Here is a 56,358-nt window from a genome sequence, read left to right as displayed (position 1 = left end):
ACGGAACGGCGCAAAGTCTTCCTCGCCGCAGGACAAACGCGCAGCCAAGGACATGGCGGCCACGATCCGGGCTTGATGCAGCGCCCGAGCGGTTCGATATCCGCCCTGAGACCAAACGAGCCAGGAGAGCGAAGACCCATGACGAACATCAGCGACGAACAGCGCCAGGCTCTCGAGGCCGCGGCATTTCGCCGGCTGCGCGACCATTTGCGCGAGCGCACGGACGTTCAGAACATCGATCTGATGAATATGGCCGGCTTCTGCCGCAACTGCCTGTCCAACTGGTATCGCGAGGCGGCCGAGAACGAAGGGATCGACCTCCAAAAAGAAGAAGCGCGGGAGATCGTCTACGGCATGCCCTATCAAGAATGGCGCGAGAAATACCAGCGTGAGGCCTCACCGCAGGCCCAGGCAGCCTTCGCCGATGCCAATCCCGGTGGCAAGACGGGCCATTGAGGACGATACGGCCAGGCCTCGGCGAGGACGGATCGGCGATCGCTCCGGGGCCTCACCATGGTAACGAAAGCCTTACGAAAGACCGTTAAATCCGAGGACGGCAACCCCGGAACGCCGCAAGCCTGAATGAGGGCCCAGCGGCGCTCCGGACCCTTGATCTGGCGCAGATCCCGAAAGCGAAGCGATGTCGCCGCATTCGGAGAATGCCCTTGGACGGAGTTTTCAAAGAATGTCTGACGTGAACGGTGTCGCGCAGGACCAGCTGCGTTCCTTCGTCGAGCGCATCGAGCGCCTTGAGGAAGAAAAGAAGACGATTTCCGATGACATCAAGGACGTCTACGCCGAAGCCAAGGGCAACGGCTTCGACACCAAGGTGCTGCGCAAGGTGATCAGCCTGCGCAAGCAGGATCAGAACGAGCGCCAGGAGCAGGAGGCGATTCTCGACCTCTATTTGCAGGCGCTCGGCATGGGGCCGAGCCTCCAGACCGACTGACCGGCTCCAGCCGCGTTTATAAAAAAAGGCCGGTCTATCGCCGGCCTTTTTTCGTTTTTGTCGTGTCGCGGGCCACCGGACGCCGGATTGCGCCCCGCCGGTCCCGCGAAGCGCGGGCCAAGACGAAGTCTAACCGAGGACCGAGCGCGCTGCGTCCACCGACGCTTCGACCACGCGATCGGCTTCCGCCTTGGTCAGGCAGAAGGGCGGCGCGAAGCCGAGGATGTCGCCCTGCGGCATGGCGCGGCCCAACACGCCACGTTCGGCGAGCGCGGCCGCGATCCGCGGGCCCACCTTTTCCTCCGCCTCGAAGAACACCCGATCGTCCCGGTCCCGCACGAATTCGACGGCGGCAAGCAGACCGTCGCCGCGGACCTCGCCGACATGGGGCTGATTGGAAAACGCTTCGTGGAGATTGGCGCGGAAATAGGTGCCGACCTCGCGCACGTTCGAAATGAGATCGAGTTTGTCGATCAGTTCGAGATTGGCGACGCCCGCCGCAGCGCAGAGCGGATGGGCGGAATAGGTCCAGCCATGGCCGAGCGAGCCGAACGTGTCCGAGCCCTCGACCAGAACATCCCACATGCTCTTCGCGACGATCGTGCCCGACAGCGGGGTGTAGGCGGAGGTGAGCCCCTTGGCGATGGTGATCAGGTCGGGCTTCATGCCGTAGTGCTCGGACCCGAACATCGAACCGAGGCGGCCGAATCCGGTCACCACCTCGTCGGCGACGAGCAGGATGTCGTATTTCTTGAGAACCGCCTGGATCTTCTCCCAATAGGTCGCAGGCGGCGGCACGATCCCGCCGGTGCCGAGAATCGGCTCGCCGATGAAGGCGGCGACCGTCTCAGGCCCCTCCTCCAAGATCATCTCTTCCAGCTTCTCCGCGCACCAGGTCGCAAACTCCTCCTCGCTCTGGTCGCGATTCGGACGGCGGAAATAATAGGGCGCCTCGGTGTGAAGGATCGGCGCGCGCGGCAGGTCGAACTGATCGTGGAAGAGCTTCAGCCCGGTCAGCGACCCGGTCATCACGCCCGAACCGTGATAGCCGCGCCAGCGCGAGATGATCTTCTTCTTCTCCGGCCGGCCGCGGACGTTGTTGTAGTACCAGATGAGCTTGATGTTGGTCTCGTTGGCGTCCGAGCCCGACAGTCCGAAATAGACGCGGCTCATGTGATCCGGCGCCCGGTCGACGATCATCTTGGCAAGCTGGATCGACGGCTCGGAGCCGTGCCCGACATAGGCGTGGTAGTACGGCAGCTTGCGGGCCTGGTCGGCGATCGCCTCGGCGATCTCCTGGCGGCCATAGCCGACATTCACGCAATACAATCCGGCAAAGGCGTCCAGGCTTTCGCGGCCATCCCGGTCGACGATGGTCGAGCCGCTTCCACCCGTCACGATCCGCGCCGGCGATTCGCCGCGCGCGTGGGTCCCCATATGGGTCGAGGGATGGAAGAAATGGTCGCGGTCGAACGCGTTGAGTTCGTTGTTCGTGTCCAGCATGTCGGAGCCTGTTCGGAAGAGCGTGAGTTTCGGCCCGGCCCTGCGAAAGCGGGCGGCGAATGTCAGGGATTGGGTGCAGTCTATCGATTCCAGGCCCGAATTGCCGGCTGTTTATCCGGCCTCGAACCGAGAAAGCCTCTCCCGATCGCAGCACTTGGCGAAGCATCGTCGCTGCCGCTGCGACCGCCCGAATTCCGGGCGGCATCCTGAATGACCGATCGGGACTTCAGCGGGTCTCCGCGATCATGTCGATCGGGATGACGGATTTCTTCGTCGCCTTGATCGCCGGGTAGCTGAAGTAACGCTTCACCCCGGCCCCGCCGTTCAGCAGGCGCTCGATGATTTCCTGAAAGGTCGACAGATCGCGGGTGACGAACTTGCAGAGATAGTCGTAGCCGCCGGAGATCGACCAGCACTCCACCACTTCCGGGGTCGAATCGATGGCCGCCTCGAAAGCCGTGAAATCCTCCGCCCGATGGCTCTCGATCTCGATCATCACGAAGATGACCGTCATCGGACCATAGACGCTGTCGGCGATCTTCGCGCTGTATCCCTCGATGGCCCCGGTCTCCTCGAGCCGGTGCAGGCGTTCCCAGCAGGGCGTGGGCGAGAGGTTCACCCGCTCCGCCAGTGCAGCCTTGGAGATACGACCTTCCGATTGAAGGATCGAGAGAATCTTGATGTCGCGATCGTCGAGTTTGATGCGCCCTGGTGCCATTGCGGCTCCCCGATAAGTCGGCAGAACCGATTCAATAGACCGGCGCCGGCGCATTCGTCCACCACCGATCGGGCGCGTCGTCAACCGCGGTCGGTCGCGGAGAGACGATGGAGCGTCGCTCATCGCACCACCAGGCAGGGAATGTCGGCGAGCGAGGCGACCTTGTGGGAGACGGAGCCGAGGAGGAATCCCTCGACGTCGCCATTGCCGCGAGCCCCGAGTACGATGAGGTCCGCCTTGTGATCCTTGGCGAACTCGACGATGGCGCGCGAGGGGTTTCCGCGCTTCGCATAGGCATGGGCGTCCGCGACGCCCGCGCTCAGGGCGCGGTCCTTGGCGGTGGCCGCAATCTCGCTCGCATAGGCCTTCAAGGCATCGTCCGGCCGGTCGGGCGTCCGCGCCCGGACCATGGACAGCGAGGCTTCAAGCGGCGAGTGGTGGCGATAGACGCAAAGCGTCATCAGCTCGGCGCCGAAGGTCTTCGCAAGGCCGATGGCGGTATCGAGAGCCCGTGTCGCCATTTTCGAGCCGTCGACGGGCACGAGTATCCTCTTGTACATCGAAATCCCCCTTCAAACTCCCGATGGACTTTCCAGCCGGATCAACGGAACGCCAGATCCCGCAGGAACAGCGCGATTTGCGGGAAGACGATCAGGGCCGCGCTGATCGCCAAAAGGATGACGACGAAGGGCGGCGTTCCGCGGATCACCTCGATATACGGCCGCTTGAAGATCGCGATCGCCGTGAAGATGTCGCAGCCGAAGGGTGGCGTGGCGGAGCCGATCGCCACCTGCAGCGTGATGATCGTGCCGACCAGCACCGGGTCGATGCCGAGCCCGTCGACCAGCGGCGTGAAGATCGGCACCAGAACTAGGATGACGACGATCGGATCGACGAACATGCAACCGACGAAGAAGGCGATCGAGATCGCAATCAGCACCGTGTAGGGTCCGGCTTCCGCCAGACCGAGAGCGCCCAGGATCATCTGCGGGATCTGTTCGAAGGAGATCACCCAGGAAAACGCCGCGCCGGCCGCGACGAGGATGAAGACGACCGCCGTGATCAGGCCTGTGGATTTGGCGATCTCGAAAATGTCCGAGAGCTTCAGCGACCGGAAGATCAGCATTTCGAGGACGAGCGCATAGCCGACGCAGACCGAGGCCGCCTCGGTCGGGCTGAAGATGCCGCCATAGATGCCGCCGACGACGATCGCGGGAAAGCCGAGCGGCCAGATCGCGCCAAGAACCGCCCGGCCGCGCTCGTTCCACGAGGATTTCGGCTCGGTCGGAATGTCGTTCATCCGGGCGTAGATGTAGGCGTAGATCGAGAACGCGATGAGGATCAGGATCCCGGGCCCGACACCGGCGATGAAGAGCTCCGAGATCGAGGTGCCGGAGATCACGCCGTAGATGATCATCGCGATCGAGGGCGGAATCAGCATGGCGATGTCGGAGGAATTGACGATCAGCGCCAGCGTGAAACTGTCCTTGTAGCCCGACTGCAGCATGCGCGGCCTGAGCGGCCCGCCGATCGCGACGACCGTCGCCTGGGTCGAGCCGGACACGGCGCCGAACAGCGTGCAACTCGCGGCCGTCGCGACACCGAGCCCGCCGCGCACATGGCCGACGAAGCGCATCACCATGTCGATCAGCCGGTCGGCGGACTGACCCTTGGTGATGATGTCGGCGGCCAGGATGAACATCGGCACAGCGATGAGTGCCGCCGGGCGGATGCCGGCCAGCATCTGCTGGATCATGATGTCGGCGGGGATCGGCAGATAGAAGAAAAACGCGATCAGCGTCGCCGCGATCAGCGGGACCATCATCGGAAAGCCGAGAAGGAGAAGCACCACCATGGTGACGATCATTGCGGTTGCCATGGTGTCACCTCCCCTGGCGCGAGACGAAGAACGAGCGAAGAGCCGTCATAGCTGGGTCTCCGTATCCTCGTAGCTGTCGATGACGGAGACCGAGAGATAGACGTCGGGCCGGGTGAGATTGGCGACGGCGGTCAGGACATACTGGATGCCGGTGATGACGAAGCCGATCGGCAGCCAGATCAGCGTGAGGAAGACGGGGATGCGCGTCACCGGGGCGATGCGGCCGGTATTGTAGACGCTCAGCACATAGAGAAGCGAATACCAGGCGAGCACGAACATGGCCGCACCCGTGATCAGCGCGATGACGATCATCAGTGTCTTGCGCGCCTTGTCGGGCAGTTCGTCGTAAATTGCCGACATGCGGATGTGGCGCCCATGGCGCGCGGCAAAGCCGATGCCGGCGAAGGTCACGAGAATGACGAGAAACTGGTTGAGTTCTTCGGAGAAGTACAGGCTCTGCCCGAAGACGAAGCGGCCGATGACGTTGGCGACGGAATTGACCGCCATGATCAGGATACCGGCCGTCAGCACCACCGCTTCGAAGATCGCGACGGCGCGGTCGAGCCAGCCGAGGGGGCGGAGCGCTCCGGTAAAGGCCAGCGGCCTGGCGCTCGCCGGCGCATCCGTCGTCACGCTGGTCTCGGAGGAGGCCTGAGACGGATTGTCGGCATTGGGATTTCGACCGGAAACTTCGGACTTGTTCATCGCCACCCCATCGCTGTGTCGCCCTGGTGAGGGCGGAGTGTCGGGCCGCCGCAAGGGCGACCCGGCATGGCTATCGACGGCAACGAAGCGGCGCCGCGCTCACGGGCGCCGGCCTTCTCCCGTCGTGGACGCCGGATTGTGGCGGCCGGTACGGCGACCGGCCGAAGCATCCCGGCGCAGCAAGCAGGAGATCAGTTGCTGCTGGTCTCGCCCGAATCTTCCATGTCGGAAGAGGATTCGGAAGCCTCCGTCGTTTCGCCGTCGGAGCCGCCGCCGACACGTGCCTTCGAAGCTTCGATATCCTCCTCGAAGCCTTCGAGAACGGCCTGGCCGCTGTCGCCGGTCATCTCGACATATTTCTGCCGGACCTGCTCGGCCGCCTGGCGGAACGGCTCGCGCTGCTCGTCGGTCAGGCGCGTCACCGTGATCGAGGGCTTGGCTTCCTGGATCTTGGCGAGCGCCTCCTCCTCGAGGCCCTTCTGATAGTCGATGATGTAGTCATAGGCCTGATCCGCGGCCTCCTGCACCAACGTCTTGTCCTCTTCGGACAGCCCCTCATAGAAGGAGAGATTCGCAGCGACAGCCGTGGTGAAGGTGTTGTGGCCCGTGAAGGTGATGTAGTCCGTCACCTCGTACATCTTCGTCGATTCGACGAAGAACATCGGGTTTTCCTGGCCCTGGATCATGTTGAGCTGGAGCGCGCCGAACACCTCGCCCCAGGGCAGCGGCGTCGCCGTGGCGCCGAAGGCGTTGTAGGTCTCGACCAGAAGCGGCGTGGTCATGACGCGGAACTTCACCCCGCCGAGATCCTCAGGGCTTTCCACCGGCTCCTTGGTGGTCATCACCACCTCGCCCTCGGGGAACATATCGATCAGCTTGAGCTGCTGGTTCTCGTAGAGCGCCGCCAGATCCTCGTTGATCGTGTCGGACGTCTCGTAGAAGTCGGCGAGGACTTCCGGGTCTTCCGGCAGCGTGTAGGGAAGCAGGAAGACCTGCAGTTCCGGGATCAGGCTGCCGGTGAAGCCGGGGGACAGATCCACGAACTGGATCGCGCCCATCTGGGCGAGTTCGGTCGTGTCGGCGGATTCACCCAGCGTGCCGAACGGAAAGATCGAGACCGTGTGGTCGGAATTCGCCTCGACATATTCCTTGAACTTGGTCGCGTAGACGCCCTGGACCTCGTCGATCGCTTCCTCGATCGCGTATTTCCATTCGGCCGCGGAGGCTGCACCGGCCGAAAGGGCCATCACGGCCGTCGTGGCCAGCGCCGTCGAGAGAATCCGTTTGCGCGTGGTTCCAAAAATGCCAGTCATTTCTTCTGCTCCCTGATGCGTCGGATTGGAATTTCGCCTTTTGAATCATGGCGTCTCGTCGGATCCCGCAGTCGTGGCGCCTCATCCCGCCAAGCAGGATAAGAGGGTTTTTCGAAGCGAAAACGAGCCGTCGAGAAGTAGACTGCGAAATTGACCCAGCTGGCGATCCGCTGCTGCAAGTCTTCATCGACCAATGCGCGAAAGAACCCGGCGGAGGAACTCCACGGATCCGGCGCTACGACATGAGAGGATCGCAGATCGTGCAATGGCAGCGGTCTTCGGCTTTCGGTCAATACGCATTCGACATTGTTGTAATGCTTGCGCAGGGCGGGTCGACTGTCGAGCGAGCAATCTCCCATTTGCTGCGCGGTGGGCAGACGAATGGTCTGCCGCGGCCGTGAATTTCAAACGGAACGCCGTTTTGTTGCGCATGCCTGTTTTGTGCTCACATGGTAGAGCGTTCAGACGCCATGCTGACGGCGGCCCGATCCCGGAAAGGCCTGCTGCCTGGCGTATCCTCGCTGCAGTTCCTGGTAGGGAGAAGCCAGGCGTGTTCACAGAGCAGTCCTATCCGAGAGATCGACTGTCCTTCGACGGGCCTCGCCCTGCGCGGGTCGGTCTCGTCGCGCTTGCGACCGATCTGACGAGCGAGGCGGACCATGCGCGCCTCCTGGTCCGCCCCGGTCTCGAGCTCTTCGTCTCCCGGATCGCCAACGCCAATCCGGTGACACCCGACAATCTGCGTGCCATGGCGCCACGGCTCAGTGCGGCCACGGATCTGCTGCTGCCTGGAGCGGAGATCGACGCCGTGATCTTCTCCTGCACCTCCGCCTCCGTTCTGATCGGCGACGGGCCCGTCGAAGCGGCGATCCATGCTGCTCGGCCGGAGGCCGCGGCCATCACGCCCCCGAAAGCCGCGGTCTCCGGATTTCATGCCCTCGGCGTCACACGCATCAGTATGCTGACACCCTATACGTTCGAAGTGAGCCGGCCGATGGCCGCCTATTTCGAGCGAAACGGGCTGGCGGTCGATCGCCTGACGGCGCTGGAACTCGACGACGACATCGTCATGGCGCAGCTTTCCAGCGAGGCGATTGTCGAAGCCGCCGAGGCTGCGATCACGCCCGACGCAGAGGCTTTGTTCATCTCCTGCACCGCCGTGCGTTCCGTCGCCGTCATCGACAGGATCGAAGCGGCCATCGGTCGTCCGGTCGTCACCAGCAACCAGGCTGCGGCCTGGGCCTGTCTGGAAGCGCTCGGCCTCCCGGGCGGGACAAGAGCCGCGGGACGGCTGATGCGGGGCGAGACACACAAGGCAGCCGCGCTGGAAGAACCGCTGCCATGACCACCGTCACGCTCGCCGAGATCGAGGCTGCCGCGGACCGGATCGCCGGCCATGTCCGCCGCACCGACATGGACCTGTCGACCTCCTTGAGCGAGCGGGCCGGCGCGCCCGTTCATCTGAAGCACGAACACCGCCAGATCACCGGCGCATTCAAGCTGCGCGGCGCGACGAACGCGCTTCTGACACTGCCGGATGATGCCCGCGCCCGAGGCGTCGCCTGCACCTCGACGGGAAACCACGGCCGCGGCCTCGCCCATGCGGCTTCGGCGCTCGGCATGCGCTGCGTCGTTTGCATGTCGAAGCTGGTGCCCCAGAACAAGCTCGACGCGATCGCCGCGCTCGGCGCCGAAGTGCGCATCATCGGCAAGTCCCAGGACGAGGCGCAGATCGAGGTCGACCGCCTCGTCGAAGAAGAGGGCCTGACCGACATCCCACCCTTCGACCGGGCGGAGATCATTGCCGGACAGGGCACGATCGGGCTCGAAATCGTCGAGGCGCTGCCGGAGCTCGAGACGGTGCTGGTGCCGCTTTCGGGCGGCGGGCTGATCGCCGGCATCGCGGCGGCGGTGAAGGGGCGGCGGCCGCAGGCGCGCATCATCGGGATCTCCATGGAACGCGGCGCCGCCATGAAAGCGAGCCTTGATGCCGGCGGGCCGGTCGAGGTGGAGGAGCTTGCGACGCTGGCCGACTCGCTCGGCGGCGGGATCGGGCTCGACAATCGCTACACGTTTGAGATGGTCCGGACACTGGTCGACGAGGTCGTCCTGCTCGGCGAGGCCGAGATCGCAGCCGGCATCCGCCATGTCTATTTCGAAGAGCGGGAAGTGGTCGAAGGGGCGGCCGCCGTCGGCGTCGCTGCCATCCTCGCCGGCAAGGTCAAACCGACCGGTCCTACGATCGCGCTGCTTTCGGGGCGCAACATCGCGATGGATCTTCACCGTCGCATCGTGAATGGCGCAAATTCGCTGGAGGAGGCTCGCTGATGCCGGACATCACCATCGTCACCGAAGCCGATTTGCGAAAGACCATCACGCTCGACCACGAAATCGTCGACACGATCGAGGCGGCCTTCGTCGCGCTTGCGACGAAACCCGTCGCGATGCCGCCGATCATGCGCCTCGACATCCCCGAACATCGCGGCGAAGTCGACGTGAAAAGCGCGTATGTGCCTGGCTTTTCGGGCTTCGCCATCAAGGTCAGCCCCGGTTTCTTCGACAATCCGAAGCTGGGACTCCCCAGCGTCAACGGGCTGATGATGCTTCTCTCCTCGACGACCGGTCTCGTCGAGGCGCTGTTTCTCGACAATGGCTACCTGACGGACGTTCGAACCGCCGCCGCCGGCGCGGTCGCCGCGCGACATCTGGCCCGCGAAGATGCGTCCGTCGCGGCAATCCTCGGCGCCGGCGTCCAGGCGAAGCTCCAGCTCGAAGCACTCACGCTCGTCCGCCCGATCCGCGAGGCGCGCATCTGGGCCCGCAACGCTGAGAAGGCCTCGGCCTGCGCGCGCGATCTTTCGGAGCGTCTCGGCATCAAGGTCGAAGCCATGCCCGGGCCGGATGCCAAGGAGGCCGTCACCGGCGCCGACGTGATCGTGACGACGACGCCAGCCGAACTACCGATCCTGCGCGCGGACTGGCTGGAGCCCGGACAGCACGTCACGGCCATGGGCTCGGACGCCGAGCACAAGAACGAGGTGGAGCCGGCCGCGATCGCACGCGCCGACCTCTATGTCGCCGACAGCCTCGCCCAGACCCGGCGTCTCGGCGAGTTGCACCACGCCATCGCCGCCGGCATCGCAGCCGACGATCAGTCTTTCGCGGAACTCGGAGCGATCGCCGCTGGAACGCTTGCCGGGCGGTCATCCGAGGGACAGATCACCCTCTGCGACCTCACCGGAACCGGGGTCCAGGATACCGCAATCGCCACCCTCGCCTTTTCCCGCGTCGCTAGAGCCGGCAGCGGCACGAAATTTTCGACCTGAACCAGAAACGAACGCCCCATGTCAGAACCGACCCTGCGATTCTCCCGAGACGAATATGCCGAGCGCCTGAAAAAGACCCGCGCCGCGATGGCGAAGGCCGGCGTCGAGCTTCTCTACGTCTCCGATCCCTCCAACATGGCCTGGCTGACGGGCTATGACGGCTGGTCCTTTTACGTCCATCAGGGCGTTCTGGTAGGACCGCAAGGCGAGCCCGTCTGGTTCGGGCGGGCCATGGATGCCCATGGGGCGAAGCGCACCGCCTATCTCGCCCCTGACAACATCGTCGGCTATCCCGACCACTACGTGCAGTCCACCGAGCGCCATCCGATGGACTACCTGGCGACGGTGATCGCCGAGCGGGGCTGGGACAAGCTCACCATCGGCGTCGAGATGGACAATTACTGGTTCTCCGCCGCTGCCTTCCAGTCGCTCAAGACCCACCTGCCGAACGCGCGCTTCGTCGATGCCACCGCGCTCGTGAACTGGCAGCGGGCGGTGAAGAGCGCCACCGAACTCGACTACATGCGCATTGCCGGGCGGATCGTGACGAAGATGCACGAGCGCATCGCCGAGGTGATGGAGCCCGGCATGCGCAAATGCGATCTCGTCGCAGAGATCTACGACGTCGGCATCCGCGGCGTGGATGGCCATGGCGGTGACTATCCGGCGATCGTGCCGATGCTGCCCTCCGGCCCGGACGCGGTGGCCCCGCATCTCACCTGGGACGACAAGCCGCTGAAGAAGGGCGAAGGCACCTTCTTCGAGATCGCCGGCACCTATCATCGCTATCACTGCCCGCTGTCGCGCACGGTCTTCCTCGGCACGCCGCCGCAGATCTTCATCGATGCCGAAAAGGCGACGCTCGAAGGCATGGAGGCGGGCCTCGAAGCCGCCAAACCCGGTAACACCTGCGAGGACATCGCCAACGCCTATTTCGCCGTGCTGAAGCGCCACGGCATCGTCAAGGACAGCCGCACCGGCTATCCGATCGGCCTGTCCTATCCGCCGGACTGGGGCGAGCGGACCATGAGCCTTCGCCCGGGCGACAAGACCGTGCTCGAGCCCGGCATGACCTTCCACTTCATGACGGCGCTCTGGCTGGAGGATATGGGCCTGGAGATCACCGAGAGCCTCGCCATCACCGACACCGGCTACGAACTCCTTGCCAATGTGCCCCGCAAGCTCGTCGTGAAGGACTGAGGTTTCGATGGAGATGGAGCTTCCCCCCTCCCCGATCTTCGCCACGATCGACTACGATCGCGAAGGCAAGCAGCACGGCTTCCTGCGCCTGCCCTACAGCCGCGACGATTCCGCCTGGGGCTCGATCCTCACCCCCATCACTATCGTGAAGGATGGCGATGGCCCGACGGCGCTTCTGACTGGCGGCAATCACGGTGACGAATATGAAGGGCCGATCGCCCTGTTCGATCTCGCGCGTTGGCTGACGCCGGAGGCGGTCTCGGGCCGGGTGATCATCGTGCCGGCGCTGAACTATCCGGCCTTTCGCGCCGGCACCCGCACCTCGCCGATCGACAAGGGCAATCTCAACCGCTCCTTCCCCGGTCGCCCCTTCGGCGGCCCGACGGAGAAGATCGCCGACTACGTCACCCGCGTGCTCCTGCCGATGGCGGACGTCGTGCTGGACTTCCATTCGGGCGGCAAGACCCTCGACTTCCTGCCCTTCGCGGCTGCGCACATTCTGGACAACAAGGCCCAGGAGGTCGCCTGTTTCGCCGCCGTCCGGGCGTTTGGCGCGCCCTATTCGGTCAAGATGCTGGAGATCGACGCGGTCGGCATGTTCGATACGACGGCCGAGGAGATGGGCAAGGTCTTCGTCACGACGGAACTCGGCGGTGGCGGCTCGACCACGGCGCGGCTCGCGGAGATCGCCAAACGCGGCGTGCGCAACGTGCTCTGTCACGCCGGCATCCTCAAGGGCGAAGTCGAAGAGCGCCCGACCCGCTGGCTCGACATGCCGGACGACCGTTGCTTCACCTTCTCCGAGATCGACGGCATGATCGAGCCTCTGATCGATCTCGGCGATCCGGTGGTGAAGGGCCAGCCGATTGCCCGCGCCTGGCCGATAGACCGGACAGGGTCCGAGCCTTACGAGTTCTGGGCCAAGATGGACGGCGTCCTCGCCGCCCGACACTTCCCTGGTCTCGTCAAGGCCGGCGACTGCATCGCCGTCCTCGGCGTCCTCGACTGATTCCACTTCGGCGTTGTCATTTCCGGCCATCCTCGAAATGCCCGAAGCCGACAGGTCGGGCGGGCCTTCGACCCGCCCGTCGGCCTTTACCGGTTGACGATTTCCGGCCCCATCAGGGCGTTCGGAACCACCGTCGACAGGAACGGCACATAGGTGATGATGATCAGGAAGACGAAGAGCACGGCCACGAAAGGTGCCGCGGCCTTCACGACCCTGACCAGACTCATGCCCGTGATGCCGGAGGTCACGAAGAGGTTGAGACCGATCGGCGGCGTGATCATGCCGATCTCCATGTTCACCACCATGATGATGCCGAGATGGATCGGGTCGATGCCCAGCTCCATCGCGATCGGAAACACCACCGGGGCGACGATCAGGAGGAGACCGGAAGGCTCCATGAACTGACCGCCGATCAGGAGGAGGACGTTCACCGCGATCAGGAAGGTGAACCAGTTGAAGCCGTAGTCCAGCATCAGATCGGTGATCGCATCCGGGATCCGCTCGGCGGTCAGCGTGTGGGCGAACAGCAGCGCGTTGACGATGATGAACATCAGCATCACCGTCGTCTTGGATGCGTCCACCATCACCTTGCGCGTATCGTCATGGACCAGCGCCGGGAAAAAGCCCTTGCCCATGGCCGCCAGATTGCGCCCCCAGACCGGCAGGCCGGCGCCGAGCGTTCCCGGGATCGCGCTCATCCCGCCCGTCCCGCGCCAGAGCGGATAGGCGATCAGGATGAAGACGACGCCCACCAGGCCGACGATCGCCCTGAAACCGATCGTGGTCTCTCCGGCTTCACCCATGGCGAAGAAGGAGAGGATCAGCCAGACGAAGAAGAAAGCGACGGCATAGACCATGGCCTTGAAGCCGACGCGCTCGCGCGGGTCGCGGTCCTCACCGATCCAGGGAATTCCGGCGAGCGGGCCCATGTCGCGATAGATGAAGAGCGCGACGAAGCCGGAGTACACAGCCGCGACGGCCGCCGCCTCGGTCGGCGTGAAGACACCGCCATAGATGCCGCCGAGGATGATGACGATCAGGAAGACGCCCCAGCCGGCTTCCTTGCCGCCCTCGAGGATCTCGTGAAAGCCTTTCCATTCTTCCGCCGGCAGGTTCTTGCGCCTTGCCTGAACGTAGATGGCGATCATCAGCATCAGGCCGGCGAGAATGCCGGGGATGATGCCGGCGAGGAACATGCGCCCGACCGAGACGTTCACTGCGGCCGCATAGACGACCATGACGATCGACGGCGGAATGAGGATGCCGAGCGTGCCGGCATTGGCGATGATGCCGGCGGCGAACTCCTTCGAATAGCCGACCTGGCGCATGCCGGCGATGGCGATCGTGCCGATGGCGACGACCGTTGCCGGCGAGGAGCCCGACAGGGCCGCAAACAGCATGCAGGCGAGCACCGAAGCCATGGCGAGGCCACCGCGGAAATGCCCGATCGTGGCAATGGCGAGCCGGATGATGCGCTTGGCGACACCGCCCGTCGACATGAAGGCCGAAGCCAGGATGAAGAAGGGGATCGCGAGCAGCGTGTAGTTCTGGCTGGCGGTGAAGAGCTGCAGGGCGACCGAACTCATCGAGTCGCCGGAGAACAGCGCGATCGTCAGAACCGAGGCGAGACCGAGGGAAATCGCGACGGGGACGCCGAGAAACAGCAGTCCGAAGACGAGAATGAAGAGAAAACCCGTTTCCATGACCCGCTCAGTCCTTCAACGAGTTGAGGTTCTGCTGCACGAGGTCTTCCGCCTCATGCCCGGCGACGATGAGTTCTCGCCGCCCTTGCGCGATCTGGACAAACCCCTGCAGCGAACGGAAGGCGAGGAGCCCAAGGCCGATCGGCAGCATCAGATAGGCCACCCAGCGCTGGACCCGGTCCTGCAGTCCGAAGGCGTCCTGCATCCAGAGCGGATAGCGCAGCTCGTCGAGGCCGGTGCCCCGATCGAACATGAAGGTCCAGTAGCCGATGGCGCCGCTTTGCCGCCAATTGGTGGAGACGTCGGCGCCGAACCAGGCGAGCCAGCCCGCATAGAGGAGGACCACCGCATAGGCGAAAGTCGCCAGCGCGCCGAAGAGCGCGGCCGCCTTGAAAAGCGGTTTCGGAAACAGGCGGATGATCGCGTCGACTCCGAGGTGGATCCCCGTCTTCACGCCATAGGCCATGCCGAAGAGGATCAGCCAGGCGAACAGGATGCGCGTCGCCTCGAGCGCGCCTTGCCAACCGGAGTTGAAGCCGTATCGTGCGACGACCTGAAAGAAGGAGATCAGGGTGATCGCGGCCATCAGAATCGCGATCACGTTTTCCTCGAAACGGGCGACCTTTTCGGGATAGGCCCGCTCGGCCGCAAACAGCACACCCACGATCACGAGCAGCGTGATCGTCATTCCCAACAATTCCATCCTGGTGGCCTCCCCCGGTCCGCGACACGCGCGCCGCCAACCGGCCCGCGAGACGGGCCGATCGGAAACGGCTTGCTCGACCCGTTCCAGCGGCTTGCCAGGATGCCGGCCTGCCGCTGGGGTGGGTCAGTGCTACAATATCAATGGCTTAGTTCGACTGGCCGGTCGCGGCCGCCCGTTCGATGACCTCCGCACCGATGTCACCCTCGAACTGCTCCCAGACCGGCTTCATCACCCGAACCCAGGCCTGACGCTGCTCGGGCGAAAGCTCGCGGATCTTGGCGCCCGCATCCAGGATGGACTGGCGGCACTCGCCCTCCTTGTCCGCCACTTCCTGATTGGCCTGCTTCAGCGTGTCGTTGACGATCGTCACGAACTGCTCGCGAGTCTCGTCATCCATCGATTCCAGGAATTCCTGGCTGGTGATGACGCCGTAGGCGAGAAGCTGGTGGTTGGTCTCGGTGATGCCGTCCTGAACCTCGAAGAACTTCTGGGTGTAGATGTTGCACCAGGAATTCTCCTGGCCGTCGACGACGCCGGTCTGCAGGGCGCCGTAGACCTCCTTGAAGGCCAGCTTCTGCGCCGAAGCTTCCAGCGCCTCGATCATCGCCACGGCGACATCCGATGTCTGGACACGGAATTTCAGCCCTTCTGCATCCTCGGGCTGGATCAACGGCTTGTTGGCCGAGAACTGCTTCAGACCTGAAGCGATGTAACCGAGTCCCTGATAGCCTTCATCCTCGAGGGACGAGAGCAATTCCTTGGCATCGTCCGAAGCCATGTAGCTGTTCGCGGCGTCGAGGGAGGCGAACAGGAAGGGCAGGTCGTAGAGACGGAGCTGCTTGGTGTAGGCCTCGAACTTGGAGAGCGAGGGCGCCGCGAGCTGCACGTCACCGAGAAGCATCGCCTCCATCACCTTGTCGTCGTCGTAGAGCGTGGAGTTCGGATAGACCTCCATGCAGGCCTTGCCGTCCATCTGCTCGTTGATGTTCTTGGCGAGCAGTCTGGCCGCATCTCCCTTCGGATGGCCGCTGTCGGCCACGACGTGGCTGAACTTGATGACGGTCTCGCCATCGTCGCAGCCGGCCGTGTCGGCACGTGCCGCGCTGGCGGACAGAGCGACGGCGATCGCCGTGGCGGACGCGCAGAGAATGAGATTCTTCATGGTTCGTCTTTCTCTTCGGGACGGTCCCGGAGGGACCGCCGCGTGATGGATCCGATCGGCCACAGGGCCGGATCGCTCGACATCGCTTGTGTGGGAAAGAACGCCTCGTTCCATCCGGGCCAGGTGTTCACCGGCCCGCAGGGTGCGTGGCGCGATGCCTCCCGTCATCGCGACGAACCCATCGCAGCAAGCCGCGTGCCAAAGCCGAGGGCTAAACAATGGAACTCTATTTTTCAAGGAATTAGAGGGCGAAGGGCCTGCGCAGCGTGAAAGCGGCTCTGCAGCGTGTATCGTTCGCTACCCACGAAGGAGACCGGTATGTGTAGCGGGCGACACATGCCGGTGCCGTCCGATACGGCGCGCGGCCTCAACGCCTTTCCGGATAGAGCCCGAGACGCTGCATGCGATCGTAAAGTCCCTTTCGGGAGATCTGCAAGGCCTCGTAGGTCGGCTTGAGCGCGCCGCCATGGCGTTCGAGTTCAGCCTCGATGATCGCGCGTTCGTGCAGAGCCAACTGGTCGGCCAGGGAACCCTCGCCCCCTGGAACGGGCATTTGGTCCTCGTTCCGAAGCGGACCCGACCACATGCCCAACACGAACTGATCGGCGACGTTTCTCAGCTCGCGCACATTGCCCGGCCAGTCATGGGTCCTGAGATAGTGGTCGAGTTCGGCCGGGACCTCGGGAATGTCCTTGCGAAACCGCGCCCGCGCTTCGCGGGCAAGGTGAAAGAACAGCAGAGGAATGTCGCTGACCCGCTCGCGCAGCGCCGGGATCGCCAGCGTGACGACGTTCAGCCGAAAATAGAGATCGGAGCGGAAATTGCCGGCTTCGCTCGCCGTCGCAAGATCGATCTTCGTCGCAGCCACGAAGCGAACGTCCAGCTTGATCGGCTTGTTGGATCCCAGCCGCTCGATCGTCCGCTGCTCGATGGCGCGCAGAAGCTTGGCCTGAAGGTCCATCGGCATGGATTCGATCTCGTCGAGAAAGATCGTCCCGCCATCGGCATGTTCCAGCTTGCCCACCCGCGGCTTCTGGGCGCCGGTGAAGGCGCCGGGCTCGTGGCCGAAAAGCTCGCTTTCGAAGATCTCGGCCGGCAGCGCGGCGCAATTCAGTGCCACGAAGTTCTTCTCGCGCCGGGTGCTGCATTCATGAAGCGCGCGTGCGACCACCTCCTTGCCGGTGCCCGTCGCGCCGAGGACGAGGACGTCGATGTCGGTGTCGGCGATCGCCAGGATCTGCTGGCGCAGCTTCCTGATTCCCGGACTGCGGCCGATCAGTCGCCGTTCCAGCTCGTCGGCTCCGTCGAGGCTGGAGCGCAGGACCCGGTTCTCCAGCACCAGGCGACGCTTCTCGACGGCGCGCTTGGCGATCGCGGCGAGCCGCGAGACCGAAAGCGGCTTCTCGATGAAGTCGTAGGCCCCGACCTGCATCGCATCGACGGCGGTCTGCACGTCGCCATGGCCGGTGATCAGGATGACCGGCAAAGCCGGGTCGAGCGCCAGTACCTTCCTGAGAAGTTCCAGCCCGTCGATCCGCGGCATGCGGATGTCGCTGACGATCACCGCATAATCTTCCGCGTGCAGAACCGACATGAGGCCGGCAGCATCGTGGACCCTGACGTCGAAGCCTTCGAGTTCGAGGCCCTGCTGAAGCGCATCGCGCAGATCGGGATCGTCCTCGACGAGATAGAGGATCGGTTCGGTCGGAAGACTCATGACGCCATCTCCCGGACCTTCGCTTCTGGCTCGTGAAACAGCGAACTCTCCCCCTCAAATGTCATGGGACGCGACAGGCGCAAGGTGAGGAGGAAGGATGTTCCCTCGGGACCGGTCTTTTCGAGGCCGATCGACCCGTCGCAGTCACCGACGATGCTGGAGACGATCGCAAGGCCGATCCCCAGCCCCTCCCCTGTCGGCTTGGTGGTCACGAACGGGTCGAACAGCGTTTCGCGGACGGCTTCGGGTATGCCCGGACCGTTGTCGGAGACACGGATCGTGACCGAACAGGTGTCGATGGTCGCCAGTTCGATGGAGATCTGCCCCTGTCTTTCGGTCGCCTTCGCCTCCTGCGCAGACACGATCGCGTCGGCGGCATTGGAGACGAGATTGACGAAGATCTGCGACAGCCTCACCCGACCTCCCCAGACCTCGAGTTCGGAAAGTGCCGGATCGACGCGAAGCTCCACGCCGTTTCCCTTGAGACGCGGGCGCAGCAGGATAACCGCGTCGCCCAACACCGATGCCATCGCCACACGCTCCAGGCCCGAGCCCGGCTTGCGGGAAAAGCCGAGCAGCGCGCGCGACAATTCCGCCATTCGCTGGGTCAGCTGGCCGATCCTGTCGAGATTGCCCCGAACGCGATCGGTCTTGCCGGCCAGAAGGAAGCGCTCGGCGTTTTCCGCATAGGTGCGAATTGCAGCAACCGGCTGATTGTATTCATGGCTGAGCGCGGCCGACATCTGTCCGAGAGTCGCCAGCTTGGCACTGTGTACCAGACTGGCCTGGGTCTCGCGGAGCCGATCTTCGGCCGCCTTGCGCTCGGCAACCTCCATGCGCAGGCTTTCATTGGCGTTCCGCAAGGCGAGCGTACGATCGCGTATCTGACGTTCGAGCCGAAGCGCAAGGGCCCGATCCTTGCGCTGGCCCGCGATCGCCGCCTCCCGTCGTCGCAGGACGAACAGGGCCAAAGCTCCGGCAACGAGCACGAGCAGAAACGCCAGCGCCGCCGGCGCTCGGGCACTCCGCGCGATCGGCGTACTGTCCGCGAGGACATGCAGTTCCCACCCCAGCGTCGGCAATTCGCGCTTGAGGTCGATGAAATCGGCCGCCCGGGCCTCGGGCACCTCCGACAGGATGCGCTGGCGCCAGCCCGCGCGATTGCTGAGGAGAATCCGACCGTTCTCGTCGCGGATGTAGATCGGGTTCGAACTGAGCGACCAACTGGCCTCGAAGTCTTCGAATCCGACCAGGACCGCCACGAAGCCATCGAGACGGCCGTCGACACGAATGGCGGAGACGAAGGCATAGACGCGGCGACCGCCCGGCAATGTCAGGCTTTGCCGCCCGAGCACGCCGCGCCGCGCCATCGCGATCGCGGGCTCGATCGGTTCCGAGCTGTTCAACGCATCTCGGGCGGCCTGGATTTCAGCCTCTGCCGCATCAAGGAGGATCACATCGACGGCGCCGGAGAAATTCCTGATCGTGCGCAGAACGTTGCCGATCTCTTCCTCGTCCGCGGGCTGCGGCGAGGAGACGAAGCTGCGGATCTCCGCCTGACGGGCCAGAAGAGGCGCAAGCAGCAGGAACTTCTCCAATGCTCCATTGAGCGCCTGCGCCTGCAGGTTCAGTGTTTCCACAGCCTGCCGCGCGATGGCCTCGCGCGTCTGACGCGCCGCATTCTCGCCCGCGGCCCAAGCGGCCATGACCGCAATGGACAGGGCGACCACGGAAGTGACAACGCGCCATTGCCGATATTTTCGTCTGTTGGGGTGCCTCCACATGGGCGAATGAAGGCCGAAGCGAAGGGAATTGTCCAGTGGCCGCAAGGCCGCAGAAAACAGGCACTTGTGTCCGCTGGATGCTCTCGGCTCGAAAATCGCCACACCAGGCAAGGACGCGATCACTGCGCGACGCCCGTAGCAGAAAACGGGTTTCTCGGCAGGCGCTGAGACGCTTGCTCGAATGCCGGCCACCCGATCCCGCAGGCCGCAAGCGCGCTGGCTGAGGAAGGGAGATCAAAACACTTGTCGGAAAGAATGGTGCGGTCGAGAATTGGCGAATAATCACTGGTAAAACAGTCTCTTAGGCATAGGTGCGGGGCGTTTTTTGTCCGTTGAAATCATTGCGCTATTTTCAGCGTCGCCCGCACCGAAATAGATAGAGCCAGCGACCATGTCCCGAACCGAAGCGATCGACGAACCTCGAAAACTGAAAGATGCCGCGCCGCGCGAGAAGAAGGCAAGCGACGCCGTCGCTATCCTGGAAGAGGTGCTGATCGCCCACGGGTTCGCCGACGTTGTGGAGGAGCTCCGCAAGCTCGATGTGGAGTGGGCATGACGCGCGATTACCTAGTCAGGCCAGGAGACACGCTCGGCTTGATCGCGGATCGAGAGCTTGGACCGGGTAAGGGCTGGGAAGCTCTCTGGCGCCTTGAGGCGAACCGTCGTGCCATCGAAGAAGAGCAGAAGCGCCGCGGATGCCAGAAGACCATGAGCGGACCGAATTGGATCTTCCCAGGGACGGTTTTGCAGATGCCGGAGCGCCACCAGTGATACGCCCTACCCTCGTCGCCCTCGCAGTTCTGATCGCCATTCCCGCCGCGGCCGACCCTCTTCCGGTCTGCAAAGGTGGGAACCGGGAAGAGCGCCGCCTCACCTGCATCGTCGACGGCGACACCGGCTATGAGCGCGGCCTGAACTGGCGAATGGAAGCAGTCGACACGCCCGAGATGCCGGCCCACGCCGAATGCGATCGCGAGGCTGATCTTGCCGTCCAGGCGCGCGATCGGCTGCGGTCGCTCATGGGCGCCGGCTACCAGATCATCGACAGTGGCGATGTCGGCCGATATGGACGAGCAATCGTCCGCGTCCGGCTCGCCGATGGCCGCGATGCTGGCGAGGTGCTTATCAGTGAAGGGCTTGCCCAGCCTTGGCCGAACGAGGGGAATGTGTGGTGCAAATGGTGACGGACAGTGCCGTATCCGCACCGAAGCGCGTTTCTTGGTAAATAGTCGCAGCCGAAAATAATATTTTTACGCAAAGACAAGCGGAGGCTATAAAGAAGCTTCTAATTGTGACGCCGGAGCCATACGTCGCCATCGTAACACGTCAAATTTCTGGCGATCTGAGGTGCCTGAAGTTTATCCCAAAAGAGGGTTTGATGTTGCAGAGCGATCTTCTCCGCCTAGCAGGAGCTGCCACGGTTTTGCTCGGGTTCGCTGGCACAATCGGGGGTGGAGCCATTTACGCCGCCAATATCAAGAACGAGTTCGATTCGGCAAAAGCGAAGGTTGTGGCTCTCGAGGCGCAAGTTAGCGAACTTCGCCGCCAGCTCGACGCTACAGCTGAGCGTTCGGTGTTGCGCGGCGCCCCCGGAGAACGGGGGCCGGAAGGTCCAGTTGGACCACGAGGCCCGAAAGGTGATCAGGGTGTGCCAGGTCCGAAAGGCGAGCAAGGGCCCCGAGGGGAGCCCGGCTGGTCCCTAAATGAAGAAGACGTCGAACGGCTGATAGCCAAAACGTTGAAAGCACGCTCGGTATCGGACCCAACTACGCCCCTGCAGACAGCATCTTTACGGAATTCAAACGTATTTGACACGTCGCGATGCATTACTCAAGCTACGGCAAGAACTGTCAAATTCATCGATCTTCAAAAGGGCGACGAGTTTTGTGGCCCTGATGGAGAACGTCTGACGTCTTACAATGGTTTCGATCCGAACCGAGCTGGCGGAACAATGCATTTCGATACGTCTGGATATGGAGATTGGACCTGCCTCGATGGAAATAAATGCGCTTTTTCTTGGATGCGAGAACGGAAGTTTCACATTGATCGATATGCAGTCGATGCCAACGGCAATACCGTTGTTCGCATCAGATTCGAGTAGATTATTGAGGTAACACAACCGAATAGGGGTGATCCGGCATCGCATGGCCTTCGTTTTGCGAACCAGACAAGGGCGCCGGATCGAGAACGAAGGGATCGCCCTACGCGGCGCAGCGCTAGACCGATACGAAAAAGCCTGGCACGAGCTACGCGGCCAAAATGATTGGGCGGTGGCGCTTTATGAATGCCAAGACTTCGCGGATCCGGACGAAGCGGTAGCCCATGTCGCGGGCGGCGGCGGGCTGATCATCGCGCACCGGGACTCGCACGTTCACCCAACGGACCTCCTCGAGCTGCGGTGGATCCTTGAGGGCAAGTGACTGGAAACTTTCGCCTTGTATCAAACGAAGACAGTTGTTTTGAGACCGACCCCGCTCCGGCTGGGCTCTTCATATCCGCCTAGTCATAAGGCTCAGCATACCCTTCCTTGAGAAGCCACTCGTTCAGGTTCTCCTCGCCATCCCATAAGATCGCGAGGAAGCGCCCAAACTTGCCCTGTTCATCCTTGATCGTGCAGATGATCAATTCCTTGCCGTCGATGCGCTTGCGAAGGGCGTCGCGGGCCTTGAGGCCTTCCGGCCGCTCCTCGCCTCTGACTTCTGGCGTGTCGATCCCATAGAGCCGCAGGGACTCGTCATGGCGCCACGTGTGGAAGCCGAGATCGATATCGGCCCATACGGTATCACCGTCGTAGACCCGTTTGATGATCGCTTTGTAGCGGTAGAGGCCGCAATCCTCTGGTGTCCTGAAGGAACTGAGTTCCTGGGCCTGGGCCGTACCGGCCATGAGGGCGAACGCGAGAAGGGTTTGCCGGATCATGCCGACACCATATGCGCTATTCCGCCGCTTCGCGAGCCTTTGGCTTCTTTTGCGTCTCGACGGCTATGACGCTCAAGAGTTCTTCCTGTGCGATCTCGACAAGGTGCGCAGCGAACTGCAAGCCTCCGCCAGCCAAAGCTTGGCGCTCGCGCTCAAGCCCTCTTAGTCCGGCCATTGCCAAATCAGCCTTGTCCATTCCAGCCTCCCATGACAATTTTGAGGCGAGAGTGAACTATTTATTACCTCTGGTCGAGTCGCGTCCAATTGCTATGGTTTCCAACGAATGGGCCCGCCACAAGCCATTCATTCGTTCATTCCCACCAAGCCCGCGCCCATGATGGCCGCGCCCGCCCCGGGTCCATTAGATCGACGGCACGCGAGCGAAGCTGCTTGCTCCCGCATCGACAGCGGAAGAACGCCGCAGCAAGATGAATGGGAAGATCCGGTCGGCACCGCCGCGGCAGCATCGGATGCGGCACGTGAACGCAGCGCTCGCACTCGAGGCAGCGCAACTCCAGCCACCATTCGTTGCGCCGCAAATCGTCGATTGTCTGGAACACCGGCACCTCCGATGTTCCCTTTTTATTCTTCGATCCCGATTCGGGAAGGCTGGTTCGCCGCACTGTCCCTCCGCACGGCATTAGTGCTTCCGCCCATCGCCGGATCGAATAATTTTGGAAAGCTCCTCAAGTGCGATCCCAAGGAGATGGGTCGCCATTTGATAAGGCGCGGCGAGCAGCTCCGTTAAGTAATGTCAGTTTAAGACAAGCTGCCCAGCAGAACAGCCCGCTGCAGCTAGCAATATCGCCGATGGCGAGTTAGGCTCCTCGATTTCGGGGGGATGAGATGCCATTTACAAAAATCACTGGAAAACAGGAAGCAGCCATCAAGTCTGCGTTACGGGCAGGACAATACAACCTCCTGCTGGGTGCTGGCTTCAGCATGGATTCTACTAACGAACACGGCAAGCTGCCTAGTGGCGAGGCTCTCGCCGCTGAACTCTCCGCCGTGACTAAGGCAAAGAGTAATTCACTGCAACGGCTTTACGAGCTCATGACGCCGCAGCAGGTGAAGACGCACATTACAGATCGGCTTTCCTGCAGCGTCCCAGGCAAGACGGCTCGACTAATGTCTTCGTTCATCTGGAAGCGCGTCTTCACCTGGAACGTCGATGACGTGCTTGAGAACGCCTATAAAGACGGTAAGGGGCACCAGCGATTGGTGCCGAAGCACTTTAACGACATCTACACAAATCCGGCCAGCATGGAAGAGCTGTTCCTCATCCATCTACATGGATATGTTGGGCAAGCGGACCGCGGATACGTATTCTCACGCGAACAGTATCTAAACCAGATCATGAAAGTGAACCCGTGGATGACGGTGCTCACGCAATTCATGTTATCGGAACCCATGATCATCGCGGGCACCTCTCTCGACGAGGTGGACTTGGATTTCTATCTCGCCCAACGCACCAGCGAGAGCGCGCGCAATGACCGTGGTCCCTCCATCTTGGTTGCTTCTGACGGACCGTTCTCTCGCAAACTTTGCGAGAAGCATGATCTCCTGCTCTTCGATGGTTGGTCGGTTGAATTTTTCGAATACCTCAAGACGCTACTTCCGAGCGCACCCACCCCAACTGAACTCATTCCGCTCGAGGCCCGGAAACTTCTACCGGCCGGGGTCAGCAAGGCCACCGCAATGGCCTTCAATTCGGACTTCGAGATCGTTCCCGGCTCTGCTCCCCAAGCGAGTAACTCCCGTTTTATGTACGGACATATACCGAGCTGGAGCGATCTGGAATCGAACCTCGACATCACCCGTCCCATCGTAGCTGAGATGCTCCTTGAGGCTGAGAAGCGTATCGCCAACCCGCTGCACGCGAGCCGTATCATGTTTATCGGGGACGTGGCGGGTGCCGGCAAGACGACGGTGCTCAGGCGGGTTGCATTCGAACTCGCTAGGAGAGGAGTTCGAACACTTCTCTGCTCAGCTCTGAGCCGTATCGGCGCGGGCACTGCGGACGTTCTTAATCTCATCGACGATCCCGTCGTCGTCATTATCGACAACCTGGCTGAGCAGGCTACCGCCGTCGTGGACCTAGTCGCCCGTCTGAAGAAGGCCGATATTCTCTTCATCGGTGCTGAACGAGCCTATCGAGGGAACTATCTAAAGCAAGTGCTCGCCCCCGTTAACTACGACGAGATCGGCAAGCTGCCGATGTCGAGAACCGAGGCGCGCAGACTTATCGACCGTTACGTCGATGCGGGCGCCATCGGCGACCGCACCATACTCAGGCATAAGGACAAGTTTGTTCTCGAAGTGCAGCAGGATCCGATCGCGGTAGTCTGCTGCCGCATACTCAACGATTTCCGGCCACTCAACCGGATATTGGATAGCATTACGACGGACGCTGGACCAGAGGCGTTCGACCGCTACTTGGGAGCCGCCCTTGCTCAGCACTGTTTCTATGGTGGCGTAAGGTACGAAATCCTGATGAAGGCCTTCGGCACGAAGGGGTCGCGCACCCAGTTTGGACCTAGCAACCCCTTGCCGTTGGACTTCTACGACGACGCCAAGCGATTTGTCATTCCAGAGAATGCGGTTCTCGCCGAGAGCATCCTCGACCGGGTGGCAGAGCGTGATCCCGACAAGATGCTTCGCATCTTTATCGAGTTGGCAGAGGAGCTGGGCGCTTGGGTGAATCGCGAGACCATCAAGGCACGCGCCCCCGAAGCGCGTTTATCTGGACGCCTGTTTGATTTCGACGCGGTCGTGGGGAAATACCTCAAGGGCAACGCCGAGGCCTTATATGATAAAGTACAGTATGCTTGGGAGTGGAACTCGCGCTATTGGGAGCAAGTCGCCTTGCTTAACCTGGCACGTTATCAAATGACTACTAACAATACTCAGCGCATGGAATATCTGGAGAACGCTGTCACGCATGCGCGGCACGCCGTGGCTGTCGAGCACCACCCATTCCCTCTAACCACATTGGGAAAGGTACTTGTAGGGCACATGTTAGCGCCGGGCGTGAACATGCAGCCATCATTTGACGAGGCCTTTAGACGTTTGTCTGAGGCAATTGAGATCGAAGAGCGTCGCAATAGGGTTGCAGCTCAGCCCTACGGGGTAATTTTCAGTGGCGTTCTGAGCTACTTGGATGCAGGCGGACAGATGGATCACAACCAACTAGCTCGATTACAGGAGATTGTGTCCAAGGCGTCAGCTAAACTGGGCCACAATCGTGATATGCAGCAGCAGGTCATTGCAGTAAAGCAAGCTCTGACACAAAATTGAATTTATACTACTGAAGCAGTATATTCTTGTTTTCCAGCCCTCTGAGATTAAGGGAGCGCGCGTAGCGGTTGATCGACGGCATAGATTCACCTAACAAAGAAACCGCCGTGGTGTGCGGCAACTAATGGAATTGGTGGGCGGGGCTATTGCTGGCCGCCGGTGCGGGAGTCGAGCTTGTCCTCCAGGCGCCGAAAGCCAGCGGAGATCTCCGTTCGCAGCTTGTCGAACTGATCAGCGGTCACAAATTTCTCGGCAGCCTCGACGCGGTAATCATGGAAGCGCTGCTCGTGGGTCTTGAGTTCTGCCCCCACAGCTGCGGACCGCAGCTCAGCGCTTTCGATTCTGCGCCCCACCTCGGATATCTCACGATCCAGTTCGGTCTGCAGCGCTTTGGCCTGCTTTTCGAGGTCTCGTTCCAGATCCGAAATCTGCCGGCTGTTGGAGAGCGACCTGCCGCGCAGATCGAACCACGCCCCGTAGACGCCCCCCAGTGTCAGCGCAAACGACAGGAAGATTGGCCAATAGTCCTTGATGACTTCCTCCATCCGGTCACCCCATCAGCCAGTCAAACGTGATCAGAACGGCCGCCGTGCCGTTCGGGCCTCGTCTCATCAGGAGCCGCCGTTGGCCGGCGCGCGATATGCTCCGATGCAGGCCATGACGAAGCTCGAAAAGCCAGTGAGGACACCAGTCACCGCGGCGCCGAACATGGCCGTGTCCGCTTCGGGCGGTAGCCATCCCATCGTCGTGCCAATGATCACGATGCCGCCGCCAATGGTGACGCCACCAACTGCCCCTTGAGCCGCGCCCTTCCCGGCGCCGATCATCTTCTCGACCGGACCACCGGTCTTCTCTTCTTCCGCTGGTGCTGCCGACATGTCGATCTCCTGTTTCGGATACGCCGCGCGATAGGCGGCAAGGGCACGCGTTGCCCAATCGAGCCGGCGATCGTCGTGCTTGACGCCAGCCCGCTCGAAAGAGCGTTCGAATGCGAGGGTTTTGGCCTCCAGGCCGTTCGCCTTGGCGACGGCTGCTATGGTCCGCTCTTCCGGCCCGCGAAGCTCGATGACGACATAGCGATAGTTCGCCTCGTCGGATGCGGGATCGAGGCCATTCTCTCGGCACCATGTTTCGTAGGCACGCCGACGCGAGCCGGTCCACTGCGGCCAGCCATAGCCGCCACCGCCGCTGATTTCCTCGAGGATCTCAAGCCCGGCACTCTCGTGGCCGAAGTTGCCGAAGGCCGCGGCCGCGTCGAGCGCGCTCCACTGCGGGATGTCGTCGATCAGCCGGCGCATGTAGACCGGCGCGGTGGTCTCGAAATGCGCGCTCGGATCCGCGATGGGATCAGACCCGGCAACGGCCACATAGCGCCGCGCCACCCATCCCTCATATCCAGCCGGCGTCTTGATCTTGAGCCAGTCGCCATCGGATCCGAAGATATCGACCGTCGTGCCACGCGGGATGTCGCCGATGTCGCGTCCCGACATCTTCGGCTCGCTGCGCAGATTGAGCGTCGAGGCTGTGACCGTGCCCTTGCCGGAGACGGGGACATCTGAATTGATCACCGTCGGCGGCGCCGCGACCTCGCTGAGGAGTTGCGCATATTCCTGCCGAGCGTCGAAGCACGGGCACGCCTTGGCGGCATACTGATTGTGCCCGCTGATCTTCGTGACGGACGGATAGTGCGACATGAGATCGCGAAGGAGTTTCTCCAATCCATCCTTCTGCGCCGCGGTGCGCGTGTCCTTGGCGCGCATGTCCTTGTCGACGCCGCCAACATAGACGACGCCGATCGTCCCGGTGTTGTGGCCGGCAACGTGGGCGCCGACCTGCCCGACAGGTCGCCCCTCCTCCACCGATCCGTCGAGATGAACGACCCAATGATAGCCGATGTCTCGCCATCCGCGCTGCTTGTGCCAGCTGCGGATCGTGTCGACGCTGACCTCGCGGCCCGCCGGCGTGGCCGTGCAATGCACGATGATTTCGTTGATCGGGCGCATACTGCCTCACACAAAAACGCCCGGCCGCCAGAAGCGCCGGGCATGAAAAAACCGCCTTGCGGCGGCGGCGGAATGATCTTCGATTGATTGGGAGGTGGACGCCTACGAGCCGCTCGCCTCGAGCGTCGCCACGCGAGCCCGCAGCGCGCGCAGCTCGGTCCATAGGAGCGGGATCAACTCGTCAGGCCGGATGAACTGCCGGCTGTCGGGATCGAGCTTGTCCTCGAGCCCCCAGGCGCCGAAATCGACACCTTCGGCATCGAGAGCCGCCTTGATGTCCTGGGCGAAGAATCCGGCATGCAGCCGCTCGCCTGGATAGGGCGTCACGGTCTCGGTGACCGTACCGTCCGGATGCTGCGTCCGCTCGACGTTCTGGCCGCCCACCTCCCAGCGATAGAGAATAGGCTCGACGGCATCGATGATCCCTCCGGCCACCGACGGATCGATCGTTCCGTCGACGACCTTGTCGCGGCTGTCGGACGTCTGGATCGTGCCGGTTGCCGACCAGAGCGCGGAGAAGCGCGCGCCCGATGCGCCGAGCGTGTAGGCGTTGTCGACCGAGGGCGTAGCCGAGGCGTCGCGCCGCAGGTAGCGGGCGTCCATCTCCTCCTGGGAGATCATCACCTTGTACCAGGGCGTCCATGTCCCCGTGCTGGTGTCGCCCTGTCGCCGGTAGGCGAGCGTATTGCCAGAGGTGCTGGACGAGAGGTGCCAGACAGTCTGCGTGACGCTGGCGCTCCAACGCTCGACCCTGAGTAGGCCAAAGGCGTTGGAGAGGAAGCCAGCGGGTCCGTTCACGGCGCTGGCGCTCCGGTAGAGACCATTCTCGATGACCTGGTTGTAGTCGGAGATGTTAGACGCCGAAGCCTGAATGCGACCGGGGAGACGCGCATCTGCCACCGTGCCGGCGATCAGATTGTCCGCGTTGTGTGCGCCGATCGTCACGCGGGCCGTGGTGCTGTCGGGATCGTCCAGAAGGGCACGCGCCCAGTTCGTTATAGGGGTGAGTCCCAGAGACCCGGCGCCGGTGAAGTACGGCAGCCGGTCCGCCGCCGCCGAGAGGCCCGCCAGCGACTGGAGGATGCCGTTGCCGAGAAGGCCGATCAAGGTGTTGAGGGCCGCGGTCACCCGGCTTGCCCCTGGCGTGAAGCGGATCTCATAGTCCCCGGCCGACAGCGCCGTTCCCGGCCAGCCACGGGCGAGCGTGATCGAGGTGTTGGAGTTGACCGCGGCGATGCGGGCCGTCAGCCCGTTGGCCGCGAAGTAGTCCCCCGCTTGGACACCGTTGGCGACCCAGGCCGTACCGGATCCTGTGACTGTCGTCGATCCCGACCCGACCGAGACCGTGCCGGTAGCGTAATAGCTTTCACCCGCCATGGGTTCTGTCCTTTCCGTGCTGTTCCGCGTGCACCGCGAGGATCTCGTCCAGTTCTGCGGGGCTTTCTGCTTCGTCGATCGCCATCTGGGCGCGCTGCCTCTCGACCTCGGCCGCGGCGAGAGCCTGAGCGCTGGCCATCGCCTGGTTGACGACGAGCAGAGCCATTTTGACGACTGTCATGCCGCGCGTCCGGGCCTCCGCACCGAGCAGAGGAGGAGGAAGTTCGCTCTCCGGCCTCGCTGTCGTGAGGACCATCTGGGCCTCAAAGAGCTTGGCCTGGCGGATGGCCTGCAGCCGGGCGTCGGGCAGCCGGTCGGCAAAGATTGCGTCGAGCCGGGCGCGAGCGTTTCGTCGCAGCGTGGCCATGTCAGCTGTCAGGTGGGCTCTCATGATGTCGAAACCTCAAAGTGGCACGGACGGAACGGCCAACACTCGACCGCCAAGCGATAGGTCGCTGCGACGTCGGCCGAGAGGGATAGCTCGCCGTCGTCGACAGTGATCTGCTGTTCTCCTCCCGGACCGGAGACCGTGACGACCGCGCCGAGCGGCAGGCCGGAGATCTGGGCAACCTCATTGCCGTCTGCGGCGATCGCCGTCCTGTCGATGGTCGCGGGCATCGGCGGACGAAGCCGTAGCGCTCCGTCGGTGACGTAGTGATCGCCAAAGCTCTCCAGGGGAGCGTCCAGGATCAGCACGCGGAGGCCGTCCCGCGCCTGCATCTCGGCCTCGTCCGCGTCGTAGGCGTTGCCCTGCTGCCGGATACGCCCCTCGGCGTCGTGTAGAACGAAGTGAAGCATGGTCACCGCTTCAGCTTTGTTGTCTGGAGATTGCAGTAGCTCACGTTCTGCGATTCGAGCTTGTTGTTGTTGTAGTCTTCGTCGGCGACCGTTCCTCCGGTGCCGAGGGCCATGATGAGCTTGAACTCGGCTGTCGCGGTCGCCCCCGAGTGGGTGTAGACCGCCGAGACGATGCCCGATGAGACGAATTTCCGGTCAACGATCGGTCCGATGACGCGGCTCCGGCTCAGCATGACGCTGTCTTTCCAGAGCTCGATGAAGCCGGCCCAGCCAACGTCAAGATTGGGCGTGGCGCCGGTGTTCGAGTTGTAGCTGGCCACGAGGTTCACGGTTTCGGTGTCCTCGACTGCCAGTGTTCTCGTCAGCAGAGTTGTTCTGTTGAGATCGACCGCGCCGGTATTTCTTGCGGCGAAGATATCCTCGCCCGTGTCGACGTAGCTCGCAGAGATGCCGTTCGCGATGATCTGCTGCGCTGTGATCGTTCCCTCGACGATCAGGGAGCCCACGATCGCGGCATTGACCTGCAGAACTCCCCCCGCAACGCTGAACGGCAGATACTCTGACTGAGAGTCCGTGACCGTGAACTGGTCAGCAAACACGATGACTTCACTCGCGCCGCCGCTCCCCGCCCGCAGGAAGATGCCGGCGTCCCGGTACGAGTCGGCGTCTCCGGCGCGCACCTGCATGGCCATGGTCGCTTCACTGCCCGAAGGCTGCGCCGTGACCACCGTACGAAAACGCCCGCCGGCGCTGTACTCGTCAGCGCTGGCCTCGATGGCTGTGAGTTGCTCGCCCTGCGCGGTGACGGCGCCGTCCAGTTCACTAACCGCTGTCGAGAGTGTGTTGACGGCCGAGGCTTCGGCCTTGTCAGCAATCTCGCTCGACAGTGCGGTGATAGCCTGCGAATTGGCGTCGATGTCCTGACCCTGCTGCGTGACTGTGGCCTGCAGGGAGTTCAGCGCGTTTGCTTCCGCCTTGTCGTCCAGGGCGGCGCCCAGCGATGTTATTGCCTGCGAATTGGCGTCTATCTCGTCACCCTGCTGGATGACCACCGCACCGAGGGTGCTGAGCGCGTCCGCGCTTGCCTTGTCATCAAGCTCGACGCCAAGCGAGGTTATGGCCTGGGTGTTGGCCGCGATGTTCTGCCCCTGTTGCGTGACCGTCGTCGAGAGGGACTGCAACGCCGAGAGGTCGGCCTTGTTGGAAACGGCCCCGGAAAGCGAAGTGACGGCCGCGGCGTTTGCATCGATCGCATCGCCTTGCTCGCTGACGATGACCTCAAGGGTGGTCAGCGCATAGGCGTCGGCCTTGTCGGCGAGCGACGCCTGGATGCCGGAGACCTGCTGTGCCTGCGCATCGACCCTGCCATCAACCGACCGGGTATAGGCCTCGAGTTGCTGATAGGCCTGAGCCAGGGCGGCCCGGTTGGCGTCGTCGCCCTCCAGGTCGAGTGCGCCCTGCTCTGCCGTTTCCAGATCCTGGGCAAGCAGCGACGCCTCGACCCGACGAATGGCGCGGGCCTGGCTCTGTAACCCCTCCCCGCCGAGGACCGCGATCTCCTGCTCCAGCGCGTCTACTGCGGAGGCATCGGCCTTGTCCTCCACCACACCCGTCAGGACCGTCAGCGCCTGCGAGTTCGCCTGGATGGCCTGCCCCTGCTGGGTGACCGTCGTCGAGAGCAAGTTGAAAGCGGAAAGATCAGCCTTGCCGGCGATCGCAGCCGAGAGCGAAGTCACCGCCTGGGAGTTGGCGTCGATGGCGTCGCCCTGTTCCGACACCGTCGTCGCCAGGTTGTTCAAGGCGGCGGCTTCCGCCTTGTCGGCGATCTCGCTCTGCAGGCCGGTCACGGCAGCAGCATTCGCGTCGATCGCGTCGCCCTGTTCGGAAACGGTCGTGGCGAGGCTGCTTAGCGCTGATGTCTCAGCCTTCCCATCGATCTCGCCTTCAAGAGACGTGATCGCCTCATTGATCGCTGCGATGTCTTGGCCCTGTTGCGTCACTGTCCCTGACAGCGTGTCGACCAGCGTGGCAGACGCCTTGCCGGCGACGACGAGATCAAGAGACGTCAGGGCCTGGGCATTGGCATCGATGGCATCGCCCTGCTCGCTGACCTCTGCTGAGAGCGAGTTAAACGCATTGACGCTCGCCTTTTCGGGAAGCGCGGCATTCAGCGTTGTGATCGCCGCCGCATTGACGTCGATCCGGCCTTCAAGCCGCCTCGCATTGGCGTCGATCTGTTGCTGAGCGCCGGCGACGGCCGAGTGCACAGCCTGATCCCGCCCCGCATCCGCCGCACCCTGCTCCGCCGTCTCCATGGCCAGATCGAGGAGTGCCACCTCGACCCGGCGGATGGCGCTCGCCTGGCTTTGCAGGCCCTCTCCGCCGAGGACGGCAATCTCCTGCTCCAGAGCATCGACCGCCGACGCGTCAGCCTTGCCGTCCAGCTCGCCCTCAAGGGCGGTCAGCGCCTGCGAGTTGGAAACGATGGCCTCGCCCTGATCCGCAAGGGTCGCCTCGGCCGTGCCAACTCGGGTTGTCAGGCTGTCCACGGCCGACGCCGTCGATGCGAGCCCCGTCTCGGCATCGCTGATCGCCGATTCCAGCCCGGTGATGCTCTCGGTCAGCGACGCGACGGCAGTGCTCCGCGCAACGCGTTCCTCGTAGATCAGGCCAGAGGAGAGATCGCCGAGGGTCGCGCCGGTCGGATCGGCGTGACCGGTCAGCTGGGTGGCCAGCGCCTGGCGGGAGGATGCCTCCGCCTCGATGGCGTTGGTGAGGGTCTGACGAAGTTCCTCCTGGGACGCGATCGATGCGCCGGGCGAGGGTCTTCCGATCGCGATCCAGTCGATCTCGAAGTAGTTTGCCGCGGACTGCTCCGTCGACAGGTCGATCCGCAGTCTCTCGATTGAGCCGGTGACCTCCGGACTGAAGACGATCACCGCGGTGTCGTCGTCGCTGAAGGCCGGCTCGCTGATGGTCAGACTGCGCACAGCCTGGAAAGCATCGCCCGGGATCTTGTTCCACCAGAGAGTGCCTTCCCATGCCGGCGTGCCGACCCGCCGGATGCGCATGCGCACCTGGCCGTACTGGTCCGCCGGAACACCGATGCCGTCCGGCGACAGGATGAAGGGATCGGTGAGATGCTGCGCGGGCCGCATCCACCCACCCGACACCCAGGTCGGCAGACCATTGCCGTTCCAGCCCTCAATGTCCTCGTCGAACAGCCAGATTGTGTAGAAGTCGAACTGCTCGTCGACGCCAGCTTGGATCGAGACAAGGCTCTGTGTGATCGCCTGATACTGGGAGGTGAAGGTGCTGCGCAGGCTGCCGATCATGCCGCCGGCGAGGCTGATCTCCGATCCCTCGTAGTCGCCGCGAACCTGGACGGACAGCACCTCGCGCGCAGAGGCCTCGGCCGCGTCACCCGTCACGATCGCTTGGTCAAGCCGCTCCACCTCGGCGCTACGCGCTGAGGCCTCGTCGTCGATCTCGACTTCCAGGACTTCCAGGCGCTGGACCAGAGCGGAGCCCGGCCCGGTCGCAAGCGTGATCGCCTGCGTGTAGGCAGCCGTGATGGCGTCGCGCGTCAGGTCGAGCCGGGTCCGCAATTCCTGAACGTCGTCGAGGCCGAGCGTCGCGGTCTCGGCGACGACCGCGTCGATATCCAGGAGGCTCGACGAGAGCGCTCGAAGATCACTCGCCTGCACCCTGATGTCCGCAAGGCGCTGCTCGGCTTCGGTCTGCAGAGCGGCGGCTTGAGCGGCGACCGCCTGCTGGCGCGCCAGCCTCTCGGCGTCGAGAGCGTCCACCTGATCCGCGATTGCCGCAACCCGCGCCGCCTCCTCGTCCGCGATCAGACCAGCAAGGGCTTCGTCTTCGGATGCCAGGTCAGCCACTGCGTCAGCCCGCGCCTGCGCCTCTGCGGCCAGCGCCTGAGCCTGCGCCTGCAGATCGGCGGCGAGCTGGTCGGCATCCGCAACGGCCTGATCGATGTCGGTCCTGAGACCGTCGATCAGATCGCGCGCTGCCTGGGCAAGCTGTTCGAGGCCGAGCCGGAGATCCTCCGCACCGGTGGTGACCGGCAGCCAGTCAGACCACACGAAGGGCCGCCCGGACACCGAGCGATATATACCCCGCGCCTCATAGGCGGTCTCCGGCAGGAACGTGCCGTTCAGCACCACCGAATAGGACTGCTCAAGCGGCGCGTCATAGGCCTTGGTGGCGTCGAAGATCACGTCGCCGGTCGCCGCAAGCCGGACCTGCACCCGGATATCGGTGATGTCCAACAGGCCTCCGGCATAGGAGACCTCGATCGACGGCCGTCTACGACCGGTCGCCGGATCGAAGATGTCGGCCGCCGCGACCTGCCAGCCAGCAAAAGACTGCGGGGTCGGCCGGATCGCGCCAGGCCTGCCGGTGGAATAGGCCTTCTGGTCGATCGCGGGCGTCCAGCTATAGTCGGACGGATCGATCTCCTTCAGTTCGAACGTCTGCAGGAGATTGCTGCCGCCGTAGACGGCCGTGACGAGAAACCGCTTCTCGACGTATCCATTGCGGTCCGACGACCACGCGAACACATCCATCGGCTCGAATGCCCACGTCTCCGGCAGGAGCGTGATCCGGTGCGTCCGGAAGCGCCGCGAATCCTCGACCGCGGCTTTGATCAGCCGCTGGATCTGAGTGGCATAGGGAACCGTCGGAAACTGCAGGTCCGCCAGAAGACGCCGCCCGTCATCCAGCGCCTCGAAATCGCTCCGGTAGTAGGGCGGCGCATCCTTCGATGCCCATTTTTCTTCCGGCTCGGGATAGGACGCCCGTGCGCCATTGGTCGTCTGCTGCAGACCCGGGAACGGATCCATCTGCTGCGGCCGGGTAATGATGATCGACCCGTCGGTGAACGAGTAGACCGGGGCTGCGGGCGCGCCGACGCTGACCTTGTAGATGCCGCCGATCTCGGCAATCCGGCCGTTGCAGCCCTTCAGGAGTTCATCGAGCACGTCTGCCGGCTCGACATCCAGGGTGACCTCGACCCCCGACCGGAACTGCCTTTCCGTCCCACCTTCCGAAAGCGTGATCGGCGCATCGCAGGCGTTCATCGCCGCGAACCAGTTGGCGAGCGGCAACTGCCAGGCGCTGGTCGACTGCCCACCCCAGATCCACTCGCCTTCGTAGCGGATCCCGCGCTTGATGTTGTAGGCCTGAACGATCGGATTGTTCGACGGCTCCCATGTCGATGGATCGGACCAGCGCTGCGACCCGGCGCCGCCGACGGAGGAATCGCGGCGCGGATCGTAAAGGGGGATGCCATCCGTCTCGACGGTGATCTTCGGGATGCCGGAAAACAGCGAAGGCTCGTAGACGGCCGTGACCACGATGTAGGGAACGCCGCGCCCGACCATCGAGGCATCCCAGGGATAGTCGGGATCGTCCTCGAATTGCGTGACAAGGAGAGCGTCGGATTCGGTCTGTGTGCCGTCGTGATAGCGGATCCAGAGCGTCTGTCCGCTGTCGTCGCTTTCGAAGCCCGGCACGGGCCATCCGTCGCTGGAATAGCTCGCATCGGGATCGAAGTCCGAGATGTCGATCTTTTCGTCGTCGATCCAGAGCCCGGTCATGTTCTGGCCCGGAAGGTCGCCGAGCGAGATCACCTGGACGAGAAAGGCGTTCTCGGCGCCGTTGTTGCGGCCGCGGGTGTTGGCGTAGACGAGATGCCCCGGTGTCGCGTAGCGCCCCATGATGAAGGACGCCGGCGTGTCGCCACCGACCGTGATCTCGGTCTTCGTACCGGAGACGGATGCCTTTTCCTGCTTGGTCAGCAGGGACACTGCAAACTTGAGCGCGGTGCCGATGGCAGCGATCGCCAGATTGGCGAGGAACGTGCCGCTCGCGAGAAACGAGCCGATGGCCGCGATCGCGCTGATCGGATCAGCGTGGGCAGCACCGAGCCCCGCCAAGCATAGCCAGACGGCGAGAAGAGTGACGAGAAGGATCTGCATGACTATCCGACGCGAAACGCGCGTGTGGCGCTGAACAGGTCGCGGGAGCCGAGGCCATCCTCGCGCAGAACCATCAGACGCTCGCCATTGACGATGCCGAGTGCGAAGCCGAACGGGCTTTCATCGGGAACCGCGGCGAGATCGCCGAGCATGGCCTCACTGACGTGAATCTCGCGAAGATGCGATCCAGCGAGATCGGCAAGCGTCTGATACCCCTCATTGCGCATGACGCGCACGGCTCCGACAGCAGTGGTGTATCGCCCACGATAAGGAGCGGCGGGATCCTCGCCGGTAAGCGCATCGACGAGACCCGATGCAAAACCAAGCGCACAGTCGAATTCACCGTAGTGGTGCTCGCGACGCTTCACAGTGTCGATGAAGGCGTGGAGCCGAGCCGGCCAGTCGGGGAGACGCGCCATGACTACCTCCCGAACGCGCCGAGGGAGCTTGAGGTCTGACCGGATCGGCCGACACGCTCCTTTTCCTGACCCCAGAAGATCGGCACGTTCGCCGTTCCGGTGTAGCGATAGAACCGGTCGCCAGAACGTGCCTTCAGAAACTCGTCGCTCTTCTTGGCAGGGTTTGTCCGCGTCAGTTCTCGCGTGGAGGAGACGCATTCGATCTCGACGCTGCCCTCCTCGCCGACGGACGGCGTGCCAAGCGGCGCGCGGTCGACCTGTCCCAGGAAATGGCACTTGGCGCTGACGAACTGCCGGGTGTCCGGATCGAGGATGGCGCGATGGATCTGGACATCCGCCAGCCGGATATCGGCGCCACGCACCATCGCCTGAACACCGGCATGGATCTGCGACAGCGGCACGCGTACGGTCCGGATTGTCAGGTCCGACGTCAGCGGGATTTCCGCCATGTCGAGCAGCGAGCCATTGCCGACATAGGTCCGCGTGACGGTGCTCCCCGTTGTCGGATCCTCGACGGCGATCTCCGCTTCATCGAGATCGTTCCAGAACGCGAACTCCACCCGAATTGCAGGGTCGGCCAGCGTGCGTGCCCGGAACCACACGAGATTGCGGGCAACAAGACCCTTGTCCGGTGCCCGTGAGAGCGCCGTTGCGGTAGCACTGTCGATGTTGCGCATGATGATGACCCCAGAAAAAGAGCCGTGAGATGTCGAGCGGGCGGCAAGGATCGACACCCCACCGCCCGCGTGCTTTCCTCCTGATGCTCAATCAGTGGAGGATTGAATGACTGAGGTCTTCAGGAAATTTATCAAAGGAGAGGTCGTAGGAGATGGGTCGACAGTCGCAGTCAATCTCCATGACAATCTCGGTTTCGAGCGCACCATCTTTTTCACAACAGAGAGCCTGACAGTTCTGGCTCACGAGCTCTTGGCACTTCAGGCAAGGGCTGACAGAGTCCAATCAGGGTCAACTACCCGGTACTATGATCTTGGGTCGAAGATCGCCATGAAAGCTATTCCCACCTTCAGCTACCAGCTCACGATAACGGACGATCCGAATATTGGCGGGATGATTATTTGGTCGGAAACCGGTGCGCCTTATTCATTTCAGTTAACGCGTGACCTTGCTCGAGAACTCGACCGGTCATTGGCGAAATGGCTGGCTGAGACGGATCACACTTGAGGCTCGGGCCATCCGCAGGCCCTGCGTCAACAATGGTGACGAGCGTCGAACAAAGTGCCGATTGGTCAGAGTTCGCCTTACGGGTCATGCCTCATGCTCTCTGGAAGGCACCGGCCGTCCGAATGCTGTCGATGTTGCGCATCAGAGCCTCTGGATCACGGAAAAGCCAAGCTGACGCCGGACGCGACTGGACATGGAGGGATTGACTGATCCCGGCCTGAGACCGAATAGCCCTGTCGGCCTGATCAGCGTCACGACAAGACCGGCACTCGCACCGGCCCGAATATGCGGCCTCACCTCGAATTCAGCCGTTACCCCGGAGGCATCGGCTGCCACGGTCTCGCAGATCCGATGCAAGGCCCGGCGCGCCGGGGTGCCATAATCGAAGGAAAAGAGATCACCCGCACTCACCACGTACCCCGCCGGGAGCCCGGAAAGCGCGAGCCCTCGCGTACTCGCATGGATAGAGGCGATGACCGGGGTCGAGCTTCCAAGAAGCGACCCGCCAGGATCGGCTCTCGGATATTGCCGGAAGGAATCGCCCAGATAGAACGATCGGATTGCCCCATCGAGCGCTTCGAGCTTCGCCTGGATTTCGCTGCTCTCGCCGTGCTTGAGCGGGGCGAGCGTGACATCCGCCTCCCACAGGGAGGGAGCAAGTTCGGCAGCCAGTATCTGCCCCGACCCGAGACCGGACAGCTCCTGATTGCTGGCCAGCCGGAAGCGCACATCGACCACTGGGAGAAGCTCGGCGAAAGCCGCAGGCGAAAGCGGGAAGGCCAGCATCAGCCGCGCATCCTCGGATCATCCCGTATCTCCTGCACCCGCTCAGGCAGGGCATGACGCGAAAACTGCGTCACCGCGGTTGCCGAGGCGGTTGTCGCCTCGCCACGCGCGATATCCTTGACATAGGCCTGCAACTGTCCGTCCTCGTCGACGGACACGCCCACCGTGACATGCGCCGACTGCGGCCGAGCATTTTCCGGGGCGCGAAGATCGGGCGCGCTCAATGGCAATGCGGGAGCCCGCAAATCAACCGGGATGCGCCGCCCGTCCGGAAGGGGAACGGCCGCCTCCGGCCCCGCTTCGCCGAAGATCGCGGCCGAACGGGAGACGCCGCCCCCGGCAAAGTGAGGCAGAGGAACCGGGCGCCCGTTTCTGGCGATGCCACCCTCGGCAAATCCGAACAGGCTGAAAAAGCCGTCCAGAAGCCCGCCGCCTGACGATCCCTGCTTTCCGAATATGCTGTCCAGAAGGCTGTCGAGCCCGGTGTCGATGATCTTGTCGGCGATCTTCTGGAGCGCGCTGGCAAGCGCTTCGGAAGCGCTTTTGCCGGCGGCGAGATCGGAAATGAAGCCGCCCAAGACATCACGCGATGCGTCGCGGAAGTCGTCCATCGCGTCGATCAAGCGCTGCTGCGCTTCCTGCTGCTGTTCCTGCAGGCCAGCCTGAACGCCATAGGCGGCCGAGAGACGCTCGACGGCCGCCCGCAAATTCTCGATGACGACGACACCTTCGGCATTCACGCCATTGCCGTTTTCGTCGATCGTGATCCCCTCCTGCTTAAGTGCATTGAGGATCTCGGCCTGCTTGATTGCCCGCTCGCGCTCCGTGGTCGACGCGTTCATCAGCGAGGTTTCGAGGACAAGGCTCTTGGTCTCCTGGTCGACCGAACCGAGAAGAGCGTCGATCGTCTGCTTCAGCTCGGCGCGCCTGTCGGCGGCTTCCTTCAGCGCCGCTTCCTGCGGCGTCAGATCACCGGCAGCGATCCGGGTCTGCCCGGCCCGCCGATTAGCATAGGCGATCGCATCGTCGACCGTTCGACCGCCTCCGAGGATTGTCGGGTTTGCCGCGATCGAGGCAGGATTGATCAACCCGGAGAGCGGTGTGCCCGGCGCGGCGCCAAAGACCTTCGCGGCATCGCCCACCCCCAGGAAATGCGACAATTGCAGCGACGCCTCAGTAACCGCCACGCCCGCCGCCTGAAGCACCTTGGCGTTTTCATTTGCATAGGCCCGGATCAGGGTCTTGGAGATATCGGCGTCAGTGCGCAGCGCAAGGATGGCCGCTCGCGATAGCCCTTCTGCCCGATCCGGGAAATACTTCTGGAACAGGCTGATCCATGTGCTTTCGATGAATTGCCCGAGCCCCGTCGCCGACGAATTCGGATTCTTTGCAAAGCGGTTACCGCTCGATTCTGCCCCGATCACCCGATCCACGAAGCGATCTGTGGCCGCCTTCGAATTGCCGCTGATCAACGCCTGTCGGCGCTCCCGGGCAATCTCCTCTTCCGCCCGGATGCGCGCGGCACCCTCGCTGATGGCCTCCCCCATCTCCTTTGCGGCCTTGACGATCTCCTCGGTCCGCTTGTCAACGTCTCGGGCAAAATCGTCCTTGGAAAGCTCGATGTCGCGCTGGCGGTAGAAGTCCGCCCGGTTCTGGCGCGCAAGCTGGTTCTGTTCGAACGGCGTCGCGACTTCGCCGCCGGCAGGAACCGAGCGGTTGATCCTGTCGGTGAGGTTGGCGATGTCGATCAGCTTGTCGGCCATGACCTCCAGTCGCTTGATAAAGGCGTCGACCGGCGCGGTGATTTCCGTCGCAGCGATCTCGTCGAGCTTCTTGCGGGCTTCCTCCGCTTCGGTCGTGCCGTCCTGAAGGCCGATCGCGATCTTGGTGATCTCCTCGATCGCGGCGGCGTCGGCCACGCTGTCGAACAGGCTTCCGATCCGCAGATCATAGCGCTGGACATCCTCGATAAGCCCCGCGAGATCGGCACGTGTGTCGCCCAGGAACAGCTGATTGCCGAGACTTGAAAGCAGGCTGGGCCCACCACGGATCGCCTCGATCTGGGCGTTCAATTCGCGCAGAGCCCGCGCGCGCTGCCCATCCGTGAGCTTGTCGAGCGCGTCGTTCAGATCGGTGATGCCGCCATCGGCGCCTTCGGCCGCACGGCGTGTCTTGTCGAGCAGGCCATTGATGTCGACGAGGCTGTCGGACGCTTCCTCGATGCCGCCCGAGAAATCGATGAAGGTCACCGCGAGCGCCGCGACGATCCCACCGATCGGCCCGAGCAGAAGACCGGCAATCTGGAACCGGAACACCCGCGTCGCCGCGGAAGCGAGCCCGATGCCGCGTGCCGCCGCTGCTGCGCCGCGCGCCGTGTTTCCGAAGGCACCGGCCATGAAATTGGCCGCGGCTCCCGATCCCGTCGCCGCCGAAGTGAAGAATTGCGAAGCCGCACCAGCCCCCGACAGGCCGAGACGTAGCAATTGCACCGTCGCGATGGCGATGGGGATCGTCGTGATCATGCCGCCGATCGCGCGACCGACGAGAGCACCCGAGATCACCGCGGCGACCTTGAGCACAGTATCCGCGATGCTGTCGAAATCGTCGGCGAAGGCGTTCAGACCAGCAATCAACCGCTGCGATGCCGACAGGCTGTCGTCAGTCTGTCCGATATAGCGCGTCAGGGCATTCTCGATCTTTGTGAAGGCGCCCTCGAAGGTGTCAGCCGAGGCATCGACCCGCTTCTTAAGTTCGTCCGCGCCGGCGATGACGCCCGCGAAGAACTCCTTGGAGGTCAGCCCGCCACTCTTGGCGGCCTTGATCAGCGCGCCGACATCGCCGTTGAAGCGCTTGATGCCGTTGGCGGCCGCCTCCAGAAGAGCCGGTGCACCGTCGATCAGCGAATTGAACTCCTCGGCCTGGACATTCGTCCCGCGAAGCAACTGCCCGAGTTGCGTCAGCGCGCCGGATGCCTCGCCGGCACTCTTCCCGTCGACCTTCAGCGAGGCGGCAACCGCCTCTGTGAACCGGAAGAGATCTTCCTGATCATCCGTGAGCTGCTTCGCCGCGCGGCTCGTCGCGCCGTAGAGCTGCGTCTGCGCCCCCAGCGCCACCGAATAGTCCTGCGACTGCCGATAGAGCCGCTCCAGCGTCGCCGCCTGACGCTCGGCAGGGACATTCGCCGAAACCAGAGCGTTGCCCGCCTTCTTCCAGGCATCGGCATACTGGATTGCCTCACGCGCTCCGATCAGTCCCGTCGCAGCGGCAAGGAGGCTCTTGATCGACAGCGCTGACCGTTTCGAGGCCCGCTCGATCTCCTGATCCATCTTCTTGAAACGGTTCTCGATCGCCTTGGTCGATTGGTTGAAGACCACCGCAGCGCCCTGCATCTCCTTCTCGAACGGGCCGACTTTGGCCGCGAGTTCATAGACCAGCTGTTCGGCGGTGATTGCCATTGAGCGTCTCTTTCGCAGTTGCAGAAAATCGCAGCCAGCCCGAGACCGGCAAAAGAGCTGTTACGCCGACTGAACGGTCGATACCCGATCAAGCATCGCACCGATCGCGTCGAACTCGTCTTCCGACATTTCCTGAGAGCGCTCTTTCTCGCTCATGTGAGCGCGCCGGAACCCGTCATGGCAGGCCTGGAACTGCCAGAGAGACAACCGGTCGACCTGCTCAGGCGCCAATCCCATCACGATCCCGGCGCCGTAGAAGCCGGCGAAGCGGAGCTTGCCCCTGGGAAGCGGGGGCGGCCCGTCGTCTCCGCCGGCCCCTATTTTCCCAGCTTTTCGTCCTCGACCCCGACGAGCACGGCCGCGAGCACGGCGCGGGCCGTGGGCACGTTCTCGAGCCAGGGGACCGTGTCGACGTGGCGGGTGATCGCGTCCAGCGCCTTCTGCTGTTCCATCCCGGCCCCGATCAGGCCAAGACGCAGCGTCTCCCGCACATCGTCAACCCGCCAGGTCCCGTCGCCAAGCCGTTGGTAGAGATGCTGCGGTCCGGCATCGCATTTCTCCTGCAACAGCCTGAGTTCGCCGAGCCGAAGCTGGAAGACGTACTCGCTATCCCAGCATGCCAGCTCGGCACGGGACGTGCGGCTCATCAGGCGACCGCCTCGGTGTAGGCGCCGTCGCTTTCCATCTGGACGTTCACAGCGACCCGACTGCCCTTTTCGGCCGTGACCTCGAAGGACGCCAGATGATATTTCTGCGTGACGGTGACCGTGCTTCCGCTTTCGGGGAACGTGATCTTGACGTTCTTCGAATTGTTCGACGCGTAGAACGCACGCCACGCCGGGAGGCTCTCCTGGGCCATGACCCCGGAACCGGAAATCGAGGCGGTCAGGGCGACGATGTCGCGCTCGACATGCGACGGAAGATCGGGATCGTCGCAGTCGGGCACTTCGGTCTCATTGAGGTTCTTCGTGCGGTTCCAGCTTTTCGAGGTGAACCCGCACGGTGCGGTGAAGACCTCGGGATCGGCTCCGTCGCCGAGCTGCACGACGAAATCGCCGAATTTGACCGTTGTCGCAGTTGCCATGATGGCCTCCATGAAAAAGGCCGCTCAGGGCGGCCGGGATGCTGATCTGCTGTTGAAGAAAGGTCGGAAGACCGACCGGCTAGGCTTGGTCCATCAGCGCGCGGACGAACAGGACGCCGTGCTTCGTCTTGCCGTCAGCATCCATGATGAACCGTTCGCTCTCGATCGTCAGATCCACGACGCGAGCGCCCGAGAGCGCGAACTCTTGGCCATGGACCGCAGAGCGAAGCTTTCCAGCAAGAACCTTGGCTTCCCGGAAACCATCCTCTGCGCTCGACCAGATATCGATCTGCTGCGTCGCATCGATCCCGTCGACGCAGTCGGCGTCGTCCGACTGACCGTCATACGGCCCGAACGAAAGATAGGGTTTCGCCGCAGTCGGCCGTGGCTCGTCGAACAAGGGCGCCCCGATCTCGGCCGCCGTGATCGCGGCATAGAGCGCCTTCTGAAGCTCCCATGCGAAAGCTGTCATGATCGCTGGACTGCCTCTTTCGCCGCCTGCTTCAGGAGCCTCCTCGCCCGCCGCCGGATGCGCTTGTTGGCGCCGCGGATCGGTGGATAGAAGAATGGCTGAGCCGGCATGTCCTCGTTTCCGAACTCGACGCCGAGCGCATAGTCGTATTCGGTATCCGCGCCGTTTCGGACCGGTTTCGTGGTCCGATCGCCACCGGCCATGAGCGTCACACTCACATCGCGGCGGGTCTCCCTGACCTCGGACCTCTCGATCGTCGAGGCCAAGGTGCCGGAGCGTTTCGGTGCGAGCCGCTTCTGGCGGCGCCCAATGTTCGTCGCCTCGACGTCGATGGACTCTCGCACGGCCTTTCGAGCGGCTTTCGGCAGGTTCTTCAGCACCCTGAGACCCCGCGAGCGACCCGGCAACTTGGCCATCACGCTTCCACCTCGCAGAGCACGTCTAAATCCCGCCGATCCTCGCTCGGTTCGACGCTCTTGATATCGTAGACCTCTGAAGACCGCGTGTCGCGCGCACGCCATTCCGCCGTGATCATCTCGCTCTGCGACGATCGCCGAATGGTCAGGACCAACGGCCGCCGCCCCTCGAGGCGCGCCGCCTGGACGCCCTCGCCGCCCCGCAAATAGCGGCGCCGCGCCGACACGACAAACCGCTCCTCGAAACCCGAGACCGTACCGCCGCCCTCGCCCTGGGTCTGGATCACGGCATCGAAGGCGATGCGCTCAGTCAGCCGACCCGCTTCCGCCATCGTCCGTTCCGTTCTCTGTGGATGCACCAGCCTCTTCGAGCGCCCCGGCAGCCCTCGCGGCCGCTTCATGCGCCTTTGGCACCGAATAGGATCGACCGCCCTTGTAGGCGATTGTCGAGCTTTTGCCCGGCAAGCGGTAGTCATAGTCCCGAATGAACGTGACCCTGGCCATCAGATACTCCCGCGCCGATAAGGCGCAATCAGCCGCTCGACCGTCATCGACATCTCGACGGCCGCGGCACCGCCGTTTTCGGCCGTCTCCCGGAACCGGTAGAGATCGCCGACCATCAGAAGGATCGCCGAGCGGATCGGCCCGGGCACCGGGTTCGGCTGCCCATCGACCAATTCGCCATAACCGGCGGTGTAGGTGATCGAAACGGCTTCGCTTTCGTAGAGATCGGCCGGAAGGACATGGGCGTTGCGAAACCGCACGAACGATCCGATCGCGTCGGCCTTCAGCGCATACTCCTCTTCCGCCACCGTCGAGATTTGCCCGGCCGCATTACGCCAGGTGATCGACGATATCTCCGAAGCCGGCAGCCGCAGCCGCATGACCCGGCAAAATCCATCGAACGTCTCGCGCCATGCCTGACTGACAATCGCCCGGCCGAGCACTCCCGAATAGCCGTCGAGACGAGCCGTCGCCGTCTCGATCATTGCGGTGATCATGTCGTCATCGTCGTCATGATCAACCCGAAGATGCCGCTTCGCCTCAGCCAGCGAAACCGGCATGAATGGCGCCGCCGTGACAAGAGCCGGTCGATACTCTCTCACGAGACTTTCGAGCCTTTGACAGCCTTGTTTGCGAATTCCGGCTCCGCCTTGTTCTTCACTTCGGGCGCCGCCTTGACGGCGCCAAGGGCTTTAAGTCGCTCGAAATCAGCTTTCTCGAATTCGAGGACGGAGCCTTCCGGCTTTCCGTCGAGCGGCTTCGTGAGGATCGCTTTCACCATCACCATCTCCTTCGATTTGTAAGACCGGCGACCTTGTGGTCGCCGGTCACGCCAAACCGAACGAATGTCAGGCAACCCGGCCGAGATCGCCGTAGATCAGCGCCTCGGGACGATAGATCGCCAACGCGAGTCTTTCCTCCGCGCGGATCGTGACCTTGTTCTTGACGAAGTTGTCCTGATCCTCCGTAGAGACCTCGACGGTCGCGTCCTGCCGGTCGAAAATCTGTGCAGCGAGATCGAACGCGCCGACGAGGAACTTATCCTCGCCCATCGCCTGTGTCGGAACCACGGGAAGGCTCCACAGGGTCGGAGATAGCGTGCCTCGGGGATTTCCGATGAGGTACTGGCCATTGGCGTCCTTCATCGTCTCCATGTAGGCCCAGTCGATCGGATTGAGAACGATGCCATTCGGGGCATATTCCGCAAGCGCCGTCTGAAGCATGCCCAGGCGGATTGTATCGATCATCTGGCCGTCCTGCGGCGCGAACGGCGCCGAGAATGCCGTGGCTTCAGTCACTAGGCCGGAAAGATTTTGACCGGTTCCGCTGCCGTTGAGGAGTTGCTGCTCCTCGACATAGGCGAGGCCATAGCGCAGACGGCTGTCGATCATCGACCGCAGCCCCGGAACGTCCGCAAGCACCTGAACCGACGCCCGCATCCAGTGTGCGATTGTCCGAACCGATGCAGTCGCCTCGATGTATTGGATTTCCGACTGCGGCTTCAGGGTGCCTTCCGCGACCGGCGCAGCATTGTTGGTGAAGCCCTTCTCCTTGTCGTACTCGATCGAATTCGACGTGGTGTTACCCGGCGCGAGCAAGGCTCGGATAGTCATCCTGCGGCGCGGCAACTCTACCGCTGGCGCCCGATCCGGGCGTATGAGCGTGCCGACGGAGCCGGCGGCGTCAGTTTCGAGCGAACTGATATCCTTGACTTCGACGATCGCCCGACCGCGTGGCCGCGTCTGCCCCGCAAACGTCTTGAACTCATCCGATTCGACGAACCGCTCACCTGCAGTCCGAGGACCTCGATCCTCACCACCGCCCCGTGCCATCTTCTGCTCGATCTCGTCGAGCCTCGCCTTGGCCTCGTTCATACCGGTCAGTGCCTGATCCGCCAGATCCTTGGCGGTGCTGGCCATCGGCGTGCCCTTCTCGGCCTCGGCAAGAGCCTTCTCGGCAATCTCCTTGACCTTGTCGTGCTTGGCGTCGAAGTCGCGCTTGACCTCGACGGCGAGCTCGGCCGCCGTCTTTCCACCGCCAGGGCGGTCCGGAGCGTCAAAAACGATCCGGGGCATGAAGCGAAACATATCCGTGTGGCTGGCGACAAGCGCCATCGACCCGCCCATCAGGCAAGCCATCCTTTGTCCCGTCATGGGAACCTCCGTGTCTCGGTTGATGCGGGATCAGCCCGCCAGAGCGCGCAGGAATGCGACGCTCTCGTCAGCCGCGTTGGCAGGCTCCCCCTGCCCTTTCAGGTGAAGACGCGCGGCGCGTTCCGCCTGCGAATTCGAGAAGCCCAATCCCTTGAGCCATGTCTCGAACTCTCTTTCCGTCAGCCGGTCCCCGGCTTTCAGACGCTCTGTAAGATCGTGAGCAGCTTTGGCTGCCTTCACGCTCTGCACGACCGCATTCTCGTTCGCCCCCAGCGAGACGACGCTGACTTCGCGAAGATCGAGTTTTTCCAGCGTCCAGATGCCGCTTTCGGTATCGACGCTGTAGGACTTGATCCGGTAGCCGATCGAAAGCCCGTCAATGTCGCCAGCCTTCAGCAGCGCATAAGCTTCGCGGCCGCGCTGGACATCCATGTTCAGGCGGCCGTGCATCAGCAGCCCGTGATCGTCTTCATTTGCGTCAAGCCATTTCCCGATTGGCTCGTCCGGATTGTGCTGCCAGAAGAGCTTGGGCATCGTGCCCTTGGACTTATGCTCTTCGAGGCTCTCGGAATAAGCGCCTGGCGCTATCACATCGCCGTAGGCGTCCGGCTCACCGCCGAAGGTTGATCCGTAGCCCTCGAATTCGCCGGTTTTGTCCAACGCCTTGATTTCCAGATGGGGCGCGGTGCGCTTGTCACTGGCCATTGCCAGCCTCCGTGATGGGAACGTTCTGGCTTTGCATGCGCGGCGTGTCACCGCCGGAAACAGGCGGAAGGTTCTCGAGAGCCCGAATCTCGTTGATCGTCATGAAGCCCCCCTGCGCCATCTTCGAATAGAACTCGGCGCGCCCCGCGCTGTCTCCGCGAAGAAGACCTTCAAGGTTGAATTCGATCGTCAGGCCCTGACTGCGGCGCTCGGCCAAGGGTATGAGCTGCTTCGTAAGCGCCTGCTCGATCCGCTTCAGTCTTTTACGGAGCGTGAATTTCTGAAAGCCGAGGACATCGACTTCCTTGCCTGTGCCCCAGTTCGATGACTTGTCACCAAACCCGACCATTGCCGGGGGCACGCCGAATATTCGGCAGATCTCCTCCCCGGAAAACTTGCGACTGTCGAGCATCTGGGCGTCTTCCGGATTCAGTGCAAGCTGCTTCCAGGTGAGACCTCGATCAAGGAGCATCGGATGTCCGGCCCGCACGGCGCCGCGAAACTTGCGGATCAGCAGCGCTTCCATTTCTTCGCGCTGCTCTTTGGTTAACGTGACGCTTTCCGGCGTCGAGAGGATGCCGCTAGGATTGACGCCATTGCGAAACATCGCGTCGGCCGCAGCTTCAGCCGACAGTGCGCCGTCGAATACCGATCGGCATACTGACAAGGTGGAGGCGCCGGACAGAGCTGTTCCGAACGGACCACGGATATGAAGAACCTGTTCGCCGGTGAGCTCGGTTCGCTTGCTGTCCTCGGTCCATTCGTAAATCAGAACGCCGTCGCTCCGGCGACGCACCCTCATCTTGTCAGCCGGCAACGGCAGGAGAGCGTTTATGCCGCCCCCGGATCGGGGCGACATCTGCGCATAGGCATTGCCCTGCAGTTCGATCGACGCTGCCATTACTTCCCAAAAGTCCACGGCCGTTTGATCGTAGTTCGGGCTATCGTGCAGCACGAAATAGAGGGGATGATCCTTTGCCACGCTGCGCAGACCGCTGGCGTCAGTCCGATAGACCATCAGGGGAAGGCTGGCGATCGTCCCGGCGATCAGCTGCACACAGGCCCATGTCGCCGACAAGCCGACAGCAGACGCTCCCCGCGCAACGGAAAGGTCCCTGTGATCCGCCACCGTCACTTGGTTCGTGACAAAATTGTCGCCATTCTCCGACGAGGCGGCACCCACTCGCCATGGCTCAATATCTTTCGTTTTTCGAGCCCGGCCGAGCATGCGCGAGAACCATCCCATCAGGCGTAGCTCGCAATCCAAGCGTCATTATCGACCCTGATGGGCGCACTGGGATGACGGCTCATAAGGTCGAAGGCGTTGAAGGTTGCGGCAAGTGGATCGATTTTCGCCTTTCCAGCCGCCTGTTTGGTGATCTTTACAGCGCTGCCGACCTGCTCGACCTTGGCATTGCCAACGCACCAGATCATCAGGTCCTGCCCCGCATGCCAGAGGGTGCCGTCCTTCAGTTTGCGCTCCATGCCCCAGATCGCGCCCGAGATCTTGACGCCTTGCGGGATGGACACGATCGGCCCGCCATTCTGCGAAGTCTCGATGCCGCGGCCCGCCAGCTCGTCGACAATCGCCGAAACCCCGAACGGATCGAGGCCGACCCCAGCCCCTTCAGCGAGCTTGCCGGCATCACGGATCCTCTCAATGACATCCGCGACCTCTTCCACGTCCTGCGTCGGCGTTTCGCAGATGACGAGATCCCCCGCTGCCTCGAAATCCTTCAGCTTCGAGACGATCTCCTTGCGCTGATCGAGGACGTCCGTATGCGCCCATGCCTTGTTCCAGACCAGCCAGTCCTTCGTCACCTTGCATCGCCCGACGACGGCAAGGCCCAGGAGATCGTCGAGACCGCCGCCATCGACACCGACGACGACGACTTCCGATCGCTCGATCAGAGCCTCGAGTGTGAGCGACGTGTCCGCCGCGTCGATCCAGTATTTGGCGCCTGCCCACGCATCGGCATTGATCGCGATTCCGATCTCGACGTTCAGATGCTGCGAAGCCCAGACGGAAAGGCTTTCGATCCCGGCCTGCTCGGCCTCCCGGAATTTCGGCAGAAGCCGCTCGATGGTGATCGAGCGCCCGAGATTGGGCGTGACGAGATGCCAGTTCGCCGGATCGGCCCACGGCCGCCGCTTGTCCTGCTGCATCGCAACCGGGAATTCGTAAAGCATCGGCAGGGTCTCGCTGTCGGCAAACTCGCCTTCGCGCACCATGCGGGCAAGCTTCAGCTCTTCCTTGAAGATGCCCGCCGGCGGCTCGTCGGATTGCGTCGTGATCACGATGACGAAGCCTTCCGGATTGGCCAGGATGCCGCCCTCGATCTGGGTCATGACCTTGCGCGCCTGCGGCATCTTTCCGAGTTCGTGGATCTCGTCGACCAGGACACCTACCGGCTTCGCGCCGGTCATCACCTTGTTGTCGAAGGACCGGATGCGCAGCTTCGCCCCGGTATTGACGTCAACGATCGTCTTGATGTGGTCGCGGGCATGAAACCGCTTTTTGAGCCACGCATCGGCCTTGATCATGCCCTCGGCCTGTTCATAGGCCCGCTCGGCCGTTGCCTGCGTCGGCCCGACCAGGAGAAATTCGGCCGAAGGCCGGCGGTTGCGCAGCAGCGCCGTCATCATGATCGCCGCGCCGTTCGTCGTCTTCGAGTTCTTCTTCGGCACGAGCTGGAAGAACTTTCTCGCCAGCCGGTCGACGATGACCGTCCGATCCTCGTCCATGACGACGAGACCGAAGATCACCCGGACGAAGTCGGTCGCCCATTCGCCGGCAACGTCCCTGAGAAGCGGCTGCCCGGGGACATCCGGCAGGCGCAGCCGCTCGAACGCCTGGACGGCAAGCCGCGCCTCTTCCTCGTCGATCGGCAGATCATCCCTCAGCGGTGGGCGGCCCGTCTGAAGCCGTTCGAACCAGTCGGGGCAGGAGAAATCACCCATGGACGGCAATCAGTGCGAGACCGCAGGCGGGATGATCGATTCCCAATCCGATGGCGGCGTTCTCGCCTCGCGCTCGCGCTGCTCCTTCTTGCCGAGCTTCTCGCTCGCCTCTTTCACGCGATCGTCGAACAAGGGGCCGACCGCCATGTCGTGACGCCGGAAGAACTCCTTCATCGCGGCCGTATTGCCGGATCGCGCCTGCTCCCAGAGCGTCAGCAGGCCGATCGACTCGACCCGGTCCCGCGCCACGTCCCGCGTCCGAAGCTCACGAAAATAATGCTTGCGCAAAGTCGGAACCGTGATGCCGATCGCGCCGGCTATCCGCGCATCGGTCCAGCCCTGCGCCAGCAACAGCATGATCTTGTTGCGGTTTTGCTGCGTCGGATTATGCGGCGGCCTGCCGCGCTTGCCGAGACCCGCCGGTATCGGATCGCCGAGCAGGTCAAAAGCCGGTTCAAAATCTTCCATCAAGAAAAAAACCCACGAATGAGAGGGCGCGCGGTACGGCTGGCGCGGTCCTGCCAGACTTTTGCCCACCCCCCTAGGTCGATGACCTCGCCCGCTCGCCGCGCGAGCGCGCCGTCTTGGCATTGTGGCAAGGCATGCATCGGATACGGATGTTCGACGGATCGAAGTCGGCGCCGCCATCCTTGCGCTCGATGACATGGTCAGCGATCAGCTTGACGCCGCGCTCGGTTCCGCTCCGGCCGCAGTCTTCGCAGCAATTGCCGCGCTGGCGCTTCATGTCGGCGGCAAAGCGCCGCCACTCCGACGAGAGATAGAACGGATCGGCCACCTTCGGCGCGGGCTTCAGCCGCGCGGGCGCCGAACTCAGGCGAGGCTTCAGGCTGGCAAGGCGACCCATACCCTTGCCTGAAACGACAAAGGGCCCGCCTAAGCGAGCCCCATAGTCCACCATCCCTGAAGATCGGCTATCCCGTCTTCCAGGCCACCCGGCGCTCGGCTTTGATCAGCTGCGACACGGATCGGTGGTCATCTGCCGGCATTTGTAAGCGCAAGTTCATCGCGATTGCAACCCCTCAATTCGCGCCAGAGAGCGCCGCTGGGTCGATTTCCACCGGTCTGAGCATTCCGAAAAGCTCCAGCATGATCTTGGCCGACTGGCGGCTCGTATAGCCGCCGAACACGACCTTCATCCCGGCATAGGGCCCATCCTTCACCCGCACGCTGTCCCCAGCCGTGTAGACCTCGCCGGAATGGTCTGCATTCCGTCGCCAGTGCGCCTTGGCCCGCGCCTCGTCGAACACGCCGCTTTCCGCAAAATGCCGATAGCGCTCGACCTCCTCACCCGGCAGTGGCTTGAGACCTCGCTCCTTCAGCCCCAACACCTCGCGCACGCCGTTGACCGACTTCGCCATCGTGAAGCCCTGCTTGTCCACCGGCATCCGCACGAACAGATAACCCGTAAGAACCGGCCGCAGCACCGTCCGCCGGCTCTTGGTGTAGCGCCGCCTTACATGCCGCCGACAGAGCGGCATCCAGGGCTCGAAACCCATGCGTTCCAGCCCGTCGAACGCCATCATCTCGCATCGTGGATTGGTGCGCACGGCAAACCATCCCCTCCGCTTCGACCCGAGATCCGCGCTTCGTTCAGCCAGCCGCGTGACACGGTCCTCGCAATCGGCGTCGTTCCAGATTCTCACGCTCCGCACCCTTCCTTCACCGCAACACCCTCGAACCGCTCCGTAAATTCCTGAAGAGCCTCCGGCCCGCCCTTCGGCAGATAGACCACCGGCAGCGCCCCCGGATCGGGGATCCACGGCCATCCGCGCGCCGCATGAGCCGCGCGCCAGGCCGCATAGATGTCCGAGCCCACCGGCACCGGCTCCATCGCTGCGCGCACCGCGTCGGGCACCCTGGGAACCGGCGTGGAAACCCCGCGCGACGCCGCATCGTGCAGCCGGTTGACCTCCGGCCACCCCGTCCGCATCCTCTTTTCGGCGAGAAGCGCCTCCCGGTCCGCATGGCCGGCCTCGACCATCCGCCGCTCGATCAGCGTCAGCTGCGGCAGCGGCCCGGAAGGCCCGGCGAGAAGCAACCGCAGCCGGGCCGCGCTCCAGTCAGGGCCGAAAGGCTTGGCGACGAGCGGCTTGTCAGGATCGTCCGCCTCGGGTTCAGGCAGCTTCTCCCAGCGCTTTTCGGAGAGGTACACGGCGAAGGAACAGGCCGTCTTCCGTCCGCCGCCCTTGGCCGCTTCGAGATAGTCCGCCATCCGCGCCGCGGCGGCCTCGCGATCGGCCTCGCTCAGCTCCATCGCCGCGGCGAGCGCCTTGGGCGCGCTGTCGGCGACATAGCTCGGCCATTTCGGGTGAACCTTTTTCAGCCAGCGCTCGACCCGTTTCCGATCGTCCTCGCTCGCGCCCGCGCTCTCTCTCAAAGGTTCCTTTACAGGTTCCTTTACCGGTTCTTCTATATGTGGCGGCAAAATTTGCCGGTAGAACTGTCGCGATTTGCCGGTAGAACTGTCGGAATTTGCCGGTAGCTCGTCATTTTCGGCTCTACCGGCAGAATTTGCCGTTTGCTCCGTTCCGTCGTCCCCGATCACCGTCGAGCTACCGGCAGAATTTGCCGGTTGAAAGTCGCCCTCGAAGGCAAGCCGATATCGGTTCGATCCGCGCCGCCCCGCCTCGCGCGCCCCGTCCCAGTCGATCAGTCCGCGCTCACGCAGCCGCGCCAGCTGATCGCGCACCGATCGCTCGGAGAGATTGGTGCGCGCCGAGATGTAGTCATGGCTCGGATAGCAACCGTGCAGCGGATTGTGGCAGTCGGCGAGCACGGCCAGAACCACCAGTTCCCCCGGCTTCATGTCGGGGTGCTGCTCCGGCTGGTCGAACGCCCATTTCGTTGCGGCGTGGCTCATTCCGCGCCTCCGCTTGTCCACTCATTGTCCACAGGGTTTGCAGGCTTTCGCCAACAGCTTTTCGGCAGCCTCATTCCGCCGCCTCCATCACCGACTGAACGGCCAGATCGGCACAGTTCGCCGCGACCAGCGCGGCCGCCAGCGGCGGACAGACCGAGTTGCCGCAGCACGAGCCCTGCACCGTCGCCGAGATCGGCGAGCCGTCGGGCCGCCGGTCAATCACGTAGTCGTCCGGAAAGCCCTGCGCGCGGAACCGCTCGCGCGGTGTCAGCATCCGCATGCCGATGTCGGCGATCGCGAAGGTCTGGCCGTCAGTGTCGAGGGTGACGAGGCCCATCCGGTCCTTCGTCGTGTCAGTGTGCAGCGGCACGTCGACGGCGGCGCCGTCGCCGGTGCCGTAGTACTTCGTCAGGAAGGCCGAGATCAGCGCCGCCTTGTTGACCACAGCGGTGTCGGTTGGTGTAGGCCTGTGGAGATCCCGACCGGTTCCTTCACCGAATTGCCGTGAGAGGTGTGCCGCCACCACCTGCTGCTGCGCGCCCGATGCCGTCAGCGTCGCCACCGGTTCACTCGCGGCACGGCCCGGATTGACGCCGCCGATCCGCCGCGAGTCGTTGTTGTGCTGCGCGAGGAAGGCTGCGACGACGCCGTGCTTGGCGCCACCGGCCACCTGCGTTCCGATCGGCTGGCCGATGTCGAGCGCGCGCGGCGCCTGGCCGTCCCGCTCGCCGTAACCCGTCTGCAACATCGTCGCGGCGACCAGCCCGACCGGCGCCGCTCCGCCAGGCCGCTTGATGTGACTGTTGGCCGTGATTGTCGGCGCCGGCTCGTCGAGCGGTGCACCGGTCGATCCGGTCTGGAACTTCGTCAGATGAGCGGCGGCAACGGCGTGACCGGATGCGCTCGTGATCGTCCGGAGGGGCTCGTCCGAACTCCACGCATTCGGCGCCCGGCCCGTCGTCTTCGAGTTCGCGACGTTGATGATCGACGGCGCCACGACGGCATGGTCGCTGCGGCCGTGCGCCGTCTGCGTCCGGATCGGCTCGTCGATCGAGTGGACTCGGCTGTCGCCGGCATGCGCCACCGGCACCAGAAACGGCCGCTTCGCCTCCAGCACGTAGCGCACCATGCCCCGCGCGATCCGCCGCATCGTCGCGTCCGCCAGCGGCCGGATCGCCCGGACGCCGTGCTTTGCCCTGATCTCCTCCGCCGTGTCGAAGATGGACGGGCATGGCAGCGACCAGTCGATGATCTCGGCCGCAGTGCGCCACGGCGCCTTGCGACCCGCGATCACCTCGGGATCGTCCGGTCGCCCGTGGGTCGGCGCCGGCCAGACGATCGGCTTGCCGTCGCGCCGGGCGATCATGAAGAACCGCTTGCGGATCGTCGGCGCGCCGTAGTCGCAGGCCCGAAGCTCTCGGAACTCGACCCTGTAGCCGAGCCGCTTCAGTTCCCTGACCCACTGCCGGAAGGTCTGGCCGCGCCGGTCCGGACACGGCACGAAGACGCCCGGCTTCGTCTCGACCAGCGGCCCCCAGCTCTGGAACTCCTCGACGTTCTCGAGGATGATCACGGCGGGCCGGACCCGCTTCGCCCAGAGCACGACGACCCAGGCGAGATCGCGGATGTTGCGCTTGACCGGCCGCCCGCCCTTGGCCTTCGAGAAGTGCTTGCAGTCCGGCGAGAACCAGGCGAGCCCGACCGGCCTGTGGCCGACGACCTCCAGCGGATCGACCTGCCAGATGTTCTTCGACAGGTGCAACGTGTCAGGATGGTTGACCTGATGCATCGCCAGCGCGTCGGCCGAATGGTTGATGGCGATGTCCGGCGAGCGGCCGAGCGCCATCTCGATCCCGGTCGAGGCGCCCCCGCCGCCGGCGAAGGAATCGACGATCAGCGGAATGCCGCCCGTCATCGCCCCACCCCCTTGCACCGCTTGTCCAGCACGAACAGGTTTTCCGTCCAGGCGAGCCCCGTCAGAACCCCGTCGTCGAAACCGCCGCCCAGCCGCCGCGCCATCGCGATCAGCTGATCGCTGACGACGCGTCGCGGCAGTCCGGAGGCGGAGAATTCGGCAAACGCGACGAGCGCGCTTTCGAGATTGACCCGCCCGTCCGCCCGCGCGACCAGCCGCGCCCGCGCAAACCGCACGATCGCCGGATCATAGAGATCGTTCGTCATTCGGCGGCCTCGCTCAGGAGGTCCTCTTGAGACGAGGTCATGCGCGTCCCCGCCTTGGCGGCGGCAAGATTGCGCACTGCCTGCCGGAAGTAGCTCGTCTTCAGTTCCGCCCCAATCCCGCGCCGCCCGGCACAAACGGCCGAATAGACCTCCGAGCCGACACCCATGAACGGCGTGAACACCACTTCGCCCGGGTTTGATCGCATCTGAATAGCGCGGTCGATCACGTCGAGCTGCAGCGGGTGAACGTGCTTTTCGTCGTCCGGGTCCTTCGACGCCTCGTAGGGCAGGACATGGCCCATGCGGATGTCGTACCAGAAGGAGGAGGCGTATTGCCGCCAGATCCAGTGCGAGAACTTGTTCTGCTTCTGGTCACCCTCGAAGCCGCGAAACCGCCGCACCTCCGCCGGCATCGCCTCGTCGTCGCCGGCATAATCGAGGAACCCGGTCGGATGCGTAACCGGGATCGGATTCTCGCCGCGCTTGCGAAAGATGATCAGGTAGTCGGCCGAGGCGACGCCGCATTGCGCGCTGTCGTCGACAGCGGTCTTGTGCGCGAGGTTCTTCTGCATGGTCCGGTTGCGCACCCACAGCGGCTCCTTCCAGATGCCGTGCCGGGCCACAAAGTGAAAGCCCATGCGCTGGTGCAGGCGGATGATGTCGCCGGGAAAGTCGATATAAGCGTCGGACCCGCTGTTGCCGGTCGGTACGTCCATGCAGTGCACCGCCGAACACCGCCCGGGCAGCGTCACCCGCGCCAGCTCGCGCACGACATATTCGTAATGGGTGAAGAACTGGTCATAGTCGACGCAGTTCGACAGATCGCGGGCATCGCTCGAATAATTGTAGAGCCCGCCGAAGGGTGGCGAATAGACCGAAAGATGCACCGAAGCATCGGCCAGCCCTGACAGGACGTCGATGCAGTCGCCATTGTAGATCGCGTAACTGTCGGTCACGACCTGATCGAGCACATTCACCATGCCGGAAGCTCCATGGGAGTGGCGAAGCTGCGGGCGGCCGAGACCACCATCGCATCGTTCATTTCGGCCACGAGGTTTTCAAACATCGCGCGCGCCTGAGCGGCCTTGCGCTTGC

General features: G+C 63.3%; 57 protein-coding genes (1 of these 57 only partly in view). 14 read left to right on the top strand and 43 right to left on the bottom strand.

Annotated elements, in window-relative coordinates; genetic code table 11:
• Positions 1-138 precede the first annotated feature (138 nt).
• A complete protein-coding gene (locus tag MF134_RS07995; RefSeq protein ID WP_255338899.1) occupies positions 139-456 on the top strand; it encodes a DUF1244 domain-containing protein in 318 nt (105 codons plus the stop codon).
• Between the two features lie 229 nt (positions 457-685).
• Complete coding sequence (locus MF134_RS07990; RefSeq protein ID WP_255338898.1) at positions 686-949, top strand: DUF2312 domain-containing protein; 264 nt, start codon at positions 686-688, stop codon at positions 947-949.
• Positions 950-1,078: 129 nt separating this feature from the next.
• On the opposite strand, the gene MF134_RS07985 is transcribed toward MF134_RS07990, so the two are convergent.
• The 6 genes from MF134_RS07985 to MF134_RS07960 form a co-directional block, all read right to left on the bottom strand.
• Positions 1,079-2,452: an aspartate aminotransferase family protein gene (locus tag MF134_RS07985; RefSeq protein ID WP_255338897.1), complete on the bottom strand. Its 1,374-nt coding sequence runs from the start codon at positions 2,450-2,452 to the stop codon at positions 1,079-1,081.
• A gap of 226 nt (positions 2,453-2,678) precedes the next feature.
• Positions 2,679-3,170, bottom strand: a complete 492-nt coding sequence (locus tag MF134_RS07980; protein ID WP_255338896.1) for an Lrp/AsnC family transcriptional regulator — start codon at positions 3,168-3,170, stop codon at positions 2,679-2,681.
• Positions 3,171-3,289: 119 nt separating this feature from the next.
• Positions 3,290-3,730 carry a universal stress protein gene (locus tag MF134_RS07975; protein WP_255338895.1) on the bottom strand — a complete coding sequence of 147 codons (441 nt, stop codon included), beginning with the start codon at positions 3,728-3,730 and terminating at the stop codon, positions 3,290-3,292.
• Positions 3,731-3,771: 41 nt separating this feature from the next.
• The gene (locus MF134_RS07970) at positions 3,772-5,049 is read right to left on the bottom strand and encodes a TRAP transporter large permease (RefSeq protein WP_255338894.1); all 1,278 of its coding nucleotides are present in this window, start codon (positions 5,047-5,049) and stop codon (positions 3,772-3,774) included.
• 45 nt (positions 5,050-5,094) lie between these two features.
• Positions 5,095-5,754 carry a TRAP transporter small permease gene (locus tag MF134_RS07965; protein WP_255338893.1) on the bottom strand — a complete coding sequence of 220 codons (660 nt, stop codon included), beginning with the start codon at positions 5,752-5,754 and terminating at the stop codon, positions 5,095-5,097.
• Positions 5,755-5,945: 191 nt separating this feature from the next.
• Positions 5,946-7,067, bottom strand: coding sequence for a TRAP transporter substrate-binding protein (locus MF134_RS07960; RefSeq protein ID WP_255338892.1), 1,122 nt, complete (start codon positions 7,065-7,067; stop codon positions 5,946-5,948).
• A gap of 550 nt (positions 7,068-7,617) precedes the next feature.
• Between MF134_RS07960 and MF134_RS07955 the strand changes: the two genes are divergently transcribed.
• The 5 genes from MF134_RS07955 to doeB are packed head-to-tail and all read left to right on the top strand — an operon-like array spanning position 7,618 to position 12,602.
• The gene (locus MF134_RS07955; RefSeq protein ID WP_255338891.1) at positions 7,618-8,412 is read left to right on the top strand and encodes an aspartate racemase/maleate isomerase family protein; all 795 of its coding nucleotides are present in this window, start codon (positions 7,618-7,620) and stop codon (positions 8,410-8,412) included.
• Positions 8,409-9,395 (top strand): hydroxyectoine utilization dehydratase EutB, encoded by a 987-nt coding sequence (gene eutB / locus MF134_RS07950; RefSeq protein ID WP_255338890.1) that lies wholly within the window; start codon positions 8,409-8,411, stop codon positions 9,393-9,395. The genes MF134_RS07955 and eutB overlap by 4 nt, the downstream gene beginning before the upstream one ends.
• Positions 9,395-10,393: an ectoine utilization protein EutC gene (gene eutC, locus MF134_RS07945; protein ID WP_255338889.1), complete on the top strand. Its 999-nt coding sequence runs from the start codon at positions 9,395-9,397 to the stop codon at positions 10,391-10,393. The genes eutB and eutC overlap by 1 nt, the downstream gene beginning before the upstream one ends.
• Before the next feature lie 18 nt (positions 10,394-10,411).
• Positions 10,412-11,593 carry an ectoine hydrolase DoeA gene (gene doeA / locus MF134_RS07940; RefSeq protein WP_255338888.1) on the top strand — a complete coding sequence of 394 codons (1,182 nt, stop codon included), beginning with the start codon at positions 10,412-10,414 and terminating at the stop codon, positions 11,591-11,593.
• Between the two features lie 7 nt (positions 11,594-11,600).
• On the top strand, positions 11,601-12,602 hold the full coding sequence (gene doeB, locus MF134_RS07935; RefSeq protein WP_255338887.1) for a N(2)-acetyl-L-2,4-diaminobutanoate deacetylase DoeB: 1,002 nt from the start codon (positions 11,601-11,603) through the stop codon (positions 12,600-12,602).
• 86 nt (positions 12,603-12,688) lie between these two features.
• On the opposite strand, the gene MF134_RS07930 is transcribed toward doeB, so the two are convergent.
• The 5 genes from MF134_RS07930 to MF134_RS07910 form a co-directional block, all read right to left on the bottom strand.
• Complete coding sequence (locus tag MF134_RS07930; protein ID WP_255338886.1) at positions 12,689-14,305, bottom strand: TRAP transporter large permease; 1,617 nt, start codon at positions 14,303-14,305, stop codon at positions 12,689-12,691.
• 7 nt (positions 14,306-14,312) lie between these two features.
• Positions 14,313-15,008 carry a TRAP transporter small permease gene (locus MF134_RS07925; RefSeq protein ID WP_255338885.1) on the bottom strand — a complete coding sequence of 232 codons (696 nt, stop codon included), beginning with the start codon at positions 15,006-15,008 and terminating at the stop codon, positions 14,313-14,315.
• 148 nt (positions 15,009-15,156) lie between these two features.
• Positions 15,157-16,173 carry a DctP family TRAP transporter solute-binding subunit gene (locus MF134_RS07920; protein ID WP_255338884.1) on the bottom strand — a complete coding sequence of 339 codons (1,017 nt, stop codon included), beginning with the start codon at positions 16,171-16,173 and terminating at the stop codon, positions 15,157-15,159.
• Positions 16,174-16,540: 367 nt separating this feature from the next.
• Entirely contained in the window at positions 16,541-17,890 is a 1,350-nt protein-coding gene (locus MF134_RS07915; protein ID WP_255338883.1) for a sigma-54-dependent transcriptional regulator, read from the bottom strand.
• On the bottom strand, positions 17,887-19,596 hold the full coding sequence (locus tag MF134_RS07910; protein WP_255338882.1) for a sensor histidine kinase: 1,710 nt from the start codon (positions 19,594-19,596) through the stop codon (positions 17,887-17,889). Before MF134_RS07910 ends, MF134_RS07915 begins: the two co-directional genes overlap by 4 nt.
• 469 nt (positions 19,597-20,065) lie before the next feature.
• Between MF134_RS07910 and MF134_RS07905 the strand changes: the two genes are divergently transcribed.
• The 5 genes from MF134_RS07905 to MF134_RS07885 all read left to right on the top strand — a co-directional run bounded on the left by MF134_RS07905 (position 20,066) and on the right by MF134_RS07885 (position 22,094).
• Positions 20,066-20,230 (top strand): hypothetical protein, encoded by a 165-nt coding sequence (locus MF134_RS07905; RefSeq protein WP_255338881.1) that lies wholly within the window; start codon positions 20,066-20,068, stop codon positions 20,228-20,230.
• Complete coding sequence (locus MF134_RS07900) at positions 20,227-20,445, top strand: LysM peptidoglycan-binding domain-containing protein (protein ID WP_255338880.1); 219 nt, start codon at positions 20,227-20,229, stop codon at positions 20,443-20,445. The genes MF134_RS07905 and MF134_RS07900 overlap by 4 nt, the downstream gene beginning before the upstream one ends.
• Complete coding sequence (locus MF134_RS07895; protein ID WP_255338879.1) at positions 20,442-20,858, top strand: thermonuclease family protein; 417 nt, start codon at positions 20,442-20,444, stop codon at positions 20,856-20,858. The genes MF134_RS07900 and MF134_RS07895 overlap by 4 nt, the downstream gene beginning before the upstream one ends.
• Before the next feature lie 194 nt (positions 20,859-21,052).
• Entirely contained in the window at positions 21,053-21,775 is a 723-nt protein-coding gene (locus MF134_RS07890; protein WP_255338878.1) for a collagen-like triple helix repeat-containing protein, read from the top strand.
• Between the two features lie 43 nt (positions 21,776-21,818).
• The gene (locus MF134_RS07885) at positions 21,819-22,094 is read left to right on the top strand and encodes a hypothetical protein (RefSeq protein ID WP_255338877.1); all 276 of its coding nucleotides are present in this window, start codon (positions 21,819-21,821) and stop codon (positions 22,092-22,094) included.
• Positions 22,095-22,173: 79 nt separating this feature from the next.
• Here the strand turns inward: MF134_RS07885 and MF134_RS07880 are convergent, their stop codons facing one another.
• Positions 22,174-22,593: a thermonuclease family protein gene (locus MF134_RS07880; RefSeq protein WP_255338876.1), complete on the bottom strand. Its 420-nt coding sequence runs from the start codon at positions 22,591-22,593 to the stop codon at positions 22,174-22,176.
• Between the two features lie 16 nt (positions 22,594-22,609).
• Positions 22,610-22,789 carry a hypothetical protein gene (locus tag MF134_RS07875; RefSeq protein ID WP_255338875.1) on the bottom strand — a complete coding sequence of 60 codons (180 nt, stop codon included), beginning with the start codon at positions 22,787-22,789 and terminating at the stop codon, positions 22,610-22,612.
• 650 nt (positions 22,790-23,439) lie between these two features.
• Between MF134_RS07875 and MF134_RS07870 the strand changes: the two genes are divergently transcribed.
• Complete coding sequence (locus MF134_RS07870; protein WP_255338874.1) at positions 23,440-25,890, top strand: P-loop NTPase; 2,451 nt, start codon at positions 23,440-23,442, stop codon at positions 25,888-25,890.
• Between the two features lie 143 nt (positions 25,891-26,033).
• Here the strand turns inward: MF134_RS07870 and MF134_RS07865 are convergent, their stop codons facing one another.
• The 8 genes from MF134_RS07865 to MF134_RS07830 all read right to left on the bottom strand — a co-directional run bounded on the left by MF134_RS07865 (position 26,034) and on the right by MF134_RS07830 (position 37,160).
• Positions 26,034-26,435 carry a hypothetical protein gene (locus MF134_RS07865; RefSeq protein WP_255338873.1) on the bottom strand — a complete coding sequence of 134 codons (402 nt, stop codon included), beginning with the start codon at positions 26,433-26,435 and terminating at the stop codon, positions 26,034-26,036.
• Between the two features lie 66 nt (positions 26,436-26,501).
• Positions 26,502-27,893 (bottom strand): phage tail tip lysozyme, encoded by a 1,392-nt coding sequence (locus tag MF134_RS07860; protein WP_255338872.1) that lies wholly within the window; start codon positions 27,891-27,893, stop codon positions 26,502-26,504.
• A gap of 102 nt (positions 27,894-27,995) precedes the next feature.
• On the bottom strand, positions 27,996-29,270 hold the full coding sequence (locus tag MF134_RS07855; RefSeq protein ID WP_255338871.1) for a tail fiber domain-containing protein: 1,275 nt from the start codon (positions 29,268-29,270) through the stop codon (positions 27,996-27,998).
• The gene (locus MF134_RS07850; protein ID WP_255338870.1) at positions 29,260-29,637 is read right to left on the bottom strand and encodes a hypothetical protein; all 378 of its coding nucleotides are present in this window, start codon (positions 29,635-29,637) and stop codon (positions 29,260-29,262) included. Before MF134_RS07850 ends, MF134_RS07855 begins: the two co-directional genes overlap by 11 nt.
• 20 nt (positions 29,638-29,657) lie before the next feature.
• The gene (locus MF134_RS07845; RefSeq protein ID WP_255338869.1) at positions 29,658-30,068 is read right to left on the bottom strand and encodes a hypothetical protein; all 411 of its coding nucleotides are present in this window, start codon (positions 30,066-30,068) and stop codon (positions 29,658-29,660) included.
• A gap of 2 nt (positions 30,069-30,070) precedes the next feature.
• Complete coding sequence (locus tag MF134_RS07840; RefSeq protein ID WP_255338868.1) at positions 30,071-36,064, bottom strand: hypothetical protein; 5,994 nt, start codon at positions 36,062-36,064, stop codon at positions 30,071-30,073.
• A 2-nt stretch (positions 36,065-36,066) separates the two neighbouring features.
• Positions 36,067-36,483, bottom strand: coding sequence for a DUF6950 family protein (locus MF134_RS07835; RefSeq protein WP_255338867.1), 417 nt, complete (start codon positions 36,481-36,483; stop codon positions 36,067-36,069).
• Between the two features lie 2 nt (positions 36,484-36,485).
• Positions 36,486-37,160 (bottom strand): hypothetical protein, encoded by a 675-nt coding sequence (locus MF134_RS07830; protein ID WP_255338866.1) that lies wholly within the window; start codon positions 37,158-37,160, stop codon positions 36,486-36,488.
• A gap of 106 nt (positions 37,161-37,266) precedes the next feature.
• Between MF134_RS07830 and MF134_RS07825 the strand changes: the two genes are divergently transcribed.
• On the top strand, positions 37,267-37,665 hold the full coding sequence (locus tag MF134_RS07825) for a hypothetical protein (RefSeq protein WP_255338865.1): 399 nt from the start codon (positions 37,267-37,269) through the stop codon (positions 37,663-37,665).
• Between the two features lie 141 nt (positions 37,666-37,806).
• On the opposite strand, the gene MF134_RS07820 is transcribed toward MF134_RS07825, so the two are convergent.
• From MF134_RS07820 to MF134_RS07715, 22 genes are all read right to left on the bottom strand, one after another.
• Positions 37,807-38,451, bottom strand: a complete 645-nt coding sequence (locus MF134_RS07820; RefSeq protein WP_255338864.1) for a hypothetical protein — start codon at positions 38,449-38,451, stop codon at positions 37,807-37,809.
• Positions 38,451-41,906: a tape measure protein gene (locus tag MF134_RS07815; protein ID WP_255338863.1), complete on the bottom strand. Its 3,456-nt coding sequence runs from the start codon at positions 41,904-41,906 to the stop codon at positions 38,451-38,453. The genes MF134_RS07820 and MF134_RS07815 overlap by 1 nt, the downstream gene beginning before the upstream one ends.
• 60 nt (positions 41,907-41,966) lie before the next feature.
• The gene (locus MF134_RS07810) at positions 41,967-42,143 is read right to left on the bottom strand and encodes a hypothetical protein (RefSeq protein ID WP_255338862.1); all 177 of its coding nucleotides are present in this window, start codon (positions 42,141-42,143) and stop codon (positions 41,967-41,969) included.
• 80 nt (positions 42,144-42,223) lie between these two features.
• Positions 42,224-42,553, bottom strand: a complete 330-nt coding sequence (locus MF134_RS07805) for a gene transfer agent family protein (protein WP_255338861.1) — start codon at positions 42,551-42,553, stop codon at positions 42,224-42,226.
• Positions 42,553-42,990 (bottom strand): phage tail tube protein, encoded by a 438-nt coding sequence (locus MF134_RS07800; protein WP_255338860.1) that lies wholly within the window; start codon positions 42,988-42,990, stop codon positions 42,553-42,555. The genes MF134_RS07805 and MF134_RS07800 overlap by 1 nt, the downstream gene beginning before the upstream one ends.
• A gap of 79 nt (positions 42,991-43,069) precedes the next feature.
• A complete protein-coding gene (locus tag MF134_RS07795) occupies positions 43,070-43,462 on the bottom strand; it encodes a DUF3168 domain-containing protein (protein ID WP_255338859.1) in 393 nt (130 codons plus the stop codon).
• Positions 43,459-43,878, bottom strand: coding sequence for an HK97-gp10 family putative phage morphogenesis protein (locus MF134_RS07790; protein WP_255338858.1), 420 nt, complete (start codon positions 43,876-43,878; stop codon positions 43,459-43,461). Before MF134_RS07790 ends, MF134_RS07795 begins: the two co-directional genes overlap by 4 nt.
• A complete protein-coding gene (locus MF134_RS07785; RefSeq protein ID WP_255338857.1) occupies positions 43,878-44,210 on the bottom strand; it encodes a head-tail adaptor protein in 333 nt (110 codons plus the stop codon). Before MF134_RS07785 ends, MF134_RS07790 begins: the two co-directional genes overlap by 1 nt.
• Before the next feature lie 171 nt (positions 44,211-44,381).
• On the bottom strand, positions 44,382-44,984 hold the full coding sequence (locus MF134_RS07780; protein ID WP_255338856.1) for a head-tail connector protein: 603 nt from the start codon (positions 44,982-44,984) through the stop codon (positions 44,382-44,384).
• Positions 44,981-45,163 (bottom strand): hypothetical protein, encoded by a 183-nt coding sequence (locus MF134_RS07775; RefSeq protein ID WP_255338855.1) that lies wholly within the window; start codon positions 45,161-45,163, stop codon positions 44,981-44,983. Before MF134_RS07775 ends, MF134_RS07780 begins: the two co-directional genes overlap by 4 nt.
• Before the next feature lie 67 nt (positions 45,164-45,230).
• Positions 45,231-46,535, bottom strand: coding sequence for a phage major capsid protein (locus tag MF134_RS07770; RefSeq protein ID WP_255338854.1), 1,305 nt, complete (start codon positions 46,533-46,535; stop codon positions 45,231-45,233).
• Positions 46,536-46,565: 30 nt separating this feature from the next.
• Positions 46,566-47,291, bottom strand: a complete 726-nt coding sequence (locus MF134_RS07765) for an HK97 family phage prohead protease (RefSeq protein WP_255338853.1) — start codon at positions 47,289-47,291, stop codon at positions 46,566-46,568.
• Positions 47,230-48,486: a phage portal protein gene (locus MF134_RS07760; RefSeq protein WP_255338852.1), complete on the bottom strand. Its 1,257-nt coding sequence runs from the start codon at positions 48,484-48,486 to the stop codon at positions 47,230-47,232. The genes MF134_RS07765 and MF134_RS07760 overlap by 62 nt, the downstream gene beginning before the upstream one ends.
• On the bottom strand, positions 48,486-50,201 hold the full coding sequence (locus MF134_RS07755; RefSeq protein ID WP_255338851.1) for a terminase large subunit: 1,716 nt from the start codon (positions 50,199-50,201) through the stop codon (positions 48,486-48,488). Before MF134_RS07755 ends, MF134_RS07760 begins: the two co-directional genes overlap by 1 nt.
• 9 nt (positions 50,202-50,210) lie before the next feature.
• Positions 50,211-50,738, bottom strand: a complete 528-nt coding sequence (locus MF134_RS07750) for a hypothetical protein (protein ID WP_255338850.1) — start codon at positions 50,736-50,738, stop codon at positions 50,211-50,213.
• A 4-nt stretch (positions 50,739-50,742) separates the two neighbouring features.
• Positions 50,743-51,066, bottom strand: coding sequence for an HNH endonuclease signature motif containing protein (locus tag MF134_RS07745; protein WP_255338849.1), 324 nt, complete (start codon positions 51,064-51,066; stop codon positions 50,743-50,745).
• Positions 51,067-51,241: 175 nt separating this feature from the next.
• On the bottom strand, positions 51,242-51,865 hold the full coding sequence (gene nusG, locus MF134_RS07740; protein WP_255338848.1) for a transcription termination/antitermination protein NusG: 624 nt from the start codon (positions 51,863-51,865) through the stop codon (positions 51,242-51,244).
• Positions 51,862-53,082: a helix-turn-helix domain-containing protein gene (locus MF134_RS07735; RefSeq protein WP_255338847.1), complete on the bottom strand. Its 1,221-nt coding sequence runs from the start codon at positions 53,080-53,082 to the stop codon at positions 51,862-51,864. The genes nusG and MF134_RS07735 overlap by 4 nt, the downstream gene beginning before the upstream one ends.
• A 70-nt stretch (positions 53,083-53,152) precedes the next feature.
• Positions 53,153-54,997, bottom strand: a complete 1,845-nt coding sequence (locus tag MF134_RS07730) for a DNA cytosine methyltransferase (protein WP_255338846.1) — start codon at positions 54,995-54,997, stop codon at positions 53,153-53,155.
• Entirely contained in the window at positions 54,994-55,263 is a 270-nt protein-coding gene (locus tag MF134_RS07725; RefSeq protein ID WP_255338845.1) for a hypothetical protein, read from the bottom strand. Before MF134_RS07725 ends, MF134_RS07730 begins: the two co-directional genes overlap by 4 nt.
• Complete coding sequence (locus tag MF134_RS07720; protein ID WP_255338844.1) at positions 55,260-56,243, bottom strand: DNA-methyltransferase; 984 nt, start codon at positions 56,241-56,243, stop codon at positions 55,260-55,262. The genes MF134_RS07725 and MF134_RS07720 overlap by 4 nt, the downstream gene beginning before the upstream one ends.
• Positions 56,237-56,358: the 3' end of a helicase-related protein gene (locus MF134_RS07715; RefSeq protein ID WP_255338843.1), read on the bottom strand. It continues 1,249 nt past the right edge of the window; 122 of the gene's 1,371 nt are visible here — the last part of the coding sequence; its start codon lies off the right edge, out of view; its stop codon occupies positions 56,237-56,239. Before MF134_RS07715 ends, MF134_RS07720 begins: the two co-directional genes overlap by 7 nt.

It is taken from the genome of Jiella marina, from assembly GCF_024359545.1.
Lineage (GTDB): Bacteria > Pseudomonadota > Alphaproteobacteria > Rhizobiales > Rhizobiaceae > Jiella.
Note: the sequence above shows the minus strand (reverse complement) of the source record. Positions and strands in the feature narration are given on the sequence as shown.

Bases quoted from the DNA above. Each gene is read 5' to 3' on its own strand.
- MF134_RS07905 (WP_255338881.1), top strand. From the start codon at position 20,066: ATGTCCCGAACCGAAGCGATCGACGAACCTCGAAAACTGAAAGATGCC.
- MF134_RS07990 (WP_255338898.1), top strand. From the start codon at position 686: ATGTCTGACGTGAACGGTGTCGCGCAGGACCAGCTGCGTTCCTTCGTC.
- MF134_RS07985 (WP_255338897.1), bottom strand. From the start codon at position 2,452: ATGCTGGACACGAACAACGAACTCAACGCGTTCGACCGCGACCATTTC.
- MF134_RS07970 (WP_255338894.1), bottom strand. From the start codon at position 5,049: ATGGCAACCGCAATGATCGTCACCATGGTGGTGCTTCTCCTTCTCGGC.
- MF134_RS07820 (WP_255338864.1), bottom strand. From the start codon at position 38,451: ATGCTGGCCTTCCCGCTTTCGCCTGCGGCTTTCGCCGAGCTTCTCCCA.
- MF134_RS07745 (WP_255338849.1), bottom strand. From the start codon at position 51,066: ATGGGTCGCCTTGCCAGCCTGAAGCCTCGCCTGAGTTCGGCGCCCGCG.
- MF134_RS07915 (WP_255338883.1), bottom strand. From the start codon at position 17,890: ATGAGTCTTCCGACCGAACCGATCCTCTATCTCGTCGAGGACGATCCC.
- MF134_RS07760 (WP_255338852.1), bottom strand. From the start codon at position 48,486: ATGGGATGGTTCTCGCGCATGCTCGGCCGGGCTCGAAAAACGAAAGAT.
- MF134_RS07865 (WP_255338873.1), bottom strand. From the start codon at position 26,435: ATGGAGGAAGTCATCAAGGACTATTGGCCAATCTTCCTGTCGTTTGCG.
- MF134_RS07805 (WP_255338861.1), bottom strand. From the start codon at position 42,553: ATGAGCCGCACGTCCCGTGCCGAGCTGGCATGCTGGGATAGCGAGTAC.
- MF134_RS07840 (WP_255338868.1), bottom strand. From the start codon at position 36,064: ATGCAGATCCTTCTCGTCACTCTTCTCGCCGTCTGGCTATGCTTGGCG.
- MF134_RS07850 (WP_255338870.1), bottom strand. From the start codon at position 29,637: ATGGCCACGCTGCGACGAAACGCTCGCGCCCGGCTCGACGCAATCTTT.
- doeA (WP_255338888.1), top strand. From the start codon at position 10,412: ATGTCAGAACCGACCCTGCGATTCTCCCGAGACGAATATGCCGAGCGC.
- MF134_RS07830 (WP_255338866.1), bottom strand. From the start codon at position 37,160: ATGCGCAACATCGACAGTGCTACCGCAACGGCGCTCTCACGGGCACCG.
- MF134_RS07980 (WP_255338896.1), bottom strand. From the start codon at position 3,170: ATGGCACCAGGGCGCATCAAACTCGACGATCGCGACATCAAGATTCTC.
- MF134_RS07720 (WP_255338844.1), bottom strand. From the start codon at position 56,243: ATGGTGAATGTGCTCGATCAGGTCGTGACCGACAGTTACGCGATCTAC.
- MF134_RS07910 (WP_255338882.1), bottom strand. From the start codon at position 19,596: ATGGCCGCTTGGGCCGCGGGCGAGAATGCGGCGCGTCAGACGCGCGAG.
- MF134_RS07900 (WP_255338880.1), top strand. From the start codon at position 20,227: ATGACGCGCGATTACCTAGTCAGGCCAGGAGACACGCTCGGCTTGATC.
- eutC (WP_255338889.1), top strand. From the start codon at position 9,395: ATGCCGGACATCACCATCGTCACCGAAGCCGATTTGCGAAAGACCATC.
- MF134_RS07880 (WP_255338876.1), bottom strand. From the start codon at position 22,593: ATGATCCGGCAAACCCTTCTCGCGTTCGCCCTCATGGCCGGTACGGCC.
- MF134_RS07770 (WP_255338854.1), bottom strand. From the start codon at position 46,535: ATGACGGGACAAAGGATGGCTTGCCTGATGGGCGGGTCGATGGCGCTT.
- MF134_RS07965 (WP_255338893.1), bottom strand. From the start codon at position 5,754: ATGAACAAGTCCGAAGTTTCCGGTCGAAATCCCAATGCCGACAATCCG.
- MF134_RS07845 (WP_255338869.1), bottom strand. From the start codon at position 30,068: ATGCTTCACTTCGTTCTACACGACGCCGAGGGGCGTATCCGGCAGCAG.
- MF134_RS07785 (WP_255338857.1), bottom strand. From the start codon at position 44,210: ATGGCGGAAGCGGGTCGGCTGACTGAGCGCATCGCCTTCGATGCCGTG.
- eutB (WP_255338890.1), top strand. From the start codon at position 8,409: ATGACCACCGTCACGCTCGCCGAGATCGAGGCTGCCGCGGACCGGATC.
- MF134_RS07995 (WP_255338899.1), top strand. From the start codon at position 139: ATGACGAACATCAGCGACGAACAGCGCCAGGCTCTCGAGGCCGCGGCA.
- doeB (WP_255338887.1), top strand. From the start codon at position 11,601: ATGGAGATGGAGCTTCCCCCCTCCCCGATCTTCGCCACGATCGACTAC.
- MF134_RS07735 (WP_255338847.1), bottom strand. From the start codon at position 53,082: ATGAGCCACGCCGCAACGAAATGGGCGTTCGACCAGCCGGAGCAGCAC.
- MF134_RS07825 (WP_255338865.1), top strand. From the start codon at position 37,267: ATGACTGAGGTCTTCAGGAAATTTATCAAAGGAGAGGTCGTAGGAGAT.
- MF134_RS07870 (WP_255338874.1), top strand. From the start codon at position 23,440: ATGCCATTTACAAAAATCACTGGAAAACAGGAAGCAGCCATCAAGTCT.
- MF134_RS07800 (WP_255338860.1), bottom strand. From the start codon at position 42,990: ATGGCAACTGCGACAACGGTCAAATTCGGCGATTTCGTCGTGCAGCTC.
- MF134_RS07730 (WP_255338846.1), bottom strand. From the start codon at position 54,997: ATGACGGGCGGCATTCCGCTGATCGTCGATTCCTTCGCCGGCGGCGGG.
- MF134_RS07795 (WP_255338859.1), bottom strand. From the start codon at position 43,462: ATGACAGCTTTCGCATGGGAGCTTCAGAAGGCGCTCTATGCCGCGATC.
- MF134_RS07755 (WP_255338851.1), bottom strand. From the start codon at position 50,201: ATGGGTGATTTCTCCTGCCCCGACTGGTTCGAACGGCTTCAGACGGGC.
- MF134_RS07725 (WP_255338845.1), bottom strand. From the start codon at position 55,263: ATGACGAACGATCTCTATGATCCGGCGATCGTGCGGTTTGCGCGGGCG.
- MF134_RS07930 (WP_255338886.1), bottom strand. From the start codon at position 14,305: ATGGAAACGGGTTTTCTCTTCATTCTCGTCTTCGGACTGCTGTTTCTC.
- MF134_RS07775 (WP_255338855.1), bottom strand. From the start codon at position 45,163: ATGGTGAAAGCGATCCTCACGAAGCCGCTCGACGGAAAGCCGGAAGGC.
- MF134_RS07920 (WP_255338884.1), bottom strand. From the start codon at position 16,173: ATGAAGAATCTCATTCTCTGCGCGTCCGCCACGGCGATCGCCGTCGCT.
- MF134_RS07890 (WP_255338878.1), top strand. From the start codon at position 21,053: ATGTTGCAGAGCGATCTTCTCCGCCTAGCAGGAGCTGCCACGGTTTTG.
- MF134_RS07975 (WP_255338895.1), bottom strand. From the start codon at position 3,730: ATGTACAAGAGGATACTCGTGCCCGTCGACGGCTCGAAAATGGCGACA.
- MF134_RS07860 (WP_255338872.1), bottom strand. From the start codon at position 27,893: ATGCGCCCGATCAACGAAATCATCGTGCATTGCACGGCCACGCCGGCG.
- MF134_RS07815 (WP_255338863.1), bottom strand. From the start codon at position 41,906: ATGGCAATCACCGCCGAACAGCTGGTCTATGAACTCGCGGCCAAAGTC.
- MF134_RS07810 (WP_255338862.1), bottom strand. From the start codon at position 42,143: ATGGGATTGGCGCCTGAGCAGGTCGACCGGTTGTCTCTCTGGCAGTTC.
- MF134_RS07855 (WP_255338871.1), bottom strand. From the start codon at position 29,270: ATGGCGGGTGAAAGCTATTACGCTACCGGCACGGTCTCGGTCGGGTCG.
- MF134_RS07790 (WP_255338858.1), bottom strand. From the start codon at position 43,878: ATGGCCAAGTTGCCGGGTCGCTCGCGGGGTCTCAGGGTGCTGAAGAAC.
- MF134_RS07925 (WP_255338885.1), bottom strand. From the start codon at position 15,008: ATGGAATTGTTGGGAATGACGATCACGCTGCTCGTGATCGTGGGTGTG.
- MF134_RS07885 (WP_255338877.1), top strand. From the start codon at position 21,819: ATGGCCTTCGTTTTGCGAACCAGACAAGGGCGCCGGATCGAGAACGAA.
- MF134_RS07960 (WP_255338892.1), bottom strand. From the start codon at position 7,067: ATGACTGGCATTTTTGGAACCACGCGCAAACGGATTCTCTCGACGGCG.
- MF134_RS07875 (WP_255338875.1), bottom strand. From the start codon at position 22,789: ATGGACAAGGCTGATTTGGCAATGGCCGGACTAAGAGGGCTTGAGCGC.
- MF134_RS07835 (WP_255338867.1), bottom strand. From the start codon at position 36,483: ATGGCGCGTCTCCCCGACTGGCCGGCTCGGCTCCACGCCTTCATCGAC.